Genomic DNA, 57,671 nt, shown 5'->3' with positions numbered 1-57,671 from the left:
TGAAAACAATTAGCCAGCAGGTAATGAGCCGGACCAATTTAATTAAACTGCGGGACGAATTGGACCTTTTTCCTAAAGAGTTTGCTGAGTTAGGAAAGGAATCGGTTGTTGAAAAGCTGCAAAAAAATATTCAATTGGATGTTGTAGGAAAACAGGCATTTTCGATCAGTTTTGTTGGAAAAGACCCTGAAAAAGTCATGAACGTAACCAATCGAATCGCTTCACGCTTCATTGAAGAAAACCTTAAAGTCCGGGAACAACAGGCCCAGGTTACAACCAATTTCCTTCAGAAAGAATTGGCGGAAGCCAAAAAACAAATGGACAGCCTTGATGAGAATATCAGAAGGTTTAAAGAGAAAAATAGAGGGGGATTGCCGAGTGAAATAGACTCAAACCTAAGAACCTTAGACCGGCTTCAAATTAATTTTCAAGCCAACAGAGATTTAATAAATTCAAAGGAAGATCGAGCCCAGGATCTAGAGAATCAAATTTTGAAATTGAAACAAGAAGCCCTCAATTTCACTACAAATTCAGCGTCTTCTATTGAGGAACCAAATATGCCGCTTCAACAATTAAGGGAAAAACTCAAAAATCTTCGGATTGTATATAAAGAAAATTATCCCGATGTCATCCTTTTAAAAAAACAAATACGGGAAATGGAGGCTCAGCTTTCCCAATCCACCACAAAATCAAACCCTACAGGTGATATCCCTTTTCTCCGGGAAAATGAAAATTACAAACGTCTCCTTGATCAACACCAGAAAATCTTAAGGGAGATTAAAGACTTGGAAGTGACCGGGAAACTTTTGGTAGAGAAGATTAGAGGCTATGAAACAAGAGTCGCTCGTACGCCAATGTTAGAAGTTGAACTTAAAAAACTCCAAAGAGATTACGATATGTCCCAAGGGAATTATCAGAACCTATTGGGGAAAAGTATAAATGCGAGGCTTTCGGAAAATCTCGAAAAACGGCAACAAGGGGAGCGTTTTCGCATCATTGACCCCGCCAATTTACCAGAAAAACCATATAAACCAAATCTTCGAAAGCTCCTGCTTGCTGGAAGTTTTGCTGGAGCAGCCTCAGGTTTCGGGCTTGCTTTATTGATTGAGATGTTGAATCCCTGTTTCAGACAACCTGAGGATTTAGAGGGTGTCATGAAGGGTCCTTTGGTTGTATCCATTCCAAAATTTTCTAAATATAAAAAAATAAAATTCCGTCCTATCAAGGAAAAAAAAGAAGGTCAGAAAAAATTTTTGAACCCAAAATTATTTAAAGAATGAAAAAAGAAGAAAGTTTTAAAATTTTGAAAATTAACCCTGAGTCAAATAGGGAAGAAATACAAAAAGCCTTTGATTTGGCTGTTAAGGAATTTATTGGTCTTAAAAATGGTCGTTTTCTCGGAACAGAAGAAAAAATGAACCTTGAAAAAATTCTTACTGCTTATAAGTTGGTAATGAATAAGAAAAACAATGGAGCTCATTTTAGCCCATACCGTTTTGCCGGGGTCAAAGATGAGGATTTTAAATATTTAAAAATAGATCACCGGGCTTTAACGCTTTCAAATAGCAGGAAAGACCTAAATGTTAGAAGGGAAATTGTAAAAGGGGAGAGGAAAAGGAAAATGGATGAGCATCCGATCGCACTTTTGGAACCCCAGTCCATGGCCAGTGAACAGTATCGGGTTTTATATTCCCGATTCAAACATATGAATGGGGAAGGAAAACAAAAGCGCATTGCAATATCGAGTTCTGTAAAGGGGGAAGGAAAGACCACTACGTCTGTAAACCTGGGAGTTACCATGGCCAAGGATTTTAATAAAAAGACACTTATTATTGAAGGAGATTTAAAAAAACCGGATCTTCATCGATATTTAAAATCCCCATGTGGTAAAGGTTTGGTGGATATACTTGCGAGAAATAATTCATTGGAGGAATGTATCTATCCCTTTTTGACCGAAAAACTTTTTATGTTACCGGCTGGAAGCAATGAGAAAAATTCAACCAGACTTTTAAGTTTACCAAAAATGGCTGAGGCTCTTTCCCAGGCCGAAATGGAATTTGAATACATCATTATCGATTCACCTCCGGTTTTACCATTAGCCGACATGAATATTTTTTCGGAACTGGTGAATGGAATCCTATTTGTTGTTAGGGCAGGAATGACACCAAGAGACTTAGTCCTAAAAGCTTTCGCTGGTCTTCCTGCCGAGAAAGTGTGGGCAATTGTTTTGAACGGAATGGAATCCGGGTTCACAAGATATTATGGGTATCCCTATTGAGCAAATCTTGAAGGTCGAGATTTTATCTGGTTTTGTATACCTTTCATCCGGCCATAAACCAGGCGGGAATGATTGATGTATATGGTTTAAAATGGATTTACATAAAATTTTTTTTTAAATTTTAAATCTTAAGAGATACTAGTGAACGTTTTATTCTTATTGAAATAGAATTCGGGGTTAGAATGCTGAACATATTTGGGCGACTTGTTATCTTAAAAAATTTGATTTTTTTTATAATTGAAAACCTTTTTATTCTAGGGGTGGTATTACTAGGAATTTCTTTTAGGAAATTCTTTTTATCGGATTCGGTGGTTTCTTTTGACCATTTCTTTTGGAAGGCACTTTTAATTTCCGTAATATTTCAGCTCTGCCTTTATTACAACGATTTATATGTATTGGATGAAGAAATAAAAGGAAGAAAATTGATATTGCGATTGATGCAATCCTTGGGCGTAGGGTGTGTTATTTTAGTCGTTATTTATTATATTTTTCCTTCTGCTGAAATTGGGAGGGTGAGCCTATTCGTTTCAGCTAATTTCCTTTTTCTGATTTTTTTTACCCTTCGTGTACTCTATTTTAAATTTATGGATATAGGGAAGTTTAAAGAGTCGGTATTGATTGTGGGATCAGGCCGTCTTGCTAAAAATGTTGGTGAAATTCTACACACTAAAAGGGATCTAGGTTATAAGATTGTTGGCTTTATTGATAACGACCCAGAGAAACTGGGGAAAAAGATAGTTAATCCAGGTGTGATTGGGGATTACAAAAAATTAACCCAAATTATAGAGCAGTGGAATATTAAAAAGGTAATTGTTGCATTGCCGGACCGTCGTGGAAATTTGCCATTGAATGAGCTGTTACAGTGTAAAGTAAAAGGGATTAAAATAATTGATGGGGTTTCTTTTTATGAACAGATCAGCGGAAAGATCAGCGTGGAGGAACTTAAACCCAGTTGGCTGATTTTTTCAGGAGGGTTTAAAAAGCCACGAAGTTTGCAGATTTTAAAACGCCTATTTGATATAACTTTTTCTATCATAGGGCTTTTTTTGGCCTTTCCTATTTTCTTGTTGGTTCCACTGTTGATTCGATTAGGTTCTCCGGGGCCGGTTTTCTATAGACAAGAGCGCGTTGGGGAAAATGGGCGAATATTTACATTACTCAAATTCCGATCGATGACATTAAATGCTGAATCTGTTTCGGGGCCGGTTTGGGCCAAAAAAGATGATCCCCGAGTAACCCGGGTGGGAAAGATTCTTAGAAAAACCAGAATCGATGAATTACCACAAATGGTCAATGTGCTGAAAGGGGAAATGAGTTTTGTTGGCCCCAGGCCAGAGCGGGCCCATTTTATTGAGGAACTAATAGAAAAGATACCTTATTATTCAATTCGGCATACTGTGAAACCTGGAATTACTGGATGGGCTCAAATTAAATTTCGTTATGGTTCAAGTGTCGATGATGCTTTGGAAAAATTACAATACGATCTTTTCTACGTAAAAAATATGTCTCTGTTTTTTGATTTAACTGTGGTTTTCCAAACAATTAAAATTGTTCTCATTGGAGCAGGGGCCCGATAGCTTGATTTTGAGGTTCCTCAAAAGGAAAGTGAGTAGATCCAATTCAAGAAAAGGAATTTAAATGAGCAAGAGATTAAAAGCTGCCAAAATTGAGGATTTGGAATTTGAGGGATTAATCCAAAATAAAGAAGCAAAGATCGGAATTGTCGGTTTGGGTTATGTTGGTCTCCCTTTGCTCCTTGAATTCGCGAAATCGGGTTTTACGGTTACCGGAATTGATATTGATACCCAAAAAGTGAAATTGCTGGAAAAAGGAAAATCTTACATTCAGGACGTATCGGATAAAGAATTGAACCCCTTTATTGAAATGAAAAGGATAAACCCAACCTCATCCTTTGAGGTTATTGAGAGGTTGGATGCTGTCATTATTTGTGTTCCAACCCCTTTGGTTAAAACCAAAGATCCTGACCTTTCACATGTGGTTTCTGCGGCAAAAGAAATAAAGAAATGGTTGGGGAAGGGACAGTTGATCATTTTAGAGAGTACCACCTATCCTGGAACCACGGAGGAAATTGTGCTTCCGATTTTAAGCGAAAAAGGAAAAAAAGTTGGAAGAGATTTTTTTCTGGCCTTCTCCCCTGAGCGAGTTGACCCGGGAAACCAAGAATTCCAAATACAGAATACACCCAAGATTGTGGGAGGAGTAACTCCCTTTTGCACAAAATTAGCAACACAACTTTATCAAAGTATCGTTAAAAAAGTAATCCCCGTATCCTCTACAATGGTTGCGGAAATGGTAAAGTTATTAGAAAACACATTTAGAAGCGTCAATATTGCTTTGGTAAATGAGGTAGCCTTATTGAGCAATAAGCTGGGGATTGATGTTTGGGAGGTAATTGATGCCGCAGCTACCAAACCATTTGGGTTCATGCCCTTTCACCCGGGGCCGGGCATTGGGGGCCATTGCATTCCGGTTGATCCCTTCTATCTTTCCTGGAAAGCAAAGCAAAATGGGTTTGAGGCAAGGTTTATTGAACTCGCCGGAAAAATTAATGGCTCGATGCCGGAACATGTGGTGAATAAAATAACCGAAAGTTTAAATGATCGTTCGAAGAGCGTCAGGAATTCAAAGTTATTGGTCCTAGGTGTAGCTTATAAAAAGGATATAGATGATATTAGAGAATCTCCTGCTCTCGATATTTTAGCCTTGTTATTTAAGCTAGGGGCAAATCTTAGTTACCATGACCCTTACGTTCCCAGTTTAAACGTGGTAAATCAAATCCTTTCATCCGTAAACATTTCAAAAAATCCCATTAAGAATTATGATTGTGTCATCATCGTTACTAATCATTCATCTTTTGATTATGAAATGGTGGTTAAGGAGAGTCAATTAATTATCGACACAAGAAACGCTCTAAAAGGGTTCCGGCAACCTCATATTGTTCGATTATAGGGAAACCCTTATTATTTAAAGGGGAGGATTTTTTTCCTAATTAAAGAAAGTGGGGAATCAAAAAAGCATGGGTGATAGTGAAGTTTATTGGTATGCAGTACATACTAAACCCAACCGAGAAAATTTTGCAGAATTGAATTTACAAAGGCTTGGAATAGAGACATTTTGTCCCCGATTTCAACAGGAAAGGATTATTCGGAGAAACAGGAAAACGGTTACGCGTCCTCTTTTTCCGGGTTATTTTTTTGCAAGGTTTAATCTGAGCCAACACTACAGAATGGTGGCTTTTGCCCATGGGGTGAAAAGCCTTGTTGCTTTTGGATCTTTTCCAGTGAAAGTTGAGGAAGAAATTATTGGATCAATCAAGATCCGATGTAAAGACGGGTACGTCATTATTAAAAATTCCTCTTTTGTGGAAGGGCAAGTAGTTCGTATTCAACAAGGGCCCTTACAAGGGTTTGAAGCTGTTTTTCAACAAGAATTACCTGACCACCAAAGGGCAATGCTCTTATTGCGTACGATCTCGTTCCACGCCCGTGTTACAGTAGATCTTGGGCACGTGGTGGGTAGTTAAAGTCTTCAGAGGATCGTGAGGGGTTTTATTTTGAAACCCTTATTCCTGAAAGTTGTTTTTAAGTAGGACCGGTTTTGCACCGGTATAGCGGAAGCCTGTTTAAAATATTATAAGTTAAGTTAAAAGGAGACCATGATGAGTGAGGTAAATGAATTAAAGGAGTTGGAAGCAAAGAGTATCTTTACGATTCGAGAAGCCCATGCGCGGTTTGAGAATCTAGCAGCCCTTTGGTCAACAGGAAAGGATTCAACCGTTTTGGTTGCTTTGGCGAGAAAGGCGTTTTTCGGTCGTGTTCCTTTTCCTTTGATTCATATTGATAATGGAATCGATTTTCCAGAAACCTATGAATTCAGGGAGAGGCTAGCAAAGGAATGGGGCCTAGATCTGCTGGTACCCAAAAGTGTGATCAAGGATGACTTGTCAGGCGTCAGGTGCTGTGGCTCAAATAAAACCGATGCGCTTAAGGGTTTGATGGGGGAGCGGAACTTTGATGGTCTTTTCGTTTCAATCCGGCGAGATGAACATGGAATTCGGGGGAAAGAGAGGTATTTTTCTCCAAGAGATAAGGAGTTTAGGTGGGATTACAAAAACCAGGCTCCGGAAATTTGGGATTTTATTTCTCAGACGGAGGACGCTTCACATATCAGGATTCATCCTTTACTGCATTGGACCGAATTGGATATGTGGGTTTATATTAAACAGGAGAAGATACCTGTAAATCCTCTCTACTTTTCCCGAAATGGTAACCGCTACCGTAGTCTGGGCTGTACACAATGCACCGTGGGGATTGATTCCCATGCCTCCACTATTGATGAAATTATTGAAGAGCTTAAAACAACAACCACTTCTGAGAGAGCGGGTCGAATGCAGGACAAGGAGCAGGAGAATGTCATGCAGCGCCTTCGAGCTTTGGGGTATATGTAAATGAAACGATTTACCATTACACTGTTGGGCCATAAGGACCATGGCAAGTCCACCTTGATTGGCCGTCTTCTATATGACACTAAAAGCGTAATGGAAGACCGCACTGAAGAGGTGAGGGAGTATTGCAAGACAGTTGGGAAACCATTTGAGTACGCTTTTTTATTGGATAGCTTTGAGGAAGAGCGAAGAGATGGGATGACGATTGATGTAATTCACGCTCAGGTCAAAGGTAAAAAAAATATTTATGACTGTATCGACGTTCCTGGGCACAGAGAACTCCTCAAGAACATGCTCAGTGGTGCCTCTCATGCTGATGCGGGAATTTTGATTGTTTCAGCTAAGGAGGGTTTAGAGGAACAGACCGGCCACCATTTACGATTAGCAAATTGGCTTGGGCTTGCTTCCCTAATCGTCGTGGTTAATAAAATGGACCATGTGGAGTATCAGCAAGAGGTTTTTGAGGAGATGGTTTCAAAGATCAAGGCATTGGAGAAGACACCAATCCTTGGCCCAAAAGTGGATTTTATTCCCATTTCCGCTTATAAGGGAGATAATGTGGTGGCCCGTTCGTCACAGATGCCTTGGTACACGGGGAGGACCCTTTTTGAGCATATGGAAGGATTAGAGGTTCAGAATTCATTCTTGAATCTCCCCTTGCGGTTACCGGTTCAAGATGTGTACGAGAATAAGGCAGGCGAACGGATCCTTGCAGGGAAGGTAGAAAGTGGGGAGATTCATGTGGGGCAAGAGGTTGTTTTTGTCCCTTCCAATGGAAAGGCGACCATTCGTTCCATCATGGGAGTGGATAAAAATCAAAAAACTGCCATGCCCGGGGAAAATATTGGTTTAGTGTTAGACCGGAATCTACCCTCCGTTCACCGGGGGGAGGTTTGTTGCCTTCCTGAGAGTGTTGCACAGGTCACGCGCGAGGCAACTGCCCATGCGATCTTGCTTGAAGAAGTTCCAAATAACCTTGTTTTGGAATGCGGCCCCTCAAGGACCGAATGTGAGTTTGAGACTTTGGCTCAGGCTGAAATTGGTGAGGTTTGCATAGTAAAGCTCAAATTTAAAGATCCCTTGATTGTGGAAAGAGGCAAAACCTCTTTAGGGCGAATGGCCTTAAAAAGCAAGGGAAAGATTATTGGGGTTGCCGTAGTAAATTAACCACAGGAAGGGAATGTTCTAATGGCATTATTACAAAATTTAAAATCAAGCCTTACCACTTCTAAGATGAAAAAAGTTGTTATCCTTGGATTGGATGGAGCCCCATATACTTTGATGCAAAAATTCATACAGGATGGGACAATGCCTCATTTGGCTCAAATTGTGAAGGAGGGGACACTTTCTCAAATGGATACGAGTATCCCAGAGGTCTCCTCTGTGGCTTGGACCACTTTTTTCACGGGAGTGAACCCGGCAAAGCATGGAATTTTTGGCTTTATGGATTTAAAGGCAAATAGTTATGATATGTATTTCCCAAATTCCCACAACATAAAATCAAAACCCATTTGGGAAATAATAGGAGAGCATGGTAAACGCTCTATTGTTGTTAATGTCCCTTCTACCTATCCCGCGAAACCTCTGAATGGGGCCCTTATATCTGGTTTTGTCGCCATAGACTTAGCAAAAGCAACATATCCCTCTTCCTTACTGCCAAAGCTTGAAAAAGTGAATTATCAACTTGACGTGGATGCAACAAAAGCACGGGAATCATTAGAGGTTTTTGTGGAGGATCTTGATAAGGTTTTTGCTGCCCGGGAAAAAATCCTATGGGACCTTCTCATCAACGAGCAATGGGATCTTTTTATTGGGGTTATTACTGAAACAGATCGGATGCATCACTACCTTTGGGTGGCCATTGAAGATCCTCAACATAAGTTTCACGGTTTTTTTAAGTCTTTTTATTCTAAGGTTGATCGATTCATAGGAAAAGTCTATGAGTGGTTCCAAGGAAAAGGTGTCTTTATGATCATGTCTGATCACGGCTTCTGTAAAATTCAGAAGGAGGTTTACCTTAATCATTGGTTGGTTTCGAACGACTACCTGAGATTTTCTAGAGAAAACCCTCAATCCTATTTGGATATTGATAAAGGTACAAAAGCATTCAACATGGATCCTGCAAGAATTTATATTCATCTAAGGGGCAAATATCCCTCCGGCTGCATTTCACCGGGTAAGGAATATGACTCCCTTCGAGAGGAGTTAAAATCCCGATTAATGGAATTAAAGGTCGATGGTTTTCCCGTGGTTAAAACAGTTTACTTTAAGGAGGAGCTTTTTAATGGTTCCTTTATAAACGACGCCCCCGATATTCTTCTCCTTCCAAATTGGGGATATGACCTGAAGGGTACCATTAGTAAACAATCGCTTACAGGAAATAGCCTTTTGACCGGAATGCACACCCAGAATGATTCCACTTTTTATATCAGTGTAAAAAATGCTTTTTCTAACCGGGTCAATATTGTGAATATCGCTCCTACCGTTGTGAAGGCATTGGGGATTGAGTCGAATCAGGATTTTGATACCCCTTCCCTAATTTAAAGCTTCTTCATCCAGTTGTGAACCCCACCTCAGTTGGTTGATTGGTCTCATATGAACCGTAAAAAAGTAATGATCATTTTTGGAACCCGCCCAGAGGCCATAAAGTTGGCCCCCGTTATACTGGGGATGAAGAGTGACCCTAAGCGGTATGATTCTTTTATCCTGGCTACCGGTCAGCATGATGAAATGCTTTCCCAGGTTCTGAATTTATTTGAGATTAGGCCTGATAAAAACCTGGAAATAATGACTTCAGGACAGACTCTTTTTGATATCACAACGAGAGCATTAACAGGCATGGAACATGTCCTAAATGAGGTATCTCCAGAATTGGTGCTGGTTCAAGGGGACACCACCACAGCTTTTGTTGCCGCATTGGCGGCCTATTATAAACAAATACCTGTTGGGCACGTAGAGGCAGGACTGCGAACCTATAACAAATATAATCCCTTTCCGGAGGAAATTAACCGTCAATTGGTGTCAGTATTAACCGATCTTCATTTTGCCCCCACGGTTTATTCCAGCAACCAATTACAAAAAGAAGGAATAGATAAAGAAAAAATTTTCGTAACAGGAAATACAGTAATTGATGCCCTTTTATTGGGTATTAAAAAAGAATATACCTTTAAAGAAAAAATCCTGCAAAAAATTAATTTTGATTCTAAAAAAGTCATTCTTTTAACGATGCATCGAAGAGAAAGCTTCGGTGTACCTATGGAAAAAATAATGTCTGCAGTATGCAGTCTTGCGAATGAATATGCTCAAGAAGTGGAGGTGGTTTTCCCTGTTCATTTTAATCCAAAAGTTCGGAAAACAGTGCAACAGGTCTTAAATAAATCCCCTGCAAATAATATTCACCTCCTGGATCCCCTGGACTATCAAACCTTTATTAAATTAATGGAGAAATCTTATTTAATTATAACTGATTCGGGTGGTGTCCAAGAGGAGGCTCCCAGCTTGGGTAAGCCGGTGTTGGTTCTCCGTGAAACGACTGAGCGGCCAGAGGGAATTGACGCAGGTACTGCAAAATTGGTAGGAACCTCCCCCGAAATAATTTACAAAGAGACCAAAAATTTGTTAGATGATCCGTCAGCCTATGAAAAAATGGCAAAATCGGTTTCTCCATATGGAGATGGTAGGGCATCTGAAAGGATTTTAAATATTATTGATCGAGTTAAACTGGATGAGATGGGAAGGGCAAGGGATTGCCGCTAGCTACGAGGTTAAAAAAGTCAATGATCAATGCTTTAACCATTGATGTAGAAGATTATTTTAATGTTTCGGGCTTTGAATCTCAAATAAGATTTGAGGATTGGGGTAACTTTGAATGCCGTGCTGAAGCCAACACCGATAAACTTTTATCTATCTTGAATGAATATAATGTGAAGGCAACTTTCTTTATTTTGGGGTGGATCGCTGAGAAATTTCCTGAGCTGGTAAAACGGATTCATAAAGAAGGTCATGAAATTGCTTCCCATAGTTATGCCCATCGGTTGGTATACAAGCAAAACCCACAGGAATTTAGGGATGACTTGAATAAGTCTAAGGGAATTCTTGAAGAAATAATTGGAGAACCTGTCATTGGGTATCGCGCACCCAGTTACTCGATTACTGAAAATTCCTTGTGGGCATTGGATATCATGATGGAGGAGGGTTTTTTATACGATTCGAGTATTTTTCCCATACGAAGGGACCGTTATGGAATTCCCAATGCGAAAAGGTTTCCATATAGAATTAATGGAAAGAATGGGTCCGATATTTTAGAGATCCCTCTGTCGACCATTAAAATTCTAAATAACAATATTCCCATTGCTGGGGGAGGTTATTTGAGATTATTTCCTTATTGGTTCCTTCGTTGGGGGTTAAATAGTATTGTTGAAAAAGAAAATCAACCCATCATTGTTTATTTACATCCGTGGGAAATTGATACAAACCAGCCAAGATTAGAGGGGAGTATGTTGTCACGGTTTCGACATTATATTTTTTTAGAGAAAACGGAGCCCCGGTTAAAAAAATTATTGAAGGAATTTAAATTCGGGCCAATGAGAGACCTATTAAAAGAATATCAAGAAAAGGCAAATATCAAAAAAAATGATTAATTTAATGTACAAAAGATAATGATCAGAAATGTAAAGAGTCTTACAGAAAAGGAGTTTGACCTCGTTATCATCGGGGGAGGAATTTTTGGAATATGTGCTGCCTGGGATGCCGTTCTTCGGGGATTCTCGGTTGCTTTGGTAGAGCGGGGTGATTTTGCACATGCGACCTCTGCAAATTGTTTTAAGATGGTTCATGGTGGGATTCGGTATCTTCAACATGGCGATTTATATCGCATTCGTGAATCGAGCAATGAAAGAAGAGCCCTCCTGAGAATTGCACCGCATTTGGTTCATCCGCTTCCGATCGCCATTCCGACCTATGGGAAAGGGTTGAAGGGGAAAGCCCTTCTTCAGGCTGCTTTTTGGCTTTATGAAGGGATAACCGCTGATAGAAATAGAGGAATATCAGATCCCAAACAACATATTCCAGCTGCTTATTTTATTTCCCGGGAAGAATGCATTGAAAGGTTTCCGGGGGTTAAACAAAAAGGGCTGACCGGGGCGGCCATATTTTATGATGGCCAAATGCGAGACCCCGCTCGACTAGCGCTGTCGTTCCTGAAATCCGCTTGTGAAGCGGGTGTCCGGGCCGCAAATTATGTCGAGGCGATTGACTTTTTACAGAAAGACCGTCGATTTTACGGAGTCAAAGTACAGGATCGTCTTGGTGGTGAAACATTTGATGTTCGGGGCCGGCTGGTTATTAATGCCGCGGGTCCTTGGGCAAATCGATTTCTTTTTCATTCCGTTAAATTAGAATTAAACCCAAGCCCATCGTTTTCAAGAGATACCAGTTTTGTCGTCAATCGAAGGTTGATCAATGACTGTGGTTTGGCGGTTTCGTGCCGAACCCAAGACCCTGACGCCCTCCTGAGCCGGGGAGCCCGGCATCTTTTCCTAGTACCTTGGCGCAATGTAACCCTGGTTGGAGTATGGCATGTGGTCTATGAAGGCCATCCTGACCAATTAACGATTGGTTATGAGGAATTGCGGTGTTTTCTGGATGAAATAAACGAGGCCTATCCCACTGCAGAGCTAACGGAAGAGGATATTAGCCAATTTTACACGGGCCTTGTTTTATTCGGGGCAAACACGCCGCAGTCTATCAATTTAAGTTATGGAAAGCGCTCGATGCTTGTTGACCATAAAAAACAAAACGGTTTGGACGGTTTGATTACCCTTGTCGGCGTTCGTTATACAACGGCAAGAGGGGTTGCAGAGCGGGCCATTGATTTAGCCTCAAAAAAACTCAATAAGAAGGTCGGAAGATCTTATACTTCGGAAACTCCTATTGATGGAGGTGATTTTGAGAGTTTTGAAAATCTCTTATCAAGGGCAAAACAAGAACTCTCGTTGGATTTACCAGAAAATATATTAATCGCCTTACTTCATCGCCATGGAACCCGTTACAAAGATGTTCTCCATTATGTGGAAGAATTAAAAGATTTAGCCGTTACCCTGGGTCAGTCTGATGTGATCAAAGCAGAGGTTGTTTATTGTATCCAAGAAGAGATGGCCATGAAATTAGAAGATGTTATTTTCCGTCGAACGGGTTTGGGAACCGCAACACATCCCGGCGAAGAAGTTTTGACCGAATGCTCGAAGGTTATGGCGTCGGCCTTGGGATGGGATGAAACTCGGCGCCATCAGGAGATTGAAGGGGTCAACGCATACTTTCGGAAACCTGTCATCAAAAGATCAAAAGATCAAAAGAACATTTGAGTCAAGGAGGGCGAGTGACCTAATGCAGCTTTTAATTACGGGAGGAACCGGTTTTATCGGGTCGAGGCTTGCCTTCCATTGTCATGAAAAGGGGAATTCGGTTGTGGTGTTGGGCCAGACCAATAATCCAACCGAGTTAGAAAACGCCCGTTGGCTTCAATCCAAAGGCGTTAGGGTGGTGGATGTCTCTGTTACCGATAGAGGTAATCTTGAGAAGCATCTAAAAGGCACCGATTTGGTTTTTCACCTTGCTGCAGCTCAACATGAAGCGAATATTCAAAATCAACGTTTTTGGGATATTAATGTCTCGGGAACCCAGAACATGTTAGAGGCTTCTGTTTCCTCTGGGGTCAAACGATTTATCCACGGGAGCACAATCGGTGTTTATGGATCGGCATTGGAGGGTGCCATTCATGAGGGGTCGAAACTAAGTCCAGACAATATTTATGGAATAACGAAGGCCGAAGCAGAAAAGGTTGTTTTGCGTTTTAAGGAAAAATTACCGGTCGTGATATTACGAATTTCTGAAACCTATGGCCCGGGAGATCGGAGACTGTTAAAGCTTTTTCGTGCAATTAAAAAACGGGTTTTTTTTGTGATTGGAAATGGCGAGAATCTTCACCATCCAATTTACATTGATGACTTAATAGGGGCATTTCTGGTTGCCGCCAGATCCGAAAAGGTATTGGGGAAAACCTATGTCCTCTCTGGGAATGAGGCGGTCACAACCCAGCAGATGGTCAATACGATTGCGCAGGTTTTAGAGTGTTCGTTACCTAAATGGCGGGTTCCTTTAATGCCTTTTTTAATGGTTGCTGCAGTAATGGAAACGGTCCTTAAACCTTTGGGAATTCAACCACCACTCCATCGCCGAAGAATGGATTTTTTCCGGAAAAGTTTTTTCTTTAAGCAAGACCTTATGCGTTCTGAGTTAGGGTATTCCCCGACGGTAACGTTCGAGAATGGTGCCCGGCAAACCTCGAATTGGTATCGCGAACGGGGGGATCTTTAAGAGTTATTTGAAATACTCAAACAGGAGAAAAAACTAAATGTTATCATCACAATCACTTTCTGCAAAAATAGAGCCATTTGATTCTTTTTGGGAAGGACCGGAAAATATCGAAAAAGGGTATTCCTCGTTTTATAAATTTTATAAGAATAATTATCTAAAAATTTTCCCCCATGATCGAAAGGCCAATATTCTCGTCATTAGCTGTGGTCCGGGTTATTTCGTGAATATGTTGACTATTCATGGATATGAAAATGTGATGGGAATCGATTCTGCACCGGAAAAAATTAAACATGCTGTTCAAAAGGGTTTAAATTGCCGAGTGGAACGTGCCTTTGAATTCCTTCAGAAAAATAAAGGTAGTTTTGACGTAATATTTTGTGAACAGGAACTAAATCATCTCACCAAGGAGGAAATATTGAATTTCCTTCCCCTCTGCCGGAATGCCCTCCGCGAAAATGGGACCCTAATCGTTCATTCCTTAAATGGTGCCAACCCTGTTACGGGTGCTGAAGCACTTGCTCAAAATTTCGATCACTATAATACTTTCACCGAATATACGATGAGGCAGGTAATATCCTATGCCGATTTTAAAGATATTCGGGTGATACCTCTTAATCTTTATGTTTTTTATTCGAATCCACTGAATTATGTCCTCTTAGTTTTAAGTAAAATGTATGATTTGTTTTTTACCTTTAGTTTTATGCTGTATGGAAAAGCCAATCGAATTTGGACCAAAAAAATTGGGGCTGTGGCAAAAAAAGGTGATGGTTAAATCTAAATGGCCCCTGAATCTCTGAAAATCCTTTTTTGTAACTATGAGTATCCCCCGTTAGGGGGGGGTGGTGGAGTGATCAATGCTCTTTTGGCGGAGGAATTAGCTAAGCGTCACCGGGTTACCGTTCTGACTTCTAGTGGGCCCGGCCTTTCCCCTATGGGGGTGGAGAATAATGTTCGTGTTGTTCGGGTTCCGGTTTATTTTAGGAGAAACCAGGCAACCGCTAATTTGATTTCGATGTTGATGTATTTGCTTATGGCAATACGTGAAGGAGGGCATTTGCTTAAACACGAATCTTTTGATGTCATAAATACACACTTTGCTCTTCCAAGCGGCCCCGTCGGTCAGTGGCTTTCACGCAGGGCGGGGATTCCCAATGTGCTCTCTTTGCACGGGGGGGATCTTTATGACCCAAGTAAATTCACTTCACCCCACAGGCATCCCGTTCTTCGCATTTGGATCCGACGGCTTATTAGGAGAGCCGACCGGGTAATAGGCCAATCAACAAATACCCTTAATAATTTAAAACAGTATTATCTTCCTCAGTTAGATGCTATACGTATACCGTTGGGAATTAAGCGGCCTAAAATTGAGGCCGGGGATCGGAAGTCTTACGGTATTCCAGAGGATGAAGTGTTGCTCGTTACAGTCGGAAGATTGATTGCCCGAAAAGCCATTCACCAACTACTAATTTTAATGAAATCGTTTAGGGATTTAAAAATCCGTTTATTGGTCATTGGTACCGGCCCTCAAGAAGAACAACTTCGCAGAGATTCCCAACAGATTGGTATCAACAATAAAGTCCAATTTTTAGGTCAAGTTAGTGAATCCGAAAAGTTTCGAATTCTTCAAATGTCGGATATTTACGTATCGACAAGCCAGCATGAGGGATTTGGGATGGTTTTCTTGGAGGCCATGGCTTGTGGTATTCCTGTTATTTGTTATGATTACGGTGGCCAGACGGATTTCCTGAAAGATCAAAAAAATGGTTATCTGATTCCGCTCAATAATTTAAAGGAATTTGAAGCCCGATGCCTTTTTCTGGTTCAGAATCAGTCTCTACGGAAGAAAATGGGGCAGGATAATTCACGGCGGGTTGAGGAACTATTCATCGACCGCTGTGCAGAGCAATATGAAAGCATTTTTTATGAAGTCATTGATGGCCGGAGGTGAGAAGTGAAAATATTAGGAATCACAGATCATATTATTAGCGGTGCTGCCATTTTGGAGGATGGCAAGGTATTGGCAGCCGTGAATGAAGAAAGACTGGTTCGAAAAAAAATGGTTATGGGATTTCCCCGAAAATCAATTGCCGAAGTTTTCCGACTTGCAAATGTTCGACCCGATGAAATGGACCAAGTCGCTGTGGCCTCACAATGGGGAACGTTTCTGAATAAATATGTGGATTTTGATGGGGGTTTATTTGAGGTAGACCGTGGGCTCATCAAAAACGTATTTTTCTCTGTTGGTTCCAGGCTCAGCCATTACAGGTTAAAGGTCCCTATTTTAGAGAGTCTTTATTATAATCTTAGGAAACCGGTTTATGCTCAACGCCGCATAAGTATCCGCCGGGTTTTAAAGGAAGAATTTGGAATTGAATGTCCTGTGAAATTCATTTCGCATCACTTTTCCCATGCGTGTTCTGCCTATTACTCCAGTGGATTTAATGATGGCTTGGTGGTTACCATGGATGGATCTGGGGATGGTAATTCTTCTCATGTGTATTCTGTTACCAATGGGAAATGGCAAATTTTGCACAAGGTGGCCGGTTTTGATTCATTGGGTAGTTATTATGGATATGTAACCCATATATGTGGATTTAAAGCGGGCAAACACGAAGGAAAAATCACCGGTCTTGCCGCTTACGGAAAGGATTCCTATAAGGATATATTGTATCAATTTATTCAGTACAATAATGGCACCATTACCAATATCGGAAATGCCTTTTTTACTGCAGCCGTTCAGAAATTGTTAGGCGCTTTACCCAAGGATTTTAAAAGGGAGGATTTGTCGGCAACGATCCAGAATGTTGCAGAAGAGGTGGCCACCCAATATATCCAGTATTGGAGGGAAAAAACGGGAAAACATGATGTGGCACTTGCTGGAGGTTTGTTTGCCAATGTAAAAATTAATCAAAGGATCCATGAATTGCCAGGTGTTCGTTCCGTATTTATTCACCCTGGAATGTCAGACGAAGGCCTTGCCGTGGGTGCCGCTTTGGCTCTAAATTATATCAATTCCTCCGACCCTTCAAAAATAAATACAAGGTGTATGGATCATGTATATCTTGGACCTGAGTTTTCCCAAGATCGGATAAAAGAGGCATTGGAAAAAGCAGGGGTATCATATTCATTTCACCAGGAAGTGGAACCCGAAATTGCAAGGCTGATAAGTAAGGGATTTGTAGTCGCGAGAGTAAACGGTAGGATGGAATACGGCCCTCGAGCGCTCGGGAATCGATCGATTTTATATAAACCTGATGATCATTCAGTTAATGATTGGCTTAATAAAAACCTAAAACGAACCGAGTTTATGCCCTTTGCGCCGTCAACCCTTGCAGAGGATGCAGATAAATTTTACCACAACCTGGATGGGGCCCGAGAAACCGCCCGTTTTATGACGATTACCTTTCAATGTACCGAGGAAATGAAAAACCAATGCCCAGGTGTGGTACATGTAGACGGTACGGCGAGGCCCCAACTTGTTAGCCAAACCGATAATCCAAGTTACTATCGTATTATCCAAAATTTCAAGGAGCTTACCGGAAAATCCAGCGTGGTAAATACGAGTTTTAATATCCACGAAGAGCCCATTGTGTGTACACCGGAAGATGCGATTCGTGCCTTCAAAATTGGGCATCTGGATGTTTTGGCAATCGGATCATTTACTGTAATGAATCCCTCAGCTGAAAAAAGGGTCCAACTGCGTGAGGCTGAACGAAAAACCTTAGCAAATTGAATTTGGAAGAACCTTATCCAAAGGTTTGAACTTTTTCGATGTTTTATAATGGGTGAAAAATGGCAACGCCTATTGGACATGCCTTGGCAGGTTACCTCATTTATAAGATAGCATCTGGAAACCAGTTTTTTAACAGACCCTTATTTTTATCCCTATGCCTTTTCCTTGCAGTTGCTCCCGATTTGGATTTCATTCCTGGGATTATTCAAGGGAAACCAGCGCTTTACCATCAGGGGATTTCGCATAGCCTGATCTTCGCTTTAACCTCTGGATTCTTGATATCAATGGTTATCAATCTTAAAAAGACAAAGTTGATCATCCCATCCGGATGGATACTATCATTTGCATACGCTTCGCATCTCCTTTTAGACATGTTTGGTCCGGATAAACGGCCGCCTTACGGAATTCCCCTATTTTGGCCTATCAGTGGAGAGACTTATCAGGCTCCATTCCAAATTTTATTAGGCGTCAGTCATGCCCATTCTACTTCTGTGGGAACCCATGAATGGATTGCAACGATCCTTCAACCCTACAACCTACTTGCCATTGGGATTGAACTCGTTGTGATTTTCTCCTTAATCTTTTTGTCTCATTTTTTGAAATCCTGCTATACAAAATTTGAGAAAAGAGTTGCTGTAAAAGGAGGTGGTAACTGATGTGCGGGATTTGTGGAAAGGTGAGCTTTCAAGGTGAGGTCAATCAGAGCGAAATTAAAATAATGGCCCAATCCCTCTCCCACCGGGGACCAGATGATATAGGTTTTTATATGAATAACGAAGTAGGTCTCGGACACCGTCGATTAAGCATTATTGACCTCCATACCGGAAAACAACCTATTTCGAATGAAGACCGAACAAAATGGATTGTCTTTAATGGCGAAATCTATAACTATCGTGATCTTCGATCGGATCTGATTGGAAGGGGCCATCGATTTCATACGGATACTGATACCGAAACTATTTTGCATTTATATGAAGAGTATGGGGAGCGATGTGTTAAATATCTTCGAGGGATGTTTGCATTTGTAATTTGGGATAATCAATCAAAGAGATTATTTGCTGCCCGTGATAGATTGGGCCAAAAACCCTTTTTTTATGTCCAACGGGAAGAGGAATTTCTCTTTGCCTCAGAAATAAAGGCTCTTCTCGCGGTCGATCGTTCTTTGGCCGAAATGGATCTTGGCTCCCTTGACCAGTATCTTAGTTTACGTATTATAGCTCCCCCCCGTTCTATGTTTCGTTCCATTCGAAAACTTCCCCCAGCTCACTTCCTAACCTTTGAAGAGGAAACTGGATTAAAGATCGAACGCTACTGGGATTTAGAGTATGAACCTAAATTATCGGGTTCTGATGACGATTTAGTGGACGATCTTGAGGAAAGAATGATCAAGTGTTTAAAATATCACATGGTGAGCGATGTACCTGTAGGGGCTTTTTTAAGCGGGGGATTAGACTCAACCCTAATTGTTGCGATGGTGATGAAACATGTGACCTCCGAACCTATTGAAACATTTTCGGTCAGTCTTCCTTTTGGTTCGTTTGACGAGGCCCCTCTTGCCAAATTGGTTGCCAATCAGTATGGCACTCGACATCATGAAAAAGTTATGATTCCTTCCCTGGTGAAAAGTCTTCCACGCCTGGTATGGCAATTAGATGAGCCATCTGATTCTTTATCTGTGTGTACGGACCTAATCGCTAAAATGGCGCGAGAGCATGTGAAGGTGGTTCTTGGGGGCGATGGGGGGGATGAACTTTTTGGAGGTTATGACCGTTATTATGGAAATCGATTTGCCGGTTATTATGCTCAAATTCCCAGTATGATTCGAAAAAATATAATTGGAAAACTCCTCCCATACATTTCCGATGGAAATTGGTATAAAAGCCTTGGGCACCAGCTTAAATGGTTGCACAAACTATCCTTTTTGGAAGGTGGGACACGCTATGCGAAAAGCCTTGGTTATTTTTATTTTGATCGCGTGCAGCTCAATGACCTTTATGGTTCGGTAAAAGAGATCAATAACTTTCCATTTGACCCCGGTTTTGCCATCAGAGAGGCTTTTGATCGGGCCCCAGACTCTGATATTCTAGATCGGATGCTTTCTGCAGATAGCCAAATTCGGCTTCCAGACCACTCGGTGATGATTTTGGATCGAATGACAATGGCGCATGGACTGGAGGCAAGAAGTCCTTTTATGGATCACGAAATTGCAGAATTCGCTGCAAGGCTTCCCATAAGACTTAAGGTGAGGGGACGCTCTCTTAGATATATCCAGATGCAGCTCGCTAAACGGTATTTGCCAGAGCCCCTTCTGAATCGCCCTAAGCAAGGTTTTTCCTCAGCGCTTCCCTACATGTTAAAAAATGAATATCCATTCTTGTTCAAAAAATTCCTTGAAAATTCACATATGGCCAAGAACGGTATATTCCACCAACCTTCGATTAATAGCTTTTTGGGGGAACATCTGATTGGAAATAAAGACCATGGAAATCGACTTTGGCTTCTCCTGAATAGTGAGGTATGGTACCGGATTTTTATCGAACATACCTCCGTCCAGGACCTCTCGGAAGAGCTGATTCAATCAGCTCGAAACCATGAAAAGATTGAGGCTGAAATTTAAGAAATCAGAAAATATGCTCCTTTATAATGAGGTCAGTAAATTCCATGATGAACGGAAATTAAATTTTTTCAGATGAGAGAGAGCAAGATGAATTCTCGCCCTTCAATCAAAGAAAAAATAATGAGCAGACGGATTTTCATGGTTACGGCGGGTGTGCTGACCCTTATAGGTATTTTTTCTTATCCTGCATTGCGATATGTGAAGAAGGCCATTAACCCCAACTTGAATCGAAACCACCCTCCCGGCCGATTGTCTGATCAGGATATGAGGACCATGTTGGCCTTACTTGAAGTACTGGTTCCCCAAAGGTTGTGGATTAGCCAGGAAAATATGGTCAAACTGGTCAATGATGCGACCGAACAAAAGAAAGGTTTGTTAAAGGAGTATCAATCTGGGCTTAATATGTTGGATCAATTGACAAAGTTGCGGAGGGGAAAATTAGGCTTTGCGAATATTTCGCTAAGGGAAAGAAGTGTGGTTTTGGAATCCATTTTGTGGAAATATGAAGGAGGAAGGCAAAAAGATCTTTCCAATCTTTTCGGGAAGATTAAATCGAATGTTGAACGTTTGTTTCTATCCAAACCTGAACGCCATTTTCGTGATTTTGTAGTGCGGGATCTTCTGGTTCGTTTTTATTCCGGAGAAGCGGGGTGGAAATTGGCTGGATACACCAATTACCCGGGTGTTCCAGGGAATCCCCGGGAATATGTGGGACCTGGGAGCCTAAGCTGGAAATAGAGTTTTTGAAAAAAGATGATTAAGAACTTGAATTACAATTCCTACGATGTGTGTATTATTGGTGGTGGGATCGCCGGTGCCCTTGTAGCTTATAAATTGGGCTTAGCTGGTATAAAAGTAATCGTATTGGAGGCAGGGCCGCGGCATGATGTTGCCGACCGTCATCATTATATGGACCGTTTCCTCAACGGGGATAACCCATGGCGATCAGATATTCCGGAAAGGGATATTTATACCAATGGTGGTGAAGTAGAGTATCCTCTAAATAAATACAGGGTTAAGGCCGTAGGGGGGAGTACGCTGCATTGGCAAGGGTATGCGACTCGACTTCATGAGAGTGATTTTGAAATGAGATCGAGGTACGGCATCGCAGAGGACTGGCCCATTACGTACGAAGATCTTGAACCTTATTATTGTCAGGCCGAGGAAGAATTAGGAGTTTCCGGAGATGATGATAATCCATTTGGGCCTCCTCGCTCAAAACCGTATCCTCTTCCGGGTTTTCCTGCTGGATATGCGGAGAAAGAGTGGACCAAAGCTTGTAAGGCTTTGGGGATTCAATTCCGGACCATTCCTCAGGCGAGAACCTCAGTTAATTATCGCGGGCGACCTGCTTGTATGACGTATTCCGTTTGCAGTGCATGCCCTATTCGAGCGCGGTATAGCGGAGATATTCATATTGAGTTGGCTGAACAAACCGGAAAGGTTAACGTGGTTCCCAATGCCAATGTGGTTCGTTTTGAAAGTAATGGATCGGGCGGGGTAAAAAGGGTTGTCTTCGCAACCCCGGATAAAAAGGAACATCAGTGTATTGCCGGGATTTATATTTTGGCTGCTCACGGAGTTGAATCGCCGCGGTTGCTCTTGCTTTCTAAATCTCTTGATTTTCCGGATGGTTTTTCGAATTCCAGCGGAAAAGTGGGAAGGTACTTCATGGATCATACCGGTCGCTATCAACAGGGGCGGGTCAAAGCGCAATTCTATCCCTTTCGGAAGGGCTTTTACACCGTTGGCACACAGCAGTTTTATGAGAAACCTACCAGGGATCATGAGGCGGCTTTTACGATTGCTGGAATCGATAGTGGACCAAGACCGAGGAATATTGCAAAAGATATTATTCGATACGGGGGGCATTGGGGATTGGACCTTGAAAGAGAAATAAAAAATGAGTTGAAGCAAGAATTTGGAAAGTACTTTGGATTTGGGTCAATGGTTGAACCGTTGCCTTCAGAGAAGAACCGTGTGGAGCTGGATTATGAAAAGAAGGATTTTTTTGGGAACCCCTGTCCGAAGATTTTTTATTCAATTTCCGACTATGAGCGGGAAACCTTTAAAAAGGTTGATAAAATTACAAAGAGTATGTTTGAGGCATTAGGGGCTGAAAAACAGGAAGTACACCGGCTTGGATACGGGGGGCACCACAGTGGGACCTGTAGGATGGGAAATGACCCGAGGACCAGCGTTGTTGATAAAAACCTTAGAGCCCATGATGTTAAAAATCTGTTTATTGTGGGGAGTAGTGTATTTGTAACCGTCGGGGCGGCAAATCCAACTTTAACCATTGCAGCACTGGCATTAAGACTCGGAGAGCATCTCCTAAAATTTCGTGGACCAGCCTAGACATTTATATTGGTTTTATTGGAGGGTTTTAGTAATTAAAGGATGAAATTATTTTTAAAAGCTGCGGTAACAATTACTTTGTTCGTGTTAATCCTATGGAAATTAGGGGGAGTAAGCGAACTCGGGCGGATGATTATGACACCCAATCCAATCTACCTTTTATTGGTATTCGGGGTGAATACGATTGATCGAGCCATTATGACTTTTAAGTGGAAATTGTTATTAAAGGGAAGGGGTATTTTTCTTCCTTTCGTTAAGGGAATGAATATTTATTGCGCATCGATGGTTTGGGGTATTTTTCTTCCTGCCACAGTGGGTGCAGATGCAATTAGAGCTTATAGCACGACACGAATTGGATTAAAATCCAATGAGGTTATTGCTTCAATTATTATTGAACGGATGATCGGTTTTCTCTCTGCACTCTTGGTCGGCTTGATAGGGTTTTCGATTCTTACGATATCAGGGGCTCTTGATGATCGATTCCAGTCGGTATGGTGGGTGGGAGGATTATTTCTTCTATTATCAACCTTTGGTTTTGCGATGTCTTTTAGCCAAACCGTTTTTGATTTTATTAGGGAGAGAATTTTGGGGTCCTTCAGGGAATCGTGGCTCTTAAAAAAGATTACCAAGTTTCACATGATCTATCGGGAATATCAAAATGATAAAACAACCCTTTTTAAATTTTCTTCACTAACATTTGGCGAGCAGTTTCTTCCAATCCTTCATGCGTGGCTAATTGCCAAGGCGATTGGTGTTGACATCGGTCTTGTTTATATTGCTGGAATTGTACCTTTAACTCTTTTGATTACAAGGATTCCGATTGCCATCAATGGGCTAGGGGTCTTTGATGCTACTTTTATGGTATTCATGTCAATGGTTGGAGTTCCTCCCGCAGAAGCCCTTGCCATTACGCTTATCGGTCGGGTGGTCCAAATATTATCCTGGATTCCTTGGTGGTTGGCCTACGTCCTTGGGAGCGGCAGTTTTCGTCCTCCTCGACAGGTTACGGAAGAGAACGTGTAGCGTTTTCTTACCCTGCTTGTAATGAGAAACCACCATGCTTTAAATCAGGATTCTTTTTTAGAAATTAAAAGATTTTCCTTATCAATGAATAATAATAAAAATATTCAAGAAGGCTTTCAAGACTGTTTTCCAATTTTTGTCGTAGGAGCCGCAAGGTCAGGCACAACCATGTTGCAGCTCATAATCAATGCCCATCCCAAAATTGCTATTTTTGGGGAGATTCATTATTTTGACCAAATTTTGCAAATCAAGCGATTCATACCTTCAATGAGTAGGGATGAAGATTTGGAAAAATTTTTTTCTTTTGTGAGAAGAATTCGAGCGTTCCAGTTTTTGCCGGGTATTGAGGAAATTCTTTCGGGGGTTAAAGATAGAATGCTAGTGATCAAGTCGAGAACTTATGAGGGATTCTATAGGATTCTTCTCGAGGAGTACGCAAAAATAAAGGGGGCAACCAGGTTTGGGGAAAAAACACCAGGGAATGTGAGGCATATTGATCAACTTTTTAGAATATTTCCTAATGCCAAGGTTATTCATATTATCCGGGACCCCAGGGATGTTGTGGCCTCCAGTTTGAAAATGCCAGATGCCTCAAAGGATATCATTATACATGCTCTTTCTTGGGCAAGTGATATTGTTTTGGGTAATCATTTTTCCAATAGAGAAGAATCCTATATTGAAGTTCGGTATGAGGATTTAACTCAACACCCTAAAGAGGAGATGGAAAGATTATGCAGGTTTGTGGGAGAGGAATATTCCGAAACCATGTTGGAATTCTATAAGACATCTACTAATTATTTTAAAAATGAACCTTGGAAAAAGGGAACTTTAAAAAGGGTAAACACCCAATCTATCCGGAAGGGGGAAAAAGTATTGTCACGGTCAAAGATATTCATCATTCAAAAATTAACTGGTTTTCTCATGAGAGAATATGGGTATGAGTTTTCATCTATTGCCTTTAATAAAAAGCTATTGGCCTTTATCTACCTCCCAATTGAATTGTTAAAGTCCAGCATGCATCAAATTAAAAAGATGAACCTGAGAAGAAAACCCAACAAAAATCTAATCGTATCAGGGCAAAATCAAGCCTTGCCAAAAACTTTTTTTAGTCTTCTCTTAAAGAGGCCTAACGTTAAGGCTCGTCATTCCGCATACTATCCTGAAACACAGTAGGTGGATTTAGTTGAAAATGGTTATTCAATGAAAATAGCGATAATGATGCGTGCAATGGATCAAGATAGTGGACACCGGGCAATTATAGAAGGCCTAATCGAGAATATGTTGGAAATAGACCAGGAGAACACTTACCTGCTTTTATATAGGTCCTCAAAGTGGTTTGGGCGCTTTTCTTCCTATCGAAATACTAAGGAAATTCTTGTTCATGCTCCCCAAAAGTTCCTCTGGGATCAGATTGCCGTTCCCTATCGGGCGTGGAGGGAAGGAGCCGATATTATATATAACGAAAAATTTAGTGTCCCCCTAATCAGTCATTGTCCTGTGGCAATGGGAATTCATGAGCCCGCCTGGTGGGCGTGGCCTGAGCATTATGAATGGTGGGACATTGCCTATATTAAAACAATGCTCCCCTTGTATTGTCGAAAAGCATCTGTCTTGTTTGCAATCTCCAATTTTATAATTGAGGAGAATCGAAAATATATAGGATTATCGTTCAATAAAGCAGTTGTTACATATCCTGCTCCGCGGGAATATTTTCGGCCGATCCATGAACCAGGCTTGCTTGAATCTTTTCGAGAAAAATATCAGCTTCCGGAAAGATTTATCCTTGGGGTTACTCGAGTGGATCATGTGGGAAATGAAAATCCAACCTATTATGGAGGAAAGAATGTTGAGACAATTATCCGAGCATACCTTCTATCGCGTCATGAATATCCCCACAAGCTCGTAATCGCAGGTCGAAATGTGAAAGAATATCTTCTCCATACGGGTTGGACCCGGGATGAGCTAGAAGGGGTTCATTTTATTGGGTTTGTCCCTCACAAAGAAATTCCTAAACTTTATAATCTTGCCAGTCTATTTGTTATTCCATCTTTTTATGAAAGTTATGCAATGGCAATGGTCGAAGCCATGAGCTGTGGTTGTCCTGTTATTGCATCAAAGACCGGGGCTTGTCCGGAGATTGGTGGAGGTGCCGCAGTCCTTGCAGATCCAAAAAAACCAGAGGATTTTTCGCAAAAAATGGTTAACGTGTTAACCAACGAAGATTTCAGGATAGGGTTAAGGAAAAAAAGTTTGGATCGGTCGACCTTTTTTAATTGGGAGCGGAGTGCAAATATTACACTTCAGGAACTCAAAAAAACAGTTCGCGTTATGAAATAAAGGAGACCTGGAAAGAGGGGATTAATTGTGTTGACTCAGCATGAAAAAAACTAACCAAACGAGATGAGAGAACAACGAGTCAAGTATTTCACACTCTCAACTTTATACCTTGTTGTACTTTTTGTTTTATTATTATCCCCTTTTGATCTCCACCTTCCCATCTTGAAAAGTGAGATTCAATGGCTTGAGCAGTCAAGAGGGATGGAAATTAGAGGGACGGCAGGGATTAGATCCTCCTCATCCGCGGAGAAGTTATATAACGCAATGAAGACAGGTTCGGGGATAACCTTAGAGTTTTGGATAACGACCAAGCATTTAAATCAAAAAGGACCCGCTCGAATTATAAGCTATTCCGCTAATAAGGTTAGAAGAAATTTTACCATAGGCCAGGAAGGAAGAGATCTTATTGTTAGATTAAGAACAACAAAGACGAATCTCAATGGGAAAAATCCCGAATGGAGAGTGGAAGATGTATTGGATTCCAATCATCCTCAGCATATTGCCGTTACATATGACTTTTTTAAAGAAAAAATTTATGTGGATGGGCAGCTTCGTGATTCATCGACTGCCCTGAGTGGTGATTTCTCCAATTGGAATCCGACTTTCCCTTTATTGATTGGGAATGAAGGGACAGGCAATCGCCCATGGGTCGGAAAGATATTTTTAGTCGCTCTATACAATCGAGCCTTATCAGAACAAGAGGTGGTTCAAAATTATCGTGCAGAATCTTTAAAAGGAATTCCCGGAAATGGTCCTTCAGGTCGAGTCATGGATGGAATTACTACGTTATATTTGTTTGATCAAAGAAAGGGAGAGGTCATCATGGATAAGAGTGGGGTGAAACCGTTCATTCAAACTCAAATTCTTACCGGACCAGAGATTACCAATCAGGTATTCCTTATGCATCCTTTCCAAAACTTTAACCTCTCATGGAAGCAGTTAACGGATATACTTATCAATATTGTTCTCTTTATTCCATTGGGTTATTTGGCTTATGCTGCAACGGTATTTGCAAATAATGATTCAGGGATTAAAATGGTGTCGGTTTTAATTTTAGGGGTTTTTTTTTCCCTTTGCATGGAGTACCTCCAGTATTACTCGTTGGTTAGAATTTCATCGCTGATGGACGTGATCAATAACGGAATCGGTACGTTTCTTGGTATTATTATCCAAAGATTCCGGACTGTATCTACCTAAACCAAATAAGATCTTAGAAAATATGCGGTTTCAAAAACTTGAAAAAACGGCATCGGACCTTGATTGGAAAATAGACCTTTCAATTGTGATTCCAGTAATGAATGAAGAGGAATCGATTTTAGAGTTGTATTCTTCCATAAAAAATATTTGTGATGGGTTAGCCCTCCAATATGAAATCGTATTTATCGATGATGGAAGCCAGGATAAGACATTTAGATTGCTAACCGAAATGCAGCTTAAAGATCAAAGGATTCGGATCATCAAGTTCAGAAAGAATTACGGGCAAACCTCTGCCATGGCAGCAGGGTTCGAATTGGCGCGGGGAAAGATCATTGTGAGTATGGATGGAGATCTCCAGAACGACCCCTCTGATATTCCCCGGCTCCTGGATAAGATTGAAGAAGGATATGACGTCGTCTGCGGTTGGCGGAAAAGGCGGCAGGATAAATTTTGGAGCCGCTTATTACCCTCAATGATTGCCAATTGGATTATTAGTAGCGTAACGGGAGTAAAAATCCATGATAATGGCTGTTCCTTAAAAGCTTTCCGCGGTTCTGTGATTAAAAATGTAACGCTTTATAATGAGATGCACCGATTTATCCCTGCCATGTCGACACTAACCGGAGCGAGAATTTCAGAGATTGTGGTCAATCACCATCCACGACATTTTGGAAAGAGCAAATATGGGATTGGGAGAACCTGGAGGGTGGTTCTCGATATTATTACCGTAAAAATGATTATAAGTTTTTCTTCTCGTCCGGCGCTTTGGTTTGGTTTCTTAAGCGTACCCTTCACCCTTTTAGCCTTCATCGCAGTCTTTTTAGGAATGGGCATGTTTCTGGGTGAACAAATCGACGGTTGGTTGATTTTATCAACGGTCAGTTTTCTTCTGTTATCCTTAAGTGCCCATCTCTTTGCGATGGGAATTATAGGAGAACTTTCGGTGAAAATGGGGGATAATTGGCCTGAAAGGGGTATTAAGCCAACCATGGTGGTTCAATAGATAAATATGGAACAACAAAGAATGATAAACAAGGAAATAAAAGAATTGGATAGTGAAAAAACATCGGATGTTGCAATCGATATTTCGGTCGTGGTCCCTGTTACTGAACGGATTGACGATCTTCGAGAAATTTACGTCCAATACGCACGAAAGCTTTCAGCATATGGAAAAGCCTTTGAATTTATTTTTGTTGTGGATGGATCCTATTTGAATGTTATCGGTGTATTGAATGATTTGAAAAAAACGTATCAAAATATCAAAATCGTTTCCTTAAGTCGATCTTTTGGAGAAGCAACAGCGTTATCGGTGGGTTTTGAGGTTTCAAGGGCACCCGTTATAATGACAATATCCTCCTATTTTCAAGTTGAACCCGAAGAAATCGATCGAATTTTGAATAAGGTTTTTCAAGAAAATTATGATCTTGCCATTTCCAGGAGATTTCCTCGTATTGATTCCTTTTTCAACCGGATACAATCTTGGATCTTTCATCGGCTAACCCAGTTACTGACGGGGAGAACCTATCATGACCTGAGTTGCGGACTTCGAGCGATAAAGAGAAAAGTTGTCGAAGAAGTCCCTCTTTACGGAGACCTCCATCGATTTCTACCCTTATTGAGTTACGAGAGAGGATTTCGGGTGGCAGAGGTTTGCGTAAAGCAAAGCGCCTATGATAAAAAGCGGAGGATTTTTAAACCCGGAATCTATATCAGAAGGCTACTGGATATCCTAACACTATTCTTTCTATTCAAATTCACGAAAAAACCCTTGCGGTTCTTTGGGTTGCTGGGATCGGGTCTGGTGGGAATTGGAGGAATGATCATTGTTTACTTGGGAGCAGACCGGATCCTAGGACACGGCGCCATCGCTGACCGACCTATTCTAGTCCTCGGTGTATTGCTTATCGTTTTGGGAGTTCAGTTATTTTCTATTGGTCTTCTGGGTGAAATAATCATTTTTACTCATGCAAGGAAAGTAAAGGACTATGCCATCGAGCGTATCCTTGAGTAAGGTGGAAAAGCAAGCCACCAGGAAGACTAAAAAAGATTTTCAAAAAATCGTTGACGCCGTATTCGAACGTATTAGGAAGAATTACAAAGAGATATTCGGTTTAGACTCGATTCCCACTATTGAAAGATTGAATACCATCTGCAGGCCCCGATCCCTTGTACTGAAGGTTAACCTATGCAATGGAAGCACTGGCCGTAATTACTTCGTCAAGATCTTTCAATTCCCAGATCAGAAACTGGGTTATGAAAAAATGGCTAGAGAATATAGGGTTCTCAAGGCTCTAAATGAACAAAATCATCGATTAGTGGAGTTCGATGTTATCTTTCCCATCGCTTGTTTTGAGGATCTGCAAGCCATTGTTACTGAGGAATTCTCCGGCCAGGCCTTCAGCCATATCCTTAAACATGGCACCCGTTTTCATTTTGGATTTAGGTCAATTACACAAATCGAGCAGTATTGTCAATTTTCTGGCAGATGGTTAAGCCATTTCCAGAAAGAGTCCAATCGGATTAATGGGCGTCCTTACAGTCATTCTGAAACGGTAATCGATATCCATGCACAAGTGACAAATGCACGAGAAAGGGGTTTCCTTAGTGGGCAGATATCCGATCAGGTAAGAGAGCACGTGGAACGGGTGGCTTCAGAGGTGTGTTATGACATACCCATATCTGGAATGCATTCGGACTTTATTCCGTCGAATATTCTGGTTGGAGACCGTAACGTGACGGTGCTGGATTTTGCAGATTTTAGGAAAGGACCGATTTATCGAGATGTCATCACCATGTTACATGCCTTGGATAACTACTGTTGGAATCCCTTAGTTAGGGTTGGAACCATCAGGAGTTTACAAAGTCTGTTTTTGTCAAGCTATGGAACGAAGATTCGAAAACAAGATATACCGCTTGTCAGCCTTCTTGAAATTCGACAAGCATTAGGGGAAATACTAAGTCTTTCTCACAGTATGCGAAATCAATGGCTATTATCTCCGGCCTACCGTCTGGCCCTACATCGATTAACCAAACGTTTGTCTCAGATAATTAAAAATTGGAGGAGAGAAGGAGAGTCTTACACGATTTGTGGTGTTGAATGGGGTGTGGATGACCATGGAAGCAAGTAAGTGGGACTAGCTCTGCGTTTAGATGAGATTTTTTTATGAGGAAGATCCTTAAAGAAGTATTTTTTTATTTTTGTGACATTTTTGGGTTGACGCGATACTTCAGATGGCTAAACAGGAAAAAAATTTTAATTTTGATGTATCACGGGGTTGTGAGACAGTCCCTTGAGCCTTTTTGTTGGACTCAGCTTCCTGAGAAAAAATTTAGGTTTCAAATTTCATATCTTAAAAAGAATTATTCGGTCTTAAAACTTTCAGAGCTAATCGAAAAAATGCGAAATGGGAAACCCCTTCCGGATTACACAGCCGTGGTCACTTTTGATGATGGATATCGCAATAACTATACGATTGCTTATCCCATATTAAGCCAGTACCATATCCCAGCGGTAATTTTTTTGGCGACAAGGTGTGTGTCAGACCAAGTCCATTGTTGGCCCGATCGTTTATACCTTGCTATTAAACACACTTCTAAGCAGGGGATTGATCTAACCAAATGGGGCCTGCCATATTATTCTCTTCGTTTACCCATTGAAAAGGAAATGGCAAATCAAGAAATTGCTGAATACTTAAAAATGTTACCACGCCATGAAAAGGACCTCATTTTAGAAGAAATAATCGATCATTTGAAAATTCATTCGATTTCAAGAGATTCAGATTTTGATCTGATGTCTTGGGATGATATAAAATTTTTAAGTAATTATGGTTTGATTGAATTCGGCTCCCATACGGCTACCCATAATATCTTAAGTCAAATGGACCCCTCAGATGCCGTGAAGGAAATCAAGGAGTCTTGTGAAACGATTGAGCATCATTGCGGAAAAAGTTGCCAATTTTTTGCTTACCCCAATGGAAGGAAGATCGACTTTACGGACTATGTAAAAGAACAATTGAAAAAATCCCAAGTAGATTGTGCATTGACGACCATTCCGGGTCTAAATGATCGATCTGAAGATTTGTTCGAACTAAAAAGAGTTTCTATCGGTGCCGATATCAGTCCTGCGCGATTTAAATGCCTCGTTTCAGGATTATCCTACCACTTTAAAAATTCAAGCTTGATCCCCTAAATGGAAATTTGTTTAATCAATCGGTTTGATCAGATCAATCCTGAAAAATTGATTTGGAATAGATTGGCACAAAAGAGCGGATTAAACACAATCTTCCAAACCTACGAGTGGCATCAAGCCTGGTGGGAGGTATTTGGGGATGACCGTGAACTTTTTGTAATTGTTGCAAAGGAAGATGGGGAAGTTGTGGGAATTGCCCCTTTGATGATTACTTGCCAGGATACTATCCTTGCTCGAAAAAGAATTGTTGAATTCATAGGTTCTGGCACTTCGGATTATTGTAACTTTATCACAAACGAAAGTTGTGAGAATATAATTCCCTTGATGATTGAATTCCTTTTTGAAAATAGAAATCGTTGGGATTGTCTTAAGCTTACAGGGATTACTGAAAACTCCGTTTTAAGCAAGATACTCATAGGAGCCTGTTCCAGACACATGCGCGGTAAGTTTTTTGTGAAGTATTCTAATTCCCACAAACTGGTGATCAATAACTATGACAATGAGGTAAAACGGGTGCTTAGAAAGAAGAGCCTTAGGAGGAGACAAAATCATTTCAGAAAACAAGGGAGTTATGAGGTTGACCATTTATTTGACCCAGCTAAAATTGAGACACATTTGAATTCTTTTTTCGAGCAGCATATCTCACGCTGGAAGTCTTCTCGTACTCCTAGTCAATTCCTAAATGAAAAATCAAGACGTTTCTTTTTAAGGCTTGTGGAAAATCTTGGCAGCAACAACTGGTTGCTTTTTTCGGTGATACGTTCGGGGGGAATTCCTTTAGCTTACCACTTTGGATTTAATTTTAATGGAATATTAACCTGGTATACCCCCTCTTTTAATCAGGTTTTTTTAAAATATTCCCCCGGGCAGGTACTTTTAAAAGAGTTGTTGGATTATGCTATTCAAGAGCGAATGGATGCATTTGATTTTACCATTGGGAGTGAAGAATATAAAAAGCGGTTTTCAAATGAAACCGGAAGAGTTCAATCTTTTTATATTTATAGCAATTATCTGGATTATGAATTGGAGAGGATGGGAAGCCTTTTTAGAAAAGTGGTTCGCTTAGCAACCTGATCCTATGCCGAAAACATTTTTAGAGAAAAAAGTTTTGGTTCTCGATGGAGAATGGCCATCCGCACTTGCCATTGTCCGTTCACTAGGCAAAAGAGGGATACCGGTGTCTGTTGGATCAAGTAGACCTAAATCGCTGGCAGCGAAATCCAAATACTGCTCCGATCATTTTATTTATCCAGATCCTTTGTTTGACGTATCCGGTTTTACAAAAACACTATTGGATCATGTTCATAAAGATGCTTATGAACTCATTATCCCTGTGACGGATCTTACGATATGCCCTATCATGAAGATACGGAATCAAGTGGAAGCCATTGTTCCCGTTGCGATGGCACCTAATGATAAACTGGCCATCGTTCTTTCCAAAAGTCGAACGGGAGAGCTCGCTAAAGCAATCGGGATTCCAGTTCCGTACACATGGACGCTGAAAAATGTTCAGGATTTGAGAAAAATTGAAGAGGAATTATCTTTTCCTGTTGTCATTAAACCGGACAGCTCAAAGTCCTGGATATCCGAAGATTTTGGCAAAGATCTTTCAGTTAGCTACGCCTTTGATTTCGGAGAATTAGAAAAAAAAGCCACTTCTTTGCTCGAATGGAATCCTGTGGTTATTCAGCAATACGTAACCGGAGAAGGTGTTGGGATGGCTGTTCTCGCAGAAGAAGGAAAGATAAAAACAGCCTTTCAATACCGAAGGCTCCATGAAGTACCTTTGAGCGGGGGGCCAAGTTCTTACCGCATCAGTGAACCCATTGTCCCTGAGGTAGAAGAATACGTTTCCAGGCTGATGAGAAGCCTTTCCTGGAGTGGAATTGCCATGATTGAATTCAAAAGGGATTGCAAGACCCGAGCCCTGTATTTGTTAGAAATTAACGGAAGGTTTTGGGGTTCACTACCGCTTGCCGTGGCAGCCGGAGCAGACTTTCCCTATTATTTATATGAATTTATGGTTAGTCAACGGAGGAATTTTCCCAGGACCTATAAAACAGAAAAACGTTGTCGAAACATCGAAAAAGAGTTGGAATGGTTAAAAACCGTCTTGTTTAGAAAAAAAACAGAGAATCCAATTATAAAATACCCAACCTATAGCCGTATTTTAATAGATACCTTTAGGTTTCTGAATCCAACGGAGTGCTCTGATACGTTCAGTTTTACCGATCCTATGCCCGGTTTTCAGGATATTTATAATATTTGGGGGAGCCTGGTTGCTTTTGCAAAAAAGAGGATCATTTATATGAGAGAGCTTCGACGCATGAAAAAGATAAAAAAGGACCCCAAGACCCTCTTTGAAAAAGTAGATCAAATTAAAAAAATCCTTTTTGTCTGTACAGGTAATGTGATCCGAAGTCCGTTTGCTGCAAGGTATCTTGAACAAGCCCTAGACAGAAACAGAGAGTCAATTTTCATTGATTCTGCCGGACTCGATACTGTTTCTGGCCGAAATGCACATCCAAATATGATTAAGAAAGCAAAAGAGATTGGTTTGAATGTGAAATCTCATCGTGCTGTTTTGATCAGTGATGCAATGGTCCGAAAAGCCGATATCATTCTGGTGATGGAAATTAAGCACCTGGTTATGATGAATCAGCGTTATCCAGATTCGATGGAAAAAACGTTTCTTCTAGGGTGTTTCTCGGAAGATAACTTAATGGAAGTTCCTGATCCTGATTTGGAAAAAGATGTTATCTTTGAGACCTGCTTTACCCAGATCATGAATTCTGTGAAAGTTTTGGCTTTACGCCTCAACGGGAATTTGGGAACGATTTAGATCTGATTATGGTTTCAAAGAAGAGTGGAAAAATTAATATTCTCTTTCTCGTAGATACATACAAGAACGGTGGTGGAACGGAAACGCATATTGCTAATCTGGTCAAACATCTCAATCGGAATCGGTTCAATAGCATTATCTGCTCTTTTGATATGGAGGAATGTCCCTTTGTGGAAAGGATTAGGAGCGTAGGTGTTCCGGTTGAATACATCCGGGTTGGCAGAATTTATGGACCTCATGCGATTTATCAGGCATTAAAACTTCTTCGTCTTATTAAACACTACCATATTGATATTGTTCAGAGTTATCATTTTAAATCTGATACCTACGGAGTCTTCATATCAAAGATTGGGGGAGTAAAGAGAATCGTTTCAAGCCGTAGAGATATGGGAGATCTCAAGAAAGCTCACCAGGTTCTTTTATGCAAATTTATGAACCGATTTGTTGATCATTTCAACATGGTATGTGATTCAGTTGGAAAAGCAATGCACAAAACCGAGGGTATTCCAATGAGAAAAATGACAACGATATATAATGGTGTTGATTTAGACCAATTCCCAGTGGTGAAGATGAATGACATCCTCAATTTGCGAAACAACCTTGGGATATCTCCAAAAGCATTTGTGATCGGAATCATTTCCTATTTCCGATTTGAAAAGGCTTACGATGTTTTTTTTGCTGCTATTGATAAAATTCGGAATCAGATTCCAGAATGGGCCGTCTTGATCCTTGGAAATGGCCCGCTTGAGGCAAATTTTAAAGCGTTATGCAAGACTAAAGGCTTGGAAGGTCGAGTAAAATTTATGGGATCGGTTCTAAATGTTGAACGATACATTGCATTAATGGATCTTGTCTGTCTTGTGCCTAGAAGTAACGAAGGATTTTCAAATGCTATTTTGGAGGGAATGGTTATGGGAAAGCCAATAATTGCCACTGATGTGGGTGGGAACGCGGAAGCGGTTGTGATGGGGGATACAGGAATCTTAATTCCACCCAATGACCCGGTCCAGTTGGCCAATGCCATATTACAGCTCTATCAGAATCCTAGCCTTCGAATGGCAATGGGAGAAAAAGGTAAAAAAAGGGTCCAGGATAATTTTTCATTGGAACAAATGGTAAAAAAGATGGAGGATTTCTACATACAAATTTTGGAGGGAAAATTACGGTGAAAGGTCCAAATGTTTTGTTGATATCTATCGATACGTTACGAGCCGACCATCTTACTTGCTACGGTTACAAGCGGCCCACATCCCCTAACATCGATCAGCTAGGGAGGGAAGGGGTCGTTTATGAGAAAGCATATTCGACTGCCGTGTGGACTCCTCCGGCCCATGCCTCTCTGCTAACAGGTTTATACCCCTCGAGTCATGGGGCTGTTGGTGAAAATCGTTTGAGGCGTGACATTCCGACCCTTGCTCAGGTTCTGTTGGGGTGTGGTTATAAGACTTTTGGTTTTATTAATAACTCCCAGGTGGGAGAACTCGTCGGACTCGAAAAGGGGCACCAGGTTTATCAAGAAATTTGGAAGGGGCAACCCTCAACGTCACTGGTTCAAAGGGGAATCAATTTTTTATTGAGAAAGGGTGCCGGTATCATGGGTGTTAGCGACCATGGTGCACATCGAACCAATCAACTGGCTTTTCGATCGTTCCTGGATAGTCGGGATAATCCTTTCTATATGTTTCTCCATTACATAGAACCTCACAACCCCCTTGATCCCCCATCTGCCTTTAAAGCGCGATATTGGAAAGACATTTCTCTCCAAAATATCGATCTGAAGAAGGTGGGCCTGGTTGCTAATAATCCCCTTATTTATTTTGTAGATGAAATGACACTGAATTCCAATGAAATTGAAGCATTGAAAGCGCTATATGATGCAGAGATAAACTATTTGGACCAAAAAATAGGCGAACTCACAGATTTCTTGAAGCGGGAAGGAATCTATGATGAGACCATGATTATCCTAACCGCGGATCATGGCGAACACTTCGGGGAACACAATCTTTATTCCCATGTTTCTAGCCTATACGAGCCAATAATCCATATCCCTTTAATAATTAAATATCCTGGACGCTCAGATAATGGAAAGTGGATGTCAAGCCTTGTGCAGTTAGTGGATGTTTTCCCTACGGTAATTGACGTATTGGGTTTAGATCAACAGTTATCAGAGAAAGTCCAAGGGGTGAGCTTGGGAGGAACCAAGGAAATTTTTCATGAGTTTATTATTGCGGAATGGGAAGGGAGAATTCCAAGCTTCATCATGAAGCGGGTTGGAAATCCGGACTCAAGTGAGGTGGTTCGGCGATTTAAAGACCCTATGGTAATGATTAGGCAAGGCGATCATAAATTTATTAAAAGTGAGAGTGGAAAAGAAGAGCTGTACGATATTGGGCGCGACAAAGATGAACGTTTCAATAAGATTGGTGAGGAAAAGATTATTGCGGCAGAGCTAAAGAAAAAACTTTTAAAATGGCAAGCGATGAATCAAAAAATAGAACACGAAAAACAATCTTCAGTGGATGAATTAACTAAGAAAAATCTAGAAAGTTTGGGGTATCTGTAGTTTATGAGTTCATCTTTTGGGCCTTTTTTGTTTCGAATAAAATATCCGCTCCTTCTTTTTTTAATTCTATTTTTGTCAGCTTTCTGGAAGTTCAATTACGTGGGGGATTACGTTACGTATACCGATGAGATATTAAGTTCCGTGGTGGCTGATTCGATTTCCAGGACAGGGTTACCGTATCTTCCCTCCAATTCTCTTTATACGCGTGCTCCCTTTCACCACTACCTTCTATCGATACCGATCGGCATTTTCGGTATTGACTATTTTTCGATGAGATTGAATTCAATTCTGTTTGGTCTATTGACTATTTTTATCATTTACCTTCTTGGAAAAGAAATTTCCAACCCTCAGATTGCAATTTTGGCTGCTTTGATCCTGTCTGTTTCTTCTCTGTTTAGTCAATTTTCGTTGTCGGGGCGAATGTATATTACCTATGCAGCTTTCTATACATTAAGCATGTACTTTTTTTATATGGGTTTTATCAAGGGTAGGGTGGTATCAAAGTGGTTGGCGATCTTTTTTATGGCTGCAACTATGCTGAGTTCGGAGGCAGGAGTCTTGGTTGGCCCGATCTTCGCCTTTACTTTTCTCGTTTATCGAATTCCGGGTTGGTGGAAGGAGACCCCGTTATACGTTGGACTTGTCATTTGGGGTCTGTTTTTTTGGTTTGTCAAGATCTATGAGATTCCTGGGACTTACGAATCCTTTACTGCCCATTCAGGTGTTGGGCAACCTATTCTGATTCACGCAGGCATGCCTATAAAGGAGATCATCGGAAACCTGATTTATCCTTGGCGGGCATTGGACAAGCTATTACCCTTTTCTATGCCATTCTTCTTAATAATGGCTGTTTGGATAATCGGTAAGGGAGATCTTCGCCTTCATTATCCCCTGGTGGTCCTTTTGCCGGCATTGATCATTGGATCTTTCCTAACCTATCGCGTTCAACACAGGATCATTGTTGGATGGGTTCCCCTTTATATCTTGGCGTGCTCTCAGATGATTGGGACACTTACCTTATGGTGCAAGAAAGAACTCGAAGGTCAGCGGTTGGTTAAAAGCTACGGGGTCTTACACAAAGATTTGGCTAGCGTTTTCATTAACAGACGATATCTGCTGCTAACAACCCTGAGCATCTTTGTGGTCATGGCAATGGGAATTGTGGTCTTAAATAAGATTAACACCTCGGGAGCGTTTTTGGGATATGTAGGGCAGGCCTTCGGTTACCACGATTTGCGGGTTAACCAGAACCTGGCTCCTTCATACCACTATCTGAGTTCACACGTGGAACCGAATGATCCAATAATTTTAACAACCCTCGAGTATGGTCTATTCTTTTTAGGTCCTGACTATCAATTTTTTTATCTTCGCCAGAAAAAGATCGGTGGTGAGGGGGAAGAAGGATTTACCTCCTTTGAAAAACCCTATGAACCTTACTATGGGAAACCCCTCATCGACACAATTGGCAAGCTTCAGCAACTTATTGATGACGCAGAAAGTCCAGTTTGGGTCATTTTAGATTATAAATCAGATTCTTATGTAGGTCCTGAAATAATTTCCTTTATCGAACAAGAGTTTGATCTCGTATTTAATGACAATCGAGAAAATAGAAGCAAGGTTTATAAACGGAATACCCTTTAGAATAGGCGGGAAAGTTCAGGGACATGGCGACTGGAAAGGGATCAATGGGAAGTCGAGTAATTAAAAATATATTTTCAACCTGGGGAATGTATTCGACAATAACGGCTATCCGGTTCTTCCTTACCCCCTTTTTCATCCACAAACTGGGGGATTCTCAATATGGAATATGGGTACTTATTTTATCCCTAATCGGTTATATGGAGTTGCTAAATCTTGGGTTAAACACCGCCAACGTGAGGTATTTATCGAAATATTTCGAGTTAAGTGACCACAAATCTGCCAATGAAATATTTAATTCTGGACTGTTTATTTTTTTAATCTTGTGTGTAGGCACCTCTTTATTGATTCTTTCCATCGCACCTTTTTTAGGGAGCTTGTTTAGCTTCATGGATAACCGCATTTACATGGTAATTTTTGTTATTGCCGGTCTAAATCTAGCCCTAGAATTTGTTTTTTATGCCTTTTCCGCTATTTTAAGTGCAGAACAAAAATTTTTTGAAGTCAATATCATAACAACTATTATATTTATTGCTCGCTCAATTGCAGCGGTAATTCTTTTATTAAACGGATACCAGCTAATGGCTATTGTATTGAATCAAACATTTTTCAATGTGGTAAGAGGGCTGACCCTATCAGTCTACTCCTTAAGATCAGCTCCCAATTTGAGAATCCATTTAGGTTCTGTTAGGAAAAATGCACTGGTTAAAATTATGAATTTTTCCTTTTATATTTTTATAATTAATATTTGCAAGAAAATAAATCTTTCTATTTGGTCGATTGTGATTGCAATCTTTATGTCTCCTAACGCAATTACTTTTTTTGCCATTTCGAATAATCTTATTATCTATTTACAAAATTTCATACTGGCCATATCTAAGGTTTTAATTCCCCGGTTTAGCCAGTTGGATGCTAAAGACAATGAACAGAAGATTCAGGAATATTATTTGAGTTTTACCCGAATATCCTTAATTATCGCAATTCCAGTTATCTTCATTTTTATGTTTTATGGGGATTCTTTCATAGCATTGTGGATCGGTGATGAATACGCTCCGGTAAGCGGGACGATTCTGATGATTTTGTCCATAGGGGCCCTTTCCCAGCTTTCTCAATCCACAACCCACAGCCTTCTTAAGGCTACGGGAAAGCACAAAGTGTTGTCCTTTTTTACAGTTTTAGAGTCTGCATCTATATTCATTCTCAGTTTTTTTTTAATACAAACCCATGGTCTCGTCGGATTGGCATATGCCTACACAATTCCACTATGCATCGTAAATCTAACCTTGATTCCAATATTTACCTGCAGGGTATATAGAATAGACCTCTGGGAGTATTATACGAAATACCTTTTAAAGAATGTTTTTAGCCTTATTCCAGTCCTGTTGATATACTACCTCCTGAAAAAGGATATTGTAGATTCCATTCCCATGTTTGGTTTCCTCGCAGTGATGATTATAGGGGTTTTTTTTGTTTCCTCCTATTTGTTTACCCTGGATTTAAGAGAAAGACAGAGATTGAACTATCTTGTGAAGGCTGACAGAATGGGTTTGGGATGATCAAGTTTGGGCTATCAAGTTATTTACCTCTTGTTATTTATATATCTTCCGTTGTGACTTATTTCATCATGTTATTTTACAAGCGGGAAATTGGGCTATATTTTATCGTTGCTCTTATTCCGATGCAGGTTCTCATTGAGAAAATACAAGTTTTTCCATTGGGGAAGGATATTGTTGACATCTATCTTGTTACCTTGCTTCTGCTTTGTCTATTGAGGCCTGAGAAACAAGAAGAGAGGGATTTGAATTTCTTAATCCCTATGAAACCGATTTTATTTTATATGTTTTTGACCTATGTTTTTCTGTGGATCGGTTCCTTCATCAATGGCCTAGATCTTCCCATTTCAGGTGAGGATGTGAGATTTATTAATTGGAAGAATCATATGATCCTTCCTGTCCTTTTTATCGTTACCTTCAAGATAATTTATAACAAACGGCAGATGATTAATCTCATCTCTGTAATCATTATCTCCATGTTTCTTGTTAGCTTTCATTTTTACCGGAATTTTGGACATACCGGTGGCCATTTCAGGGAGGAGAGAAGATGGAGCGGAGTCTTTACCTATCTCGGTCCAAATGAAATCGGGGCATTCTGGGCCGAGTATTCTTTTATAATCCTAGGACTCTTATTAATCTCCAAGGTTGGACCTTGGAAGTGGCCCTTGATTGGAGTGTTAGGATTGAACATCTATTGCATGGTTTATTCCTTTTCAAGAGGGGCCTATCTAGCGTTTGGTATTGCCTTTCTCTTTATCTCTGTTGCCACCCGAAACATAAAGGCCATCGTTTTTGTTTCCCTCATGGCTATTATCTTGACTTATTTAATTCCCCAATCCGCTATAGAGAGAGTCAATATGACACAAGATGAGGAGGTTGGACTCGAATCATCCGCGGCTGGTAGATTGGGAAGATGGAAGCATGGAGTTGATCTCTTTATTAAAAATCCCCTTGGATATGGATATGAAACGGTGGCCGTTTTGGGATTTAGGGGAAACCGGGGGTACCTATCCAGTAAAGGAGACCCCCATAACCGATACGTTGAGTTTTTGGTGGAAATGGGAATTATTGGAATTGCCCTTTTCCTTTATCTTTTCTATCTGGCCTTTAAAGGAGGATGGAAACTCTATTTAATGGCGGAGGATAATTTCCTAAAAGGATTGGGGTTGGGTTTTTCTGCTACAGTGGTTGCCTGTTTCATTGTCAATATTTTTGGGGACCGGTGGACCTATGCAATGTTGGGTGCTTTTTATTGGGTCGTGTGGGCCCTTGTGGTACGGGGAAACATCATAGCAAATAAAAAACAATCAATGGTGGAATTGAACAGCACAGCCACCGTATAAAATTTGGGGGAAAATAGAGGATGAATAAACCTAAAGCAATAGGATCTCCTTCTAAGGTGTTTGAAATCGCTTTGGAAGTGCTTGGTGAATCAGGGGCGAAAAAGTTACTTGATTGCCCAACGGGAGAAGGTCCTTTTGCCCAGTTACTTGTTGAGCAAGGTTTCAACGTGTCTTGCTGTGATATCTTTCCGAGCCAATTTAAATTATCTGAGATCTCTTGTGAATTTGCCGATCTGAACGATCGGCTTCCTTATGGCGATAATACTTTTGATGCAGTGGCATGCCTCAATGGACTTCAACGTGTATGGGCAAGGGGACGTGCAGTACGGGAACTGGCCCGTGTTGTAAAACCAGGGGGAAATCTAATCATTTCATTTCCAAATAATGCCGATATCCGGCGGCGCCTATTGTATATGATGACAGGATCTGTCACCTGGAATGTTATTGGCCCCCCCCATGTTTGCGTACCCGATGCAGAAGATCCTGCGGCTTCCTTTCGTTATCCGATGACGCTTGCTAATGTACTGAGTGCCATAAAAAGCGTTGGGCTTCAATGTGAAAGCGTTCGGTCAACACATTTCTCGTTAGGAGCACTCTTACTTTCACCTCTGGTTATTGGACCAAAAATATTTTCTTTTTTTTCTCCAAAGCATTATAAGAAATTTTATATGATGAAGGAGACATCTACATTAGATGCACTGTTAGGAGCTTGGTTGGTGGTCATTGCAAAGAAGCCAATAAATAAACCGATTAATTCTTAAACTATCTTGACTGAGGAGCCATCAAGCCGATTTCTGGAATTGAATCGGGTTATAGAATTACTCAAACTGTTTTAAGTCGTACGAATAGAGGATAAGGAAGTGCCGAAGTATAATATCGTATTGGTTATTGTTGACTCTTGGAATCGAAATTTTGTTGGATGTTTCAATGAGGGGGCCCGAATTGAAAATTTGACCCCCAACCTGGATGCTTTTTCAAAAGAGTGCGTTACTTTTACCTCAGCCTATTCGGCTGGTGTTCGAACAGCGGTGTCAGCTCTTGCAATCCTTTCGGGATGTTGCCCGTGTCGATATGGAGATTGGTATAAATCTGTTTCTCCAAAAAGGACGATGTTGTCGCAAATACTTCAAAAAAATGGATATTCCACGTATGGTTTTACTGCCAATCCATGCACGTCGAGTTGGAGGAAATTTGAAAAAGGGTTTAATGTATTTAGGGATGATGGCATCTTATTCAAGAATATGCATGGGCCTTTGCTAGAGGCCCTCCTTTTACTGAAAACCCTCCTGAGGGATCCTTATAGTTCAGGAGAAGAGTTAAATTTCCAGATCCGGCAAAACTTTAAAAAAGACAAATTACCGTATTTTGTTAGCTTGCATTATATGGATATACACGGTCCATATATTTCCAGATCGGGATGGCAATTCAAAAATAGAATGGAGGCAGGAAGTGTGTGGAAAAAGGCTACTATTTCCCCTGAGAAAATAAATCCAAGTGAAAAGGAGAAAATGCTTGCGGTTTACAAAGAGAAAATGAAGTACCTGGATTCTCAAATTGGGGAGTTGCTGAACGAAAACGATGATAGTCGATCGATGATTATTATTACAGGAGATCATGGCGATCTATTTGGTACCAGGGGATACTATGGTCATCCGGATATATTTTGTAACGAAATGATTAATGTTCCCCTGTTTATTAAGTTTCCTCAGGATTTAGAAATTAAAAGCCAAATTTGTTCTTATCCTGTCAGCCTTATGGATTTGGTTCCTACGGTATTGGATGTTTTGGATATACAGGTAAACTATGATTTTGATGGGAACAGCCTAATGCCGCTTATGTACAATAGAGAAAGTGATTATAAAACGAAATTTATTATAAGCGAGCAAAGCCGAAATTATGCCTGCGCAATTAATGGGGAATGGAAAATGATAGCCAATTATGGGGAGTCAATTTTTGAGCTGTATAATTGGAAAGAGGATTACGGTGAGAAGATTAACTTAATAAATGAGAAAGTCGAAATAAGGGATAGACTGGAGGCATTTATTAGGAATCATATTGAAAAAAACAGGCCAGTTACCTACCAAAAATAATTTACTATTTGGGAAAGCCCACCTACCCTACGAAGCAACAAGGGGTTAAATTAATTTCTCTTGTTAATTTTATGGCATACAAGGTTTTGCACTTATGCAGCAGCTTAGGTATATTTGGCGGTGAGACTATCCTGTTGTCCCTTGCCCAAGAAGGCCCTGTTCTTGGATTTAAACCCATTATTGGCGTCCTAAGAAATTCTAAAAATCCTCATACAGAAATTGCTGAAAGGGCTCACGAAAAAGGAATTGAAAACGTGATTTTCCCTTGTGAGGGAAGATTGGATATAAGGAGTATACGTGAGATTCGCAAGTTTCTCCTAGAGCAAAAGGTTGATATTATTCATTCCCATGATTATAAATCGGATTTTTATGCCCTGTTGGCATCATATTGGTTAAAGGTGCATCGATTAGCGACATGTCATAATTGGAACACCTTCAACCAAAAGCTTAAGTGGTATTCTCGTATAGACAAATATTTGTTGCGATTTTTTGATTCAATAATAGCCGTATCGCCGTTAGTGAAGGAAGAACTGGTGAAATACGGAATTAAACAAAATAAAATCCAAATAATAAATAATGGGGTTAATCTTAACGAATATGAATCTCAGGCCTGGGTGGATAAAAACCTCCTCCGAAATCAACTTGGGGTTCCAAAGGAATGTACAATTGTGGGATGTGTGGGAAGGTTATCTCCTGAAAAAGGGTTTGAAAACTTTATACGTGCTGCAAAGATCGTCGTTCATGAGTACCCAAAGACATGTTTCCTCATAATAGGTGAAGGTCCTGAAAAGGAGAATTTGCATGGTTTAAGTTTATCATTGGGAATTGCCGAAAATACATTTTTTGCAGGATTAAGGAAGGATGTGGCAACACTTTATAAGATTATGGACGTTTTTGTTATTACATCCCTATATGAAGGATTACCAATGGTTTTGCTTGAAGCCATGGCCTCTAAAAAACCGATTGTATCTACAAGAGTAGGGGCAATTCCTCAGCTCATCGAGGATAAATTTAATGGGCTGTTAGTGGACCCTGGAAATGTGGTTGAATTAGCGGATTCAATAAAATTTCTCATTTCCGATAAAGAACAAGCCCAATTATTTTCAGAAAGGGGTTATGGAAAAGTATTTAAAGAATTTTCCTCGCGAATAATGGCAGAAAATTACGAGAAGAGTTACCAACAATTGCTGAAATCAAACCCAGGTTCCAATTAACCCAAATTCCCTCATTTAAACCAAAAACAAAAAATGAATCTTAAAGGCCTTATAACATGTTTTTTAATTGAACAAGGTATTAGAAAAACCGAGAGAAATTTATTTAATTTTGGCCGAATTAAGGCTGCGATCGATTGGTTGTCCACTGCTCAAGATGCCACCGATGACGATGGCGTTTCCCTAAGGTATTCTTTAATTTTTGGATGGTCTCCATCATACCCGGAAACAACAGGGTATATCATTCCGACGTTTTTAAATTATGCCCGGTTGACGGGTTCCAATGAATATTTGGATCGAGCCTTTAGAATGGGGGATTGGGAGATTTCCATCCAAAACAAGGATGGTTCATTTTTTGGAGGGCCTTGGGGGTCCCGGTTAGGGAAATTTGTTTTTGATACCGGGCAGATTGTTTTTGGATTAATCCGATTATATACCCATGGGAAGGATGAAAAATATCTTGAAGCAGCACAGAAAGCAAGTGATTGGTTAGTCAGTGTCCAGGATAAGGATGGGTCCTGGAGTACTTATACATATAACAATATTCCCCACTCATATTATTCCCGCGTAGCTTGGGCATTGGCTCAAATGTTTATCCTAACAAAAAAACCAGTTTACAAGGAGGCTTCGCAGAAGAATATTGAATGGGTCCTTAAAAATCAAAATACCAATGGATGGTTTGATAAAACCGGTTTCAAACTGGCCACCCATACCTATCCCTATACCCATACCATTGCCTATACGATACGAGGGATTCTTGAAACAGGAGAAATTTTAAAGGAAGAACAATATATAAATCGCGCTATTACGTCGGCTTCCCAATTACTTCATTCCATGAATTCTGACGGTTCTTTTTCGGCCACTTTTGGCCCTAACTGGGAAACTGGGTCTAAATTCTCTTGTTTAACAGGGAATGCCCAAATATCCATTATTTTCCTCCGGCTTTTTGAAATAATTGGAGATAAAAAATTTTTTGTTGGGGCAAGGAAAATTAATAATTTTCTAAAGGAGCGACAGCTATTGTCCATTCAAGATCCCAGAATAAGAGGGGCGATTGCAGGATCCCACCCGATCTGGGGCGGGTACCAGCGATTTGCATTTCCGAATTGGGCGACAAAGTTTTTCGCTGATGCTCTTATGTTAGAAGAAAAATTAGCTAAATAAATTAAGATTATCAATTTATGATTGAAAACTAAATGATTATTCCTATTTTAATGTATCATGAGATTGTGCAAAAAGAAATTAGTGTACACCCTTATGCCGTTTCAAAGGATAAATTTTTAAGGCAACTTGATTTTTTAAAATCTAGCGGGTATCAAACGATTCTTTTAGAAGAATTATTCCAAATTATAAAAAAGGATGGATTTGGTCCTGAAAAAAAAATAGTCATCACTTTTGATGATACACAACTGAGTAACTATACCTTAGCTCTTCCTTTATTAAAAAGCTATGGGTTTTCTGGGGAATTTTTTATTGCCACACAATTCATTGGGAAAGGAAAGGATTTACTCGAAGAAAACCATATTAAGGAAATGGCAAAGAATCAAATGTCTATTCAATCTCATACTCATACCCACAGATTTCTGAATGATTTAGCACCAGATCAGATCTACGAAGAACTGGAAAAATCAAAAGATATTTTACAAGATATTACCGGGAAGAAGGTATCTTTTTTTTCCTGTCCCGGTGGCCGGTTCACTGAATCTGTTTTGGAAATTTCCAAAAAGATGGGTTACAAAGCAGTATGTGTATCTTTGCCAAGGGTAAAATGGAGAAGCGGCAAATTTCCTATTTTAGGGAGATTAATCGTTTCAGAAAATACCGATTTTCCTACTTTTGAGAAAATGGTCAAATTGGAAAAAAAGTATATTATAAAAAAGGAAGTAGAGTACACAATGAAAAATGCCATAAAGAGTCTTATTGGAAATGACCTTTATCATAGACTATGGAAATTGACCAAAGATGAGTCCTCTCAAAAATCAAGAGAAGAGAAATAACGGACAATTTGAAATTATAGCATTCCTTTGGCATTGTATATATCCTTGGGATATTCGTTTGGAAAAGATGATAAACCGGTTAGGTGAGCGGGGCCATGAGATCCATGTGATCTCTCGAGGGAAAAAGAATTTGCCGTTAATGGAGTCTTTTTCCTATGGGGAAATCCACCGTGTCTATTTTAAATTGTCAGAATTTTTGGATGTAAGGTTTAGATGGTTGTCCTATCCTATATTTTTTAACCCTTTTTGGATTTACAAAACCTATAAAGTCCTTACCCACTATTCGGTGGATTTGATCGTTGTTCGAGATCTTCCCTTGGCCCTTATGGTGGGGGTCCTGGGTAAATTTTTAAAAAAGCCTGTTGTCCTAGACATGGCTGAGAATTATCCCGCGGCTCTGATTGCCTATGGTAACCCCAGATATAAGCCTTTTCTCTTTTTGAATGGGTGGTTACCCCGAACCTATGAACATTTTGCTTTAAAGTTCATGAAACATATTCTTGTTGTTGCGGAAGAACAAAAGACTCGATTGATTAAAATGGGTTTTTCGGAGGATAGGATTTCATGCATTTTGAACACACCTAATTTAAATTTGTTTCTGGATAAAAAAGAAAAGATTCAAGGAGATAATTTTAATGGAGACGAATTGAACCCATGCATTTTGTATGTTGGGAAAATTGATAAACATCGAGGGGTAAAGATTTTGATCCAGGCGATGCTTAAAGTATTAAAAGAGTTTCCAAATGCGATTTTGCGGGTTGTTGGGGATGGAACAGAGAAACGGAATTTAATAAACTGTGCGGAAAAAATGGGAATAAAGGATTCTGTTCATTTTGAAGGGTGGGTTAATTTTTCTCTCATTCCAAATATAATTAAAAAAAGCAGTGTTTGCACGATCCCTCATTCACGGAGTGAGCATACGGATACTACGATTCCAAATAAAATTTTTGATTACATGGCCATGGGCAAGCCCGTTGTGGTTTCCGATTGCCTCCCCCTTCAAAGGATCGTTCAAGAAGAAAAGTGCGGCGTTATTTTTAAAAACGGTGATAGTAATGATTTAGGTGAAAAAATAATTCAATTACTGCGGGACGAGTCCAGAGTTGGTTATGGAATAAACGGGAAAAAAGCTGTGGAAATGAAATATAATTGGAAAGTTGATTCAGAGAAACTTATTAAAACTTTAGATAGGTTTTTTTCTAAAAAATTATGAGTAACTCCATTAATCTTAATAAATTTAAGGTTTTGTTCTACTTGTTAATGACAATTCTTTTAATTTGGTTATTTTATCCTCTGGGGGGGGCACTATTTTTTGAGTGGAGAAGTGATCCGGAGTTCTCTCATGGATTTTTGATTCCAATCGTATCGGTATACCTAATTTGGATCCATCGGGAAAAAATTGCTTCCCTTCTTTATGAATATGAAAATAATAAAACAAGTTCCCTTAGCGTTTTGTATCTTTTTAGTGGTTTGTCGCTTTTTATATGGGGAAAATTTCTTGACCAGATTTTTATCGAAGGAATTGGGATGGTAACAATTCTATTAGGAATAATTTACGTACTTTATGGATTTACCATGTTAAAGGCACTTTTATTCCCCATTTCCTATTTGGTTTTTATGTTACCCATTCCATATTTCATTAATTATTTTGTCGCAAATCAACTAAAGTTTTTTATTGCGGGAAGTTCAAGTTTCATATTAGGTTTGGCCCAGATCCCAGTTTTTTTAGAAGGACATGTGATTCATCTATCATCACTTTCTTTAGAAATCGTAGAAGCATGTAGTGGAATGCAGACCATCATATCCTTTCTTGCCATTAGTTCGGTGTTTGCTTATTTAGGGTACCATTCCAATTATATTCGAACCCTTTTTATTCTTTTGGCAATACCGCTTGCGATCGCCGCAAATATTCTAAGAATTTCGGCCATCGGGTTTATTTCCTATTATTTTAATAATGATATCGCAGATGGGTTTCATGGCTATGCGTGGACTTTTGTTATTTTAATTGGCATTGTTGGTTTCTTCGCCATTGATCGGGTAATAAAAAAATGTTTTTTTTACGTCCCGCTTAAATTTTCCTTAAAGGGCCAGTAAACAATAGAAAAATTTTTAAAGGTAACTTTTGTGATTCAAAAGTGGATTATTGTAATTTTTTTATTAGGCATCACTGCCCTTTATGTTGAATTTTTCCCTTTGGGAGAGGGAACCCCGTTGAGGGCAAGTTTTGGACTTTTTCCTGAAGCATTGGGAAATTGGACCCAGACTGGTCAAGAAGAAACCTTTGAAAATATTGTAATCATTCCTGATGGTGTAATCTTTTTAAGAAATTTTCAAGACGAGAAAAAAAATATATTATCTTTATATATTGGTTATTGGGGTAAATTTAGACATGGGAATAATATATTTGGGGGACAAAACATTTTACCGGATAAAAATTGGGGTTTGGTCCACACCTCCACAAAGATTGTCCATTCGGGAAAACATTCATTAAGAATTAACCAGGCAAGTTTTAAAAAAAATAATCGCTTTGCACTGGTTTCATATGCTTTTTTCCTTGATTCTTATGGTGTGGTGGGGAAGAGATCAGGGAGAGTTAAATATGCATTAAACGCAATATTGAATAAAAGAACTGATGCTGCTTTAGTTAAAATTTCTTCCTTTTATTTCATGCCTGAAGAGTTTGAAAAACAAAAATCACTTCACCGGGATTTTATTCAAAGAATGCTTCCCCACCTTTCGGAATTTTTCCCTTATGATTTGTAAAAAAGCTTAAGAGGGTATGATTATGGCTTCCTTATTTTTTTGGATTACCTTGGGTCTGATCCTTTATGTCTATGTGGGGTATACACTCTCAATTTTCCTGTTTTCAATTTTTGTTCGAAATCCTGTTAAGAAAAATGATAAATATGAACCCACGGTAACCCTTTTGATTACAGCCTATAATGAAGAGAAAGATATTGGCAAAAAACTCGAAAACGCAGAAGATTTGGAATATCCTCCTTCTAAAATAGAAATTTTAGTTGCTTCGGATGGTTCAACGGACCGAACCGATCAGATTGTAAATGAATACCGTAGGAAGTATGAAAATATTAGATTGCTCCGGGTGGAGGGAAGGGTTGGTAAAACCGAAACCCAAAACCAAGCCGTTATAAATGCAAAGGGAGAGATTATTGTTTTTTCAGATGCAACAACGGAATATAGAAGAGATGCCATCCGGAAAATTGTTCGAAATTATGCGGATCCCACCATTGGGGCTGTCAGCGGGAGGTATAATTATATTACCAAAAAGGGGTCGGCAATGGGGATAGCAACTATATTTTTTTGGAAATATGAGAATTTCATTAAATCTTGCCAAACCCGCATTAAAACCATAACGGGTTGCTGTGGTTGTATTTATTCCGTCCGAAGGGATCTTTATGAACCGTTGAAAAGAGATATCATTAGCGATTTGGTGGAACCCTTAAAAATTCTTGAAAAAGGGTATCGAATCGCATTTGAAAAAGAAGCAATTGCATTTGAGACGACAACGGAGGGGTCCTCTGAGGAATTTAAAATGAGAATCAGAGTGATTACTCGGGGGATGAATGGCATTCTCCATATGCGAGCCTTGTTAAACCCCTTTAAATATGGGTTTGTTTCGTTCCAATTAATCTCACATAAGGTTCTGCGCTGGTTGGTTCCCCTTTTGATGATTGCATTATTTATCTTGAATTGGTTTTTATTGGGTCCCTGGTTTTACAATACCACTTTCTACATGCAATTCAGTTTATATCTATTGGCGCTTGCGGGATGGTTTATTGACAAAAAGGGAGGAAAAGTTAGGATTCTTTCCATGCCTCTTTATTTTTGTGTGGTGAATATTGCTTGTTTAATGGGCCTTTTTAATATTTTAAAGGGGGAGAAAAAGAGTGTTTGGGAAACAGTGAGGAAAGCATGAAGATCGTTTTTGTCACCCAGGAGGATCCTTTTTATATCAGGATATTCTTTGAAACTTTTTTCAATAACTATAAGAACCTTTATGAAATTCAAGGTTTGATTATATGTAGAACAATGGGAAAGAGTATCACCAAATTGATAAAGCAGATGTATGGTTTTTATGGGCCGGTTGACTTTTTTCGGATAGGGTTACGGTACGCAAAAAATAAGATGTTGGGAGCATTGTTAGGGAAAATCTACTTTAAAACGTTTTTTAATATTGAGCACCTTTGCAATTATTATAAAATAAAAGTTATTCGCTGCAAAAATATTAACGATTCAGAGATGATAAAACGATTAAATGATATGAAGGTTGATGTGATTGTATCTGTTGCTGCCCCCCAAATATTTAAAGAAGCAATACTGAATGTTCCTAAATGGGGGTGCATTAATATACATAATGCGAAACTTCCAAAATATAGAGGAATGCTCCCAAATTTTTGGGCAATGTATCATAACGAAAAATTTTCGGCAATTACCATCCATACAATGGATCAGGAGGTGGATCGAGGGAAATTTTTATTACAAAGGGAATTTGAGATCAACCCACATGAATCGCTTGATATGCTCATCAAACGGACTAAAACTTTAGGTGCCCTTTACCTGATCGAAATATTGGAAAATATTAAGCAAGGAAGGGTTGTATTCCAGGAGCCGGAAAAGACCCAGACTTCCTATTTTTCCTTTCCTAAATCGAGCGATGTTAAACAATTCCGAAGTATGGGAAAACGCCTTTTATAGCTCAATTTGAGCATTAAAGGATTTTTTATTTATTTAGATATCGACCAGCCCTTATAAAACAACAAGTTTATTTTACAGTAACATTGAACCCTGTCGGGATTCCTGGGGGAATAGTATCAACCACAGGGCAGTTGGATGCACAAAATTCATAAGCGCCAATATCGAAAGCATTTCCTTGGGGTCTTATTGTTCCATCAAAATCCCTCGTAATCGAAGTAGGCGCCCCCACGTTGATGACCGGGCTGCTTGGTTGGAGGTGGAAGTTTCTGGCGGGTTGGGTTGGATCAACAAATTGCGGGTTGAGTATTATTGGATTAGTATCCCATGACGGAGCAGCTTGTCTTGGAGGTTGAATAGATGAATACCAAACATTGTTGCTTGCCGTTATTTTACTTGTATCCTTACCGAAATCGTTATAGAAATATTGCCCGTTGCTATCGGTGCATCCAGCCGGGTCAGCCGGGTCTTTTCCCGAACTATCATTTCTATTACAGGTGTTGGCAAATATTACATTGTTTTTAATTGTTAAACTCGAAAATGATTCCAGAAAAAATGCCCCAGAGAATGAATGATTGTCAAACAGGGTATTATTATACACCTCTGCTACCGTACCCGAGGTTCCAAAACGGATTCCACTTGAACCGCCATTGCCTCCATCCCCTCCACCATACGGTGCAGTTCCTAGTCCAGTTCGATAGATAATGTTATTGTAGATTTTAAAACCAGTTGTGCTTGGCCCTCCAAATCCCATTGCATCTCTATCAATGTCATGCCATATATTATCATGAATCGTATAATTATAAAACGGACCAGGTCCAGCATCGTAAGTCTGCAGACCCCTACCGCCACGGATATTGTGAACATAATTCCAAGCAATCTCATTGTCGTGCCCCTGATCGCTCCAATAAATTGCATGGTAAAATTTATTCTCTCCGCTGTTATGGATCTCATTTCCGAATATTTTCCAGTAATCGCCATGACTGCTAATCATTCCTGTTCCGCTTCCAGTTTTAGACATACCTTCTATTTCAGCATTTACCAATCTTACATAAGCCGTTTCTCTCATAATCAATGCACTGTCTCCTCCACTATCACCACGAAAATTTGAAAGAACAAGTCCTTCGTTTTGGGAGGAAACCGTGTAAGCTCCAAACAGCGCATACCCTCCACTGGGATTGGCAGTACGCATATCTATAAATACGTCTTGCCCTGGATAACCCATGACCGTCGTCGGGTTGTTTTCAGAACCTATTGGATAATCCTCAAATATCATAAAATAATCACGGCCATCTTGTTTCTGTTCATAATTTCCACCCATCAAAATAATTGTATCTCCAGGTCCGAAATTGGCTCTATCATCAAACACCGCTTGTGCGGATTTTTTCGGATTTCCAAAACTCCCATCGTTTGCGTCGTTCCCGTTATTCCAGTCAGTGAAGAAAATATCCCCAGATCGAACAGTAAAAGTGTGATCGTTATTTGAAACTTCACCATTGACCGTTACAACAATTGGCCCTCCACTTACATTAGCACCCGGTTGGACGGTGATAACTCGGATCCCGTGAGAATCAAAGACGCGTGATTGTGCTCCCCATTGCTTGTATGTCGCAACCTCGGTTCCATTAATTTTAACGGTTGATGTTCCCTTAACTGTTCCGAAACCCTTTCCAAAAATGGACAGATAGATCCCGTTATTGTTCTCTCCTCCCGTATTAGGGCCACTGGTGATATCGGTATAAAAAATAACGGGGGCAGCAAAGGATAAACTTGGAATCAGAAGTAGAAATCCTATTAGAGAGAAGAAAAGTTTGAGAGCGGTAAAATTAAATTTCCCTCGCTTATTTTTTCCTTTAATTATGTTTTTCATTTGATTCTCCTCCTAGTTGTATTATTTTTGATCTCTCCTCCGAAAACCCGCTCTCGTTCCCGGATAAGTCGTAAGCTGTTACTGCAAAATAATATTTTATACCTTTTTCCAATCCGCTAAGTGTATAAACCGTTGAGTTTCCCACATCAATTGGCGTTTCATATTTTCGAGATTTTGTTCCATAGTAAATTTTATATCCCCCTAAATCGGGTTCCGTATTGGGATTCCAAGACAATATTACACCATTTAAACAATTTATATTTTTGTCTTTTTTCTCATCACACCCCCACCATGGTAGACCTATGGAAATTATCAAAAATATTCCAGACAGAAAAGTTTTTGTTTCCATGGCTTGAGCATTTTAGCTAAAATTTCAGTCATTTAGACTACCCCAACTTATACTTTTGGTCAAGAGGAAGTGAAACCTTATTGTTTAATTATGTTAAAAATTGATATCCAATTTTTAGCCTAAGTTGTCTCCTTTTCATAAGAGACCTCAAACCAAGTAACCCCGGAATAATAAACATTGCCATGTCCACTGGGCCTCCCTTTGAAGGGGGTGTACTACTTGTAAATCCACATCCACCTGCCGTGGATCCAGAGTTATTAGTTAGTCCAGTCTCTGGTTTTAACTGCACCTTAACCGGGGTTGTCTGCAAATTCCCTTGAGTATCGTAGGAGTAAGCCGAGTAATAATACGTCAGCCCGTTCAGCAAGCCGGCATGAATTGTGCTGATGGCTGCATTTGGCTGGCCGGCGAAATCTCCCAACAAAATGCCATCGGTTACAATACCGGGGCTGCCGTTACCCGAGGGGGCCTGTGAAAAGGTAATGATCAGCTTTGGCCGTTGATTTTGCTGGCTAGTCTCGCTTGAACTGAATATTCGGTTGCTATTAGCGGATGCAACAGGGTCCGAATTGACCAACATTCCAAAATTCCCTGAGGGATTATTGACCCATTCTTGAACCATTTGGGTTACCGTCCAGGTTTTGTAACCGGGCGTTGTTGAAATTGACTGAGTATCCTCCGCGCTGAGTATATCGGCCTGGGCCAAAGGGATTCCATTATTGCAACAATTGTTTGCAGTCCATCCATTCGTACCGTCAAAGGTAAGGCCATTGACTTGGTTGATTGCGGTGTTCTTATTAATAATTCTGTGGGTGGAAATATCATAAGAGCTATCGCCCCCACTACCTTCCAGGTAGAGGGACAATGTAGCATTTTCAATGGTCACGTTACTTGGAATAGTTGAGAGATCCCATTTCAGAAGAATAGAGTTGGCATTCTGGTCCTGTGGCCAGGTATATGTTTTAAGTTGAGAATCCAGTGAGAAGTTCGTTGAATTAAGGTCAATATAGGTGTCCTCAATGGTATTGGGATGGTTACTGGTAGAGGTATTTCCCCATTCCTCGGTAACTGAATTCAAATTTTCAGGAAAACGATCAGTCCTATAATAAATTTGGACCCCTCCAAAATCGGAATCAGATGGATTGGTCCACTTTAAAGTTATTTGTTGATTTCCTCCGACCCCCGAAAAATTAAAAATTCCACTTGGAGGGGTATTTTCAGTGGAGGTGGAAGACATATTATTCCCTGATATGGATATATTTCCTGAGGCATCTGCATTTTTAACCCTAAAGTGGTAGGTGGTATTGGGTTGAAGCCCTGTAAGAATATGGCTATGGTTGGTGAGGAGGGTAGAGATAATGGAAGTGCTCAATCCATAGTTTGAAGATGTTCCATACTCCACCTGGGAAGTTGCGGCTTCATCGGTGGTCCAGGTGATGATAAGGCTGGAGGTTGTAAGGCCACTGGAGGAAATATTAGAGATCACGGGTGCAGTCGTATCGGGTGCGGTGGTTGTGGAAAAGATCTGGTCTCCAGAGAGGGCAGTGTTCCCTGCGGCATCTATACTTTTGACCCTGTAGTGATAGGTGACGGAGGAACTCAGGCCATTAAGCGTTCGGCTATGGTTTGTCGTCAGGTTTGAGTTCAACGCAGAGGTAGACCCATAGCTTGTGGTCGATCCAAATTCAACTTGGGAAGTGGCGTTTTCATCCGAATTCCAGGTAATCACTGCCGAATTGGAACCGATATTACTGGAGAAAATGTTTGAGAGGACAGGAGCTGTGGTATCAGGGGTTGCCGAAGTGGTGAAGGTGTTGTCTGCAGAGATGGCAATATTTCCAGAAGCATCCTCACTCACCACTCTATAATGATAGGTAGTTGAGGGGTCCAAATTATTCAAGGTCCGGCTATGGTTTGTAACGGGGTTCAAATTCAATGCTGAAGAGGATCCATAACTTGTGGTGGTCCCATAATCTACCTGGGAGGTCGCAGACTCATTGGTTGTCCATGTTATTACTGCATTACTATTGCTTATACTGGGGACGGCAATGGAAGATATGACCGGTGGGGCATTGTCCGATATAAGGTGGCTGACTTCCAAAGAAAAACCGCTTTCATTGAGAGATGTATCGTACGCAGTTATCGCAAAATAATAGGTTCCGTTCCCCAATCCGGTAATGGTGTAAGAGGTTTGGTTCCCAACATCTATAGGAGAGCCGTAGGTATTTGATGCAACCCCATAGTAGACTTTGTATCCTGCCAAATCAGATTCTGTATTAGGATTCCAGGAAAGGAGGGCTTCACCCGCAAAAACTCCCGGGGTGTTTCCAATTAGAAAAAGAGTTAATAAAGATTTCGTTAGAATTCCAAAATTATATTTGTTTTTTTTCATAATCTCCATCCCTTACATGATATGGCACAAAAAAAGCCGCCAAAATTGATCCTTTGGCGGCTCGGCGAGCATATCCTGAATCGGAATTAGCTCCAGCGCTCTGCGCCCCCATCTTTCGATGGGTTTGCTCTGAGCAAAGGTTATATACGCTTAGGTATGTAAAAGAACTATCTTCTTACAACGACAAAATCTCCTTTTTGTAAAAATTTATTAAAAAACAATCGCAAAACTAACCCGATCGGTACAAGGAACATGGCAAAATCAGTGGGTTTCTTACTGGATGCATTTGAGTTTTTTAGGAAACCGCACCCACCGGCGCTTGTTCCGGAATTTGCTACGGGTTGGGATCCTCCACCATCAAGAATCGTTTTACTTACTTCTTGAGAGAAACCACTTTGATTTCCTGAGGTGTCATAAGCGGTGACCGCAAAAAAATATTCGCCGGCTGGTATTCCAGATAAGGTATGTGTGGTTTGAGTTCCCACATCGCTTGGAGTACCGTACTGGCCTGAGGAGGTACCATAATAAACTTTGTAACCGGCTAAATCGGGTTCATTATTAGAATTCCAGGATAAAGTAGCCTCACCTGCATTCGCTATTGGGGCGAAAGAAAAAAATAAAATTAAAAAGGAACAGGTGACTAAAGAAGGATTGGGTTTTAATTTTTGGCATTTCATAACTGAATGTCCCTCCCATCTCATAAAAAAACCGCCAAGGAAATTTCCTTTGGCGGCTCGGCAGGCATATCCTAACTTTTGGATTTAGCCCCGTTACTCTGCGCCCCCATCTTTCGATGGGTTTGCTCTGAGCAAAGGTAAAAAATAATTTAAAGCTCCATTATAATAATGTTGCAAGTTACACCCCTTTTTTATTCTTGTCAAGAGTTAAAATGTTTTAAAGCAATTTTAATAAAAAAAACCCATTCTAGATTAGAATGGGTTGCAATAAGCGCATCACTTTTTTAAAAGCATAACACCTATGGCAACCCGACTTGCCCTGTAGAAACGTTGGAGCATTTCTACCGAGGCCTCGCGGCTTTGCGTCCCACCCTTTCGGATGGTTTGCCTTTTTCATAAATAATATTTTTGTGGTTTTTAGGGTGCATTTTCGGTGCCCAGATTAATTTCTTTTTCTTTAAATGAGCTGAAATGTCTTTATTTCATTGGATATTAATGGGTTAGAGGTTTTTAGGTTTGACAAATGGTTTATCGGTAAAAAGGGTCTTTTCCTTAAATTTGGAAGTAGAGTCCCTAGATTTGTTCAAATTTGTTTTAAACCCGCGAGGAGTCTTGCTTTTTTCTGAAAGTTACTTTCTTTTCAGAAAAAGGATAAGCAAATTCCTGACATTTAAACAAATTTTTGCGAAAGAAATGATCCTTCACGGATTTATCATTTAAATTCACTACTGTCCCAACGTTATACAAATAAATTCAATTGGTTATCGTCATCAATGGTTTCATCTTCGTAATCAATCGAAGAAAGCGCTTGTAATATTGGGGTTTTTTCGAACAGCGACACACTCAAAATTTGTAGAATTGT

At 40.2% G+C, this 57,671-nt stretch carries 48 protein-coding genes and 3 riboswitches (1 of these 51 running past the window's edge); of the genes, 44 read left to right on the top strand and 4 right to left on the bottom strand.

From position 1 onward, the window contains the following. The 44 genes from VGB26_06335 to VGB26_06120 form a co-directional block, all read left to right on the top strand. Positions 1-1,280, top strand: the 3' portion of a protein-coding gene (locus tag VGB26_06335; protein HEX9757403.1) for a GNVR domain-containing protein. The gene continues 235 nt to the left of window position 1, outside the view; only the last 1,280 of its 1,515 coding nucleotides appear in the window; the start codon falls outside the window, past its left edge; the stop codon is at positions 1,278-1,280. After that, positions 1,277-2,278, top strand: coding sequence for a CpsD/CapB family tyrosine-protein kinase (locus VGB26_06330; protein ID HEX9757402.1), 1,002 nt, complete (start codon positions 1,277-1,279; stop codon positions 2,276-2,278). Before VGB26_06335 ends, VGB26_06330 begins: the two co-directional genes overlap by 4 nt. A 182-nt stretch (positions 2,279-2,460) precedes the next feature. Next, positions 2,461-3,855, top strand: a complete 1,395-nt coding sequence (locus tag VGB26_06325) for a TIGR03013 family XrtA/PEP-CTERM system glycosyltransferase (GenBank protein HEX9757401.1) — start codon at positions 2,461-2,463, stop codon at positions 3,853-3,855. Between the two features lie 61 nt (positions 3,856-3,916). Beyond that, entirely contained in the window at positions 3,917-5,248 is a 1,332-nt protein-coding gene (locus VGB26_06320; protein HEX9757400.1) for a nucleotide sugar dehydrogenase, read from the top strand. Between the two features lie 67 nt (positions 5,249-5,315). Continuing rightward, complete coding sequence (locus VGB26_06315; GenBank protein ID HEX9757399.1) at positions 5,316-5,822, top strand: transcription termination/antitermination NusG family protein; 507 nt, start codon at positions 5,316-5,318, stop codon at positions 5,820-5,822. 135 nt (positions 5,823-5,957) lie between these two features. Further along, a complete protein-coding gene (gene cysD, locus VGB26_06310; GenBank protein HEX9757398.1) occupies positions 5,958-6,746 on the top strand; it encodes a sulfate adenylyltransferase subunit CysD in 789 nt (262 codons plus the stop codon). Further along, positions 6,747-7,910: a GTP-binding protein gene (locus tag VGB26_06305; protein HEX9757397.1), complete on the top strand. Its 1,164-nt coding sequence runs from the start codon at positions 6,747-6,749 to the stop codon at positions 7,908-7,910. It begins immediately after the preceding gene. Between the two features lie 21 nt (positions 7,911-7,931). Further along, the gene (locus VGB26_06300; GenBank protein HEX9757396.1) at positions 7,932-9,287 is read left to right on the top strand and encodes an alkaline phosphatase family protein; all 1,356 of its coding nucleotides are present in this window, start codon (positions 7,932-7,934) and stop codon (positions 9,285-9,287) included. Between the two features lie 51 nt (positions 9,288-9,338). Continuing rightward, the gene (gene wecB, locus VGB26_06295; GenBank protein HEX9757395.1) at positions 9,339-10,499 is read left to right on the top strand and encodes a UDP-N-acetylglucosamine 2-epimerase (non-hydrolyzing); all 1,161 of its coding nucleotides are present in this window, start codon (positions 9,339-9,341) and stop codon (positions 10,497-10,499) included. 20 nt (positions 10,500-10,519) lie between these two features. Then, positions 10,520-11,383, top strand: coding sequence for an XrtA system polysaccharide deacetylase (locus VGB26_06290; protein ID HEX9757394.1), 864 nt, complete (start codon positions 10,520-10,522; stop codon positions 11,381-11,383). A gap of 18 nt (positions 11,384-11,401) precedes the next feature. Then, entirely contained in the window at positions 11,402-13,105 is a 1,704-nt protein-coding gene (locus VGB26_06285; protein ID HEX9757393.1) for a glycerol-3-phosphate dehydrogenase/oxidase, read from the top strand. A 22-nt stretch (positions 13,106-13,127) separates the two neighbouring features. Continuing rightward, entirely contained in the window at positions 13,128-14,117 is a 990-nt protein-coding gene (locus VGB26_06280) for an NAD(P)-dependent oxidoreductase (GenBank protein ID HEX9757392.1), read from the top strand. 37 nt (positions 14,118-14,154) lie between these two features. After that, a complete protein-coding gene (locus VGB26_06275) occupies positions 14,155-14,889 on the top strand; it encodes a class I SAM-dependent methyltransferase (protein ID HEX9757391.1) in 735 nt (244 codons plus the stop codon). 75 nt (positions 14,890-14,964) lie between these two features. Continuing rightward, positions 14,965-16,065: a glycosyltransferase family 4 protein gene (locus VGB26_06270; protein ID HEX9757390.1), complete on the top strand. Its 1,101-nt coding sequence runs from the start codon at positions 14,965-14,967 to the stop codon at positions 16,063-16,065. A 3-nt stretch (positions 16,066-16,068) separates the two neighbouring features. After that, positions 16,069-17,850: a carbamoyltransferase C-terminal domain-containing protein gene (locus VGB26_06265; protein HEX9757389.1), complete on the top strand. Its 1,782-nt coding sequence runs from the start codon at positions 16,069-16,071 to the stop codon at positions 17,848-17,850. 59 nt (positions 17,851-17,909) lie between these two features. Continuing rightward, on the top strand, positions 17,910-18,506 hold the full coding sequence (locus tag VGB26_06260) for a metal-dependent hydrolase (GenBank protein ID HEX9757388.1): 597 nt from the start codon (positions 17,910-17,912) through the stop codon (positions 18,504-18,506). Beyond that, the gene (asnB, locus tag VGB26_06255; protein HEX9757387.1) at positions 18,506-20,467 is read left to right on the top strand and encodes an asparagine synthase (glutamine-hydrolyzing); all 1,962 of its coding nucleotides are present in this window, start codon (positions 18,506-18,508) and stop codon (positions 20,465-20,467) included. The genes VGB26_06260 and asnB overlap by 1 nt, the downstream gene beginning before the upstream one ends. Positions 20,468-20,587: 120 nt before the next feature. Then, positions 20,588-21,205 carry a hypothetical protein gene (locus VGB26_06250; protein HEX9757386.1) on the top strand — a complete coding sequence of 206 codons (618 nt, stop codon included), beginning with the start codon at positions 20,588-20,590 and terminating at the stop codon, positions 21,203-21,205. 15 nt (positions 21,206-21,220) lie between these two features. Then, positions 21,221-22,825, top strand: a complete 1,605-nt coding sequence (locus tag VGB26_06245) for a GMC family oxidoreductase (GenBank protein ID HEX9757385.1) — start codon at positions 21,221-21,223, stop codon at positions 22,823-22,825. A gap of 42 nt (positions 22,826-22,867) precedes the next feature. Next, a complete protein-coding gene (locus VGB26_06240; GenBank protein HEX9757384.1) occupies positions 22,868-23,848 on the top strand; it encodes a lysylphosphatidylglycerol synthase transmembrane domain-containing protein in 981 nt (326 codons plus the stop codon). A gap of 84 nt (positions 23,849-23,932) precedes the next feature. Further along, positions 23,933-25,021, top strand: coding sequence for a sulfotransferase (locus tag VGB26_06235; protein HEX9757383.1), 1,089 nt, complete (start codon positions 23,933-23,935; stop codon positions 25,019-25,021). 27 nt (positions 25,022-25,048) lie between these two features. After that, positions 25,049-26,185, top strand: coding sequence for a glycosyltransferase family 1 protein (locus VGB26_06230; GenBank protein HEX9757382.1), 1,137 nt, complete (start codon positions 25,049-25,051; stop codon positions 26,183-26,185). A gap of 63 nt (positions 26,186-26,248) precedes the next feature. Beyond that, positions 26,249-27,382, top strand: a complete 1,134-nt coding sequence (locus tag VGB26_06225; protein HEX9757381.1) for a LamG-like jellyroll fold domain-containing protein — start codon at positions 26,249-26,251, stop codon at positions 27,380-27,382. A 22-nt stretch (positions 27,383-27,404) separates the two neighbouring features. Beyond that, positions 27,405-28,385, top strand: coding sequence for a glycosyltransferase family 2 protein (locus VGB26_06220; GenBank protein HEX9757380.1), 981 nt, complete (start codon positions 27,405-27,407; stop codon positions 28,383-28,385). A gap of 6 nt (positions 28,386-28,391) precedes the next feature. Next, a complete protein-coding gene (locus tag VGB26_06215; GenBank protein ID HEX9757379.1) occupies positions 28,392-29,393 on the top strand; it encodes a glycosyltransferase in 1,002 nt (333 codons plus the stop codon). Then, a complete protein-coding gene (locus VGB26_06210; protein ID HEX9757378.1) occupies positions 29,368-30,510 on the top strand; it encodes a phosphotransferase in 1,143 nt (380 codons plus the stop codon). Before VGB26_06215 ends, VGB26_06210 begins: the two co-directional genes overlap by 26 nt. Positions 30,511-30,779: 269 nt before the next feature. Then, the gene (locus VGB26_06205) at positions 30,780-31,571 is read left to right on the top strand and encodes a polysaccharide deacetylase family protein (protein HEX9757377.1); all 792 of its coding nucleotides are present in this window, start codon (positions 30,780-30,782) and stop codon (positions 31,569-31,571) included. Next, positions 31,572-32,645, top strand: coding sequence for a GNAT family N-acetyltransferase (locus tag VGB26_06200; GenBank protein ID HEX9757376.1), 1,074 nt, complete (start codon positions 31,572-31,574; stop codon positions 32,643-32,645). A 4-nt stretch (positions 32,646-32,649) separates the two neighbouring features. After that, positions 32,650-34,413 (top strand): ATP-grasp domain-containing protein, encoded by a 1,764-nt coding sequence (locus VGB26_06195; protein ID HEX9757375.1) that lies wholly within the window; start codon positions 32,650-32,652, stop codon positions 34,411-34,413. 8 nt (positions 34,414-34,421) lie between these two features. Further along, on the top strand, positions 34,422-35,582 hold the full coding sequence (locus VGB26_06190; GenBank protein ID HEX9757374.1) for a glycosyltransferase: 1,161 nt from the start codon (positions 34,422-34,424) through the stop codon (positions 35,580-35,582). Then, the gene (locus VGB26_06185; GenBank protein ID HEX9757373.1) at positions 35,579-36,976 is read left to right on the top strand and encodes a sulfatase; all 1,398 of its coding nucleotides are present in this window, start codon (positions 35,579-35,581) and stop codon (positions 36,974-36,976) included. Before VGB26_06190 ends, VGB26_06185 begins: the two co-directional genes overlap by 4 nt. A 99-nt stretch (positions 36,977-37,075) precedes the next feature. Then, a complete protein-coding gene (locus tag VGB26_06180; protein HEX9757372.1) occupies positions 37,076-38,617 on the top strand; it encodes a glycosyltransferase family 39 protein in 1,542 nt (513 codons plus the stop codon). Between the two features lie 23 nt (positions 38,618-38,640). Further along, positions 38,641-40,170: an oligosaccharide flippase family protein gene (locus VGB26_06175; protein ID HEX9757371.1), complete on the top strand. Its 1,530-nt coding sequence runs from the start codon at positions 38,641-38,643 to the stop codon at positions 40,168-40,170. After that, on the top strand, positions 40,167-41,510 hold the full coding sequence (locus VGB26_06170; protein ID HEX9757370.1) for an O-antigen ligase family protein: 1,344 nt from the start codon (positions 40,167-40,169) through the stop codon (positions 41,508-41,510). Before VGB26_06175 ends, VGB26_06170 begins: the two co-directional genes overlap by 4 nt. 20 nt (positions 41,511-41,530) lie before the next feature. Beyond that, positions 41,531-42,271, top strand: a complete 741-nt coding sequence (locus VGB26_06165; GenBank protein HEX9757369.1) for a class I SAM-dependent methyltransferase — start codon at positions 41,531-41,533, stop codon at positions 42,269-42,271. A 99-nt stretch (positions 42,272-42,370) separates the two neighbouring features. Further along, on the top strand, positions 42,371-43,600 hold the full coding sequence (locus tag VGB26_06160; protein ID HEX9757368.1) for a sulfatase: 1,230 nt from the start codon (positions 42,371-42,373) through the stop codon (positions 43,598-43,600). A 71-nt stretch (positions 43,601-43,671) separates the two neighbouring features. Further along, entirely contained in the window at positions 43,672-44,814 is a 1,143-nt protein-coding gene (locus VGB26_06155; protein ID HEX9757367.1) for a glycosyltransferase, read from the top strand. 33 nt (positions 44,815-44,847) lie between these two features. Next, positions 44,848-45,975: a prenyltransferase/squalene oxidase repeat-containing protein gene (locus VGB26_06150; protein ID HEX9757366.1), complete on the top strand. Its 1,128-nt coding sequence runs from the start codon at positions 44,848-44,850 to the stop codon at positions 45,973-45,975. Positions 45,976-46,007: 32 nt separating this feature from the next. After that, on the top strand, positions 46,008-46,808 hold the full coding sequence (locus VGB26_06145; protein HEX9757365.1) for a polysaccharide deacetylase family protein: 801 nt from the start codon (positions 46,008-46,010) through the stop codon (positions 46,806-46,808). Between the two features lie 67 nt (positions 46,809-46,875). Next, positions 46,876-48,021 (top strand): glycosyltransferase family 4 protein, encoded by a 1,146-nt coding sequence (locus VGB26_06140; protein ID HEX9757364.1) that lies wholly within the window; start codon positions 46,876-46,878, stop codon positions 48,019-48,021. A gap of 47 nt (positions 48,022-48,068) precedes the next feature. Further along, positions 48,069-48,902: an exosortase gene (gene xrt, locus VGB26_06135; GenBank protein HEX9757363.1), complete on the top strand. Its 834-nt coding sequence runs from the start codon at positions 48,069-48,071 to the stop codon at positions 48,900-48,902. A 30-nt stretch (positions 48,903-48,932) separates the two neighbouring features. Further along, positions 48,933-49,571, top strand: coding sequence for an EpsI family protein (locus tag VGB26_06130; protein HEX9757362.1), 639 nt, complete (start codon positions 48,933-48,935; stop codon positions 49,569-49,571). A 22-nt stretch (positions 49,572-49,593) separates the two neighbouring features. Next, positions 49,594-50,745 (top strand): glycosyltransferase family 2 protein, encoded by a 1,152-nt coding sequence (locus VGB26_06125; GenBank protein HEX9757361.1) that lies wholly within the window; start codon positions 49,594-49,596, stop codon positions 50,743-50,745. Beyond that, positions 50,742-51,524 (top strand): formyltransferase family protein, encoded by a 783-nt coding sequence (locus VGB26_06120; protein ID HEX9757360.1) that lies wholly within the window; start codon positions 50,742-50,744, stop codon positions 51,522-51,524. The genes VGB26_06125 and VGB26_06120 overlap by 4 nt, the downstream gene beginning before the upstream one ends. Before the next feature lie 67 nt (positions 51,525-51,591). Here VGB26_06120 and VGB26_06115 read toward each other — a convergent pair whose 3' ends face one another. The 4 genes from VGB26_06115 to VGB26_06100 all read right to left on the bottom strand — a co-directional run bounded on the left by VGB26_06115 (position 51,592) and on the right by VGB26_06100 (position 56,809). Further along, positions 51,592-53,391: a choice-of-anchor Q domain-containing protein gene (locus VGB26_06115; GenBank protein ID HEX9757359.1), complete on the bottom strand. Its 1,800-nt coding sequence runs from the start codon at positions 53,389-53,391 to the stop codon at positions 51,592-51,594. Then, the gene (locus VGB26_06110; GenBank protein HEX9757358.1) at positions 53,375-53,740 is read right to left on the bottom strand and encodes a fibronectin type III domain-containing protein; all 366 of its coding nucleotides are present in this window, start codon (positions 53,738-53,740) and stop codon (positions 53,375-53,377) included. Before VGB26_06110 ends, VGB26_06115 begins: the two co-directional genes overlap by 17 nt. 88 nt (positions 53,741-53,828) lie before the next feature. Then, positions 53,829-56,132, bottom strand: coding sequence for a fibronectin type III domain-containing protein (locus tag VGB26_06105; protein ID HEX9757357.1), 2,304 nt, complete (start codon positions 56,130-56,132; stop codon positions 53,829-53,831). 52 nt (positions 56,133-56,184) lie between these two features. Then, positions 56,185-56,271: riboswitch (cyclic di-GMP riboswitch) on the bottom strand. Between the two features lie 28 nt (positions 56,272-56,299). Further along, positions 56,300-56,809 carry a fibronectin type III domain-containing protein gene (locus VGB26_06100; protein ID HEX9757356.1) on the bottom strand — a complete coding sequence of 170 codons (510 nt, stop codon included), beginning with the start codon at positions 56,807-56,809 and terminating at the stop codon, positions 56,300-56,302. 48 nt (positions 56,810-56,857) lie between these two features. After that, positions 56,858-56,946: riboswitch (cyclic di-GMP riboswitch) on the bottom strand. Positions 56,947-57,109: 163 nt separating this feature from the next. After that, positions 57,110-57,208, bottom strand: a riboswitch (cyclic di-GMP riboswitch). Positions 57,209-57,671: the final 463 nt, after the last annotated feature.

This window comes from Nitrospiria bacterium (assembly GCA_036397255.1).
In the GTDB taxonomy this organism is placed as follows: Bacteria; Nitrospirota; Nitrospiria; order DASWJH01; family DASWJH01; genus DASWJH01.
This window is presented reverse-complemented; position numbering and strand designations above follow the sequence as displayed.

Bases quoted from the DNA above. Each gene is read 5' to 3' on its own strand.
- VGB26_06330 (HEX9757402.1), top strand. From the start codon at position 1,277: ATGAAAAAAGAAGAAAGTTTTAAAATTTTGAAAATTAACCCTGAGTCA.
- VGB26_06325 (HEX9757401.1), top strand. From the start codon at position 2,461: ATGCTGAACATATTTGGGCGACTTGTTATCTTAAAAAATTTGATTTTT.
- VGB26_06320 (HEX9757400.1), top strand. From the start codon at position 3,917: ATGAGCAAGAGATTAAAAGCTGCCAAAATTGAGGATTTGGAATTTGAG.
- VGB26_06315 (HEX9757399.1), top strand. From the start codon at position 5,316: ATGGGTGATAGTGAAGTTTATTGGTATGCAGTACATACTAAACCCAAC.
- cysD (HEX9757398.1), top strand. From the start codon at position 5,958: ATGAGTGAGGTAAATGAATTAAAGGAGTTGGAAGCAAAGAGTATCTTT.
- VGB26_06305 (HEX9757397.1), top strand. From the start codon at position 6,747: ATGAAACGATTTACCATTACACTGTTGGGCCATAAGGACCATGGCAAG.
- VGB26_06300 (HEX9757396.1), top strand. From the start codon at position 7,932: ATGGCATTATTACAAAATTTAAAATCAAGCCTTACCACTTCTAAGATG.
- wecB (HEX9757395.1), top strand. From the start codon at position 9,339: ATGAACCGTAAAAAAGTAATGATCATTTTTGGAACCCGCCCAGAGGCC.
- VGB26_06290 (HEX9757394.1), top strand. From the start codon at position 10,520: ATGATCAATGCTTTAACCATTGATGTAGAAGATTATTTTAATGTTTCG.
- VGB26_06285 (HEX9757393.1), top strand. From the start codon at position 11,402: ATGATCAGAAATGTAAAGAGTCTTACAGAAAAGGAGTTTGACCTCGTT.
- VGB26_06280 (HEX9757392.1), top strand. From the start codon at position 13,128: ATGCAGCTTTTAATTACGGGAGGAACCGGTTTTATCGGGTCGAGGCTT.
- VGB26_06275 (HEX9757391.1), top strand. From the start codon at position 14,155: ATGTTATCATCACAATCACTTTCTGCAAAAATAGAGCCATTTGATTCT.
- VGB26_06260 (HEX9757388.1), top strand. From the start codon at position 17,910: ATGGCAACGCCTATTGGACATGCCTTGGCAGGTTACCTCATTTATAAG.
- asnB (HEX9757387.1), top strand. From the start codon at position 18,506: ATGTGCGGGATTTGTGGAAAGGTGAGCTTTCAAGGTGAGGTCAATCAG.
- VGB26_06250 (HEX9757386.1), top strand. From the start codon at position 20,588: ATGAGCAGACGGATTTTCATGGTTACGGCGGGTGTGCTGACCCTTATA.
- VGB26_06245 (HEX9757385.1), top strand. From the start codon at position 21,221: ATGATTAAGAACTTGAATTACAATTCCTACGATGTGTGTATTATTGGT.
- VGB26_06240 (HEX9757384.1), top strand. From the start codon at position 22,868: ATGAAATTATTTTTAAAAGCTGCGGTAACAATTACTTTGTTCGTGTTA.
- VGB26_06235 (HEX9757383.1), top strand. From the start codon at position 23,933: ATGAATAATAATAAAAATATTCAAGAAGGCTTTCAAGACTGTTTTCCA.
- VGB26_06230 (HEX9757382.1), top strand. From the start codon at position 25,049: ATGAAAATAGCGATAATGATGCGTGCAATGGATCAAGATAGTGGACAC.
- VGB26_06225 (HEX9757381.1), top strand. From the start codon at position 26,249: ATGAGAGAACAACGAGTCAAGTATTTCACACTCTCAACTTTATACCTT.
- VGB26_06220 (HEX9757380.1), top strand. From the start codon at position 27,405: ATGCGGTTTCAAAAACTTGAAAAAACGGCATCGGACCTTGATTGGAAA.
- VGB26_06215 (HEX9757379.1), top strand. From the start codon at position 28,392: ATGGAACAACAAAGAATGATAAACAAGGAAATAAAAGAATTGGATAGT.
- VGB26_06210 (HEX9757378.1), top strand. From the start codon at position 29,368: ATGCCATCGAGCGTATCCTTGAGTAAGGTGGAAAAGCAAGCCACCAGG.
- VGB26_06205 (HEX9757377.1), top strand. From the start codon at position 30,780: ATGCGAAATGGGAAACCCCTTCCGGATTACACAGCCGTGGTCACTTTT.
- VGB26_06200 (HEX9757376.1), top strand. From the start codon at position 31,572: ATGGAAATTTGTTTAATCAATCGGTTTGATCAGATCAATCCTGAAAAA.
- VGB26_06195 (HEX9757375.1), top strand. From the start codon at position 32,650: ATGCCGAAAACATTTTTAGAGAAAAAAGTTTTGGTTCTCGATGGAGAA.
- VGB26_06190 (HEX9757374.1), top strand. From the start codon at position 34,422: ATGGTTTCAAAGAAGAGTGGAAAAATTAATATTCTCTTTCTCGTAGAT.
- VGB26_06175 (HEX9757371.1), top strand. From the start codon at position 38,641: ATGGCGACTGGAAAGGGATCAATGGGAAGTCGAGTAATTAAAAATATA.
- VGB26_06170 (HEX9757370.1), top strand. From the start codon at position 40,167: ATGATCAAGTTTGGGCTATCAAGTTATTTACCTCTTGTTATTTATATA.
- VGB26_06165 (HEX9757369.1), top strand. From the start codon at position 41,531: ATGAATAAACCTAAAGCAATAGGATCTCCTTCTAAGGTGTTTGAAATC.
- VGB26_06155 (HEX9757367.1), top strand. From the start codon at position 43,672: ATGGCATACAAGGTTTTGCACTTATGCAGCAGCTTAGGTATATTTGGC.
- VGB26_06150 (HEX9757366.1), top strand. From the start codon at position 44,848: ATGAATCTTAAAGGCCTTATAACATGTTTTTTAATTGAACAAGGTATT.
- VGB26_06145 (HEX9757365.1), top strand. From the start codon at position 46,008: ATGATTATTCCTATTTTAATGTATCATGAGATTGTGCAAAAAGAAATT.
- VGB26_06140 (HEX9757364.1), top strand. From the start codon at position 46,876: ATGATAAACCGGTTAGGTGAGCGGGGCCATGAGATCCATGTGATCTCT.
- xrt (HEX9757363.1), top strand. From the start codon at position 48,069: ATGACAATTCTTTTAATTTGGTTATTTTATCCTCTGGGGGGGGCACTA.
- VGB26_06125 (HEX9757361.1), top strand. From the start codon at position 49,594: ATGGCTTCCTTATTTTTTTGGATTACCTTGGGTCTGATCCTTTATGTC.
- VGB26_06120 (HEX9757360.1), top strand. From the start codon at position 50,742: ATGAAGATCGTTTTTGTCACCCAGGAGGATCCTTTTTATATCAGGATA.
- VGB26_06115 (HEX9757359.1), bottom strand. From the start codon at position 53,391: ATGAAAAACATAATTAAAGGAAAAAATAAGCGAGGGAAATTTAATTTT.
- VGB26_06110 (HEX9757358.1), bottom strand. From the start codon at position 53,740: ATGGAAACAAAAACTTTTCTGTCTGGAATATTTTTGATAATTTCCATA.
- VGB26_06105 (HEX9757357.1), bottom strand. From the start codon at position 56,132: ATGAAAAAAAACAAATATAATTTTGGAATTCTAACGAAATCTTTATTA.
- VGB26_06100 (HEX9757356.1), bottom strand. From the start codon at position 56,809: ATGAAATGCCAAAAATTAAAACCCAATCCTTCTTTAGTCACCTGTTCC.